This window comes from Halomonas sp. 3F2F (assembly GCF_014897805.1).
GTDB lineage: Bacteria > Pseudomonadota > Gammaproteobacteria > Pseudomonadales > Halomonadaceae > Vreelandella.
Window position 1 is genome coordinate 1 of the sequence record NZ_JABUZE010000039.1, and the last position, 49,571, is coordinate 49,571.

General features: G+C 54.6%; 44 protein-coding genes. 28 read left to right on the top strand and 16 right to left on the bottom strand.

Annotated elements, in window-relative coordinates; translation table 11 throughout:
* The coding region (locus tag INT21_RS04850; RefSeq protein WP_193084899.1) for an NYN domain-containing protein at positions 1 to 400 on the top strand (400 nt) is incomplete at its 5' end.
* Positions 401 to 430: 30 nt separating this feature from the next.
* Here the strand turns inward: INT21_RS04850 and INT21_RS04855 are convergent.
* From INT21_RS04855 to INT21_RS04870, 4 genes are all read right to left on the bottom strand, one after another.
* Positions 431 to 784 (bottom strand): hypothetical protein, encoded by a 354-nt coding sequence (locus INT21_RS04855; protein WP_193067595.1) that lies wholly within the window; start codon positions 782 to 784, stop codon positions 431 to 433.
* A 117-nt stretch (positions 785 to 901) separates the two neighbouring features.
* Entirely contained in the window at positions 902 to 1,312 is a 411-nt protein-coding gene (locus INT21_RS04860) for a DUF1090 domain-containing protein (RefSeq protein ID WP_193067596.1), read from the bottom strand.
* Positions 1,313 to 1,451: 139 nt separating this feature from the next.
* The gene (locus tag INT21_RS04865; protein ID WP_172422240.1) at positions 1,452 to 1,835 is read right to left on the bottom strand and encodes a histone-like nucleoid-structuring protein, MvaT/MvaU family; all 384 of its coding nucleotides are present in this window, start codon (positions 1,833 to 1,835) and stop codon (positions 1,452 to 1,454) included.
* 194 nt (positions 1,836 to 2,029) lie between these two features.
* A complete protein-coding gene (locus INT21_RS04870; RefSeq protein WP_193084900.1) occupies positions 2,030 to 2,548 on the bottom strand; it encodes an AmiS/UreI family transporter in 519 nt (172 codons plus the stop codon).
* Positions 2,549 to 3,077: 529 nt separating this feature from the next.
* On the opposite strand from INT21_RS04870, the gene paaX reads away from it, so the two are divergent.
* Positions 3,078 to 4,004 carry a phenylacetic acid degradation operon negative regulatory protein PaaX gene (gene paaX, locus INT21_RS04875; protein ID WP_193068566.1) on the top strand — a complete coding sequence of 309 codons (927 nt, stop codon included), beginning with the start codon at positions 3,078 to 3,080 and terminating at the stop codon, positions 4,002 to 4,004.
* Between the two features lie 104 nt (positions 4,005 to 4,108).
* On the opposite strand, the gene INT21_RS04880 is transcribed toward paaX, so the two are convergent.
* Complete coding sequence (locus INT21_RS04880) at positions 4,109 to 6,058, bottom strand: sigma-54-dependent Fis family transcriptional regulator (RefSeq protein ID WP_193084901.1); 1,950 nt, start codon at positions 6,056 to 6,058, stop codon at positions 4,109 to 4,111.
* Between the two features lie 227 nt (positions 6,059 to 6,285).
* Between INT21_RS04880 and INT21_RS04885 the strand changes: the two genes are divergently transcribed.
* Genes INT21_RS04885 through INT21_RS04895 form a run of 3 tightly spaced genes read left to right on the top strand, consistent with a single transcriptional unit; the run spans position 6,286 to position 10,873 of the window.
* Positions 6,286 to 7,770: an aldehyde dehydrogenase family protein gene (locus INT21_RS04885; protein ID WP_193084902.1), complete on the top strand. Its 1,485-nt coding sequence runs from the start codon at positions 6,286 to 6,288 to the stop codon at positions 7,768 to 7,770.
* A 60-nt stretch (positions 7,771 to 7,830) separates the two neighbouring features.
* A complete protein-coding gene (locus tag INT21_RS04890) occupies positions 7,831 to 8,730 on the top strand; it encodes a transporter (RefSeq protein ID WP_193068569.1) in 900 nt (299 codons plus the stop codon).
* Positions 8,731 to 8,767: 37 nt separating this feature from the next.
* Positions 8,768 to 10,873, top strand: a complete 2,106-nt coding sequence (locus tag INT21_RS04895; RefSeq protein ID WP_193068570.1) for a PQQ-dependent dehydrogenase, methanol/ethanol family — start codon at positions 8,768 to 8,770, stop codon at positions 10,871 to 10,873.
* 194 nt (positions 10,874 to 11,067) lie between these two features.
* Here the strand turns inward: INT21_RS04895 and paaY are convergent, their stop codons facing one another.
* Complete coding sequence (gene paaY, locus INT21_RS04900; protein ID WP_193084903.1) at positions 11,068 to 11,667, bottom strand: phenylacetic acid degradation protein PaaY; 600 nt, start codon at positions 11,665 to 11,667, stop codon at positions 11,068 to 11,070.
* Between the two features lie 11 nt (positions 11,668 to 11,678).
* Positions 11,679 to 13,355 carry a phenylacetic acid degradation protein PaaN gene (gene paaN / locus INT21_RS04905; protein ID WP_193068572.1) on the bottom strand — a complete coding sequence of 559 codons (1,677 nt, stop codon included), beginning with the start codon at positions 13,353 to 13,355 and terminating at the stop codon, positions 11,679 to 11,681.
* Between the two features lie 363 nt (positions 13,356 to 13,718).
* Here paaN and paaF point away from each other — a divergent pair, with 363 nt between their 5' ends.
* The 12 genes from paaF (at position 13,719) to paaZ (ending at position 26,230) form a co-directional block, all read left to right on the top strand.
* Complete coding sequence (gene paaF / locus INT21_RS04910; RefSeq protein ID WP_193068573.1) at positions 13,719 to 14,492, top strand: 2,3-dehydroadipyl-CoA hydratase PaaF; 774 nt, start codon at positions 13,719 to 13,721, stop codon at positions 14,490 to 14,492.
* Between the two features lie 16 nt (positions 14,493 to 14,508).
* Complete coding sequence (paaG, locus tag INT21_RS04915; protein ID WP_146944972.1) at positions 14,509 to 15,300, top strand: 2-(1,2-epoxy-1,2-dihydrophenyl)acetyl-CoA isomerase PaaG; 792 nt, start codon at positions 14,509 to 14,511, stop codon at positions 15,298 to 15,300.
* 1 nt (position 15,301) lies between these two features.
* Positions 15,302 to 16,840, top strand: coding sequence for a 3-hydroxyacyl-CoA dehydrogenase PaaH (gene paaH / locus INT21_RS04920; RefSeq protein WP_193068574.1), 1,539 nt, complete (start codon positions 15,302 to 15,304; stop codon positions 16,838 to 16,840).
* The gene (gene paaI, locus INT21_RS04925; protein ID WP_193068575.1) at positions 16,833 to 17,315 is read left to right on the top strand and encodes a hydroxyphenylacetyl-CoA thioesterase PaaI; all 483 of its coding nucleotides are present in this window, start codon (positions 16,833 to 16,835) and stop codon (positions 17,313 to 17,315) included. The genes paaH and paaI overlap by 8 nt, the downstream gene beginning before the upstream one ends.
* Complete coding sequence (gene pcaF / locus INT21_RS04930) at positions 17,312 to 18,517, top strand: 3-oxoadipyl-CoA thiolase (protein WP_193068576.1); 1,206 nt, start codon at positions 17,312 to 17,314, stop codon at positions 18,515 to 18,517. Before paaI ends, pcaF begins: the two co-directional genes overlap by 4 nt.
* 68 nt (positions 18,518 to 18,585) lie before the next feature.
* Positions 18,586 to 19,899, top strand: a complete 1,314-nt coding sequence (paaK, locus tag INT21_RS04935; protein ID WP_193068577.1) for a phenylacetate--CoA ligase PaaK — start codon at positions 18,586 to 18,588, stop codon at positions 19,897 to 19,899.
* Positions 19,900 to 20,204: 305 nt separating this feature from the next.
* On the top strand, positions 20,205 to 21,191 hold the full coding sequence (gene paaA, locus INT21_RS04940; protein ID WP_193068578.1) for a 1,2-phenylacetyl-CoA epoxidase subunit PaaA: 987 nt from the start codon (positions 20,205 to 20,207) through the stop codon (positions 21,189 to 21,191).
* A gap of 98 nt (positions 21,192 to 21,289) precedes the next feature.
* Positions 21,290 to 21,571, top strand: a complete 282-nt coding sequence (paaB, locus tag INT21_RS04945) for a 1,2-phenylacetyl-CoA epoxidase subunit PaaB (protein ID WP_009723077.1) — start codon at positions 21,290 to 21,292, stop codon at positions 21,569 to 21,571.
* Positions 21,572 to 21,582: 11 nt separating this feature from the next.
* On the top strand, positions 21,583 to 22,407 hold the full coding sequence (paaC, locus tag INT21_RS04950; RefSeq protein WP_193068579.1) for a 1,2-phenylacetyl-CoA epoxidase subunit PaaC: 825 nt from the start codon (positions 21,583 to 21,585) through the stop codon (positions 22,405 to 22,407).
* Positions 22,391 to 23,002: a 1,2-phenylacetyl-CoA epoxidase subunit PaaD gene (gene paaD / locus INT21_RS04955; RefSeq protein ID WP_226912827.1), complete on the top strand. Its 612-nt coding sequence runs from the start codon at positions 22,391 to 22,393 to the stop codon at positions 23,000 to 23,002. The genes paaC and paaD overlap by 17 nt, the downstream gene beginning before the upstream one ends.
* A 19-nt stretch (positions 23,003 to 23,021) precedes the next feature.
* Positions 23,022 to 24,104: a 1,2-phenylacetyl-CoA epoxidase subunit PaaE gene (paaE, locus tag INT21_RS04960; protein ID WP_193068580.1), complete on the top strand. Its 1,083-nt coding sequence runs from the start codon at positions 23,022 to 23,024 to the stop codon at positions 24,102 to 24,104.
* An 83-nt stretch (positions 24,105 to 24,187) separates the two neighbouring features.
* A complete protein-coding gene (paaZ, locus tag INT21_RS04965) occupies positions 24,188 to 26,230 on the top strand; it encodes a phenylacetic acid degradation bifunctional protein PaaZ (protein WP_193084904.1) in 2,043 nt (680 codons plus the stop codon).
* Between the two features lie 109 nt (positions 26,231 to 26,339).
* Here paaZ and INT21_RS04970 read toward each other — a convergent pair whose 3' ends face one another.
* The 4 genes from INT21_RS04970 to INT21_RS04985 form a co-directional block, all read right to left on the bottom strand.
* On the bottom strand, positions 26,340 to 27,635 hold the full coding sequence (locus INT21_RS04970) for a TRAP transporter large permease (protein WP_193068581.1): 1,296 nt from the start codon (positions 27,633 to 27,635) through the stop codon (positions 26,340 to 26,342).
* Positions 27,628 to 28,170, bottom strand: coding sequence for a TRAP transporter small permease (locus INT21_RS04975; RefSeq protein WP_193068582.1), 543 nt, complete (start codon positions 28,168 to 28,170; stop codon positions 27,628 to 27,630). The genes INT21_RS04970 and INT21_RS04975 overlap by 8 nt, the downstream gene beginning before the upstream one ends.
* Positions 28,171 to 28,199: 29 nt before the next feature.
* On the bottom strand, positions 28,200 to 29,288 hold the full coding sequence (locus tag INT21_RS04980) for a TRAP transporter substrate-binding protein (protein WP_193068583.1): 1,089 nt from the start codon (positions 29,286 to 29,288) through the stop codon (positions 28,200 to 28,202).
* Positions 29,289 to 29,659: 371 nt separating this feature from the next.
* Positions 29,660 to 30,148, bottom strand: a complete 489-nt coding sequence (locus tag INT21_RS04985; RefSeq protein ID WP_089040452.1) for a MarR family winged helix-turn-helix transcriptional regulator — start codon at positions 30,146 to 30,148, stop codon at positions 29,660 to 29,662.
* 478 nt (positions 30,149 to 30,626) lie between these two features.
* Between INT21_RS04985 and INT21_RS04990 the strand changes: the two genes are divergently transcribed.
* The 7 genes from INT21_RS04990 to INT21_RS05020 all read left to right on the top strand — a co-directional run bounded on the left by INT21_RS04990 (position 30,627) and on the right by INT21_RS05020 (position 38,009).
* Positions 30,627 to 31,595, top strand: coding sequence for an MBL fold metallo-hydrolase (locus INT21_RS04990; protein ID WP_193068584.1), 969 nt, complete (start codon positions 30,627 to 30,629; stop codon positions 31,593 to 31,595).
* A gap of 75 nt (positions 31,596 to 31,670) precedes the next feature.
* Positions 31,671 to 33,401, top strand: a complete 1,731-nt coding sequence (locus tag INT21_RS04995) for an FAD-dependent oxidoreductase (protein WP_193068585.1) — start codon at positions 31,671 to 31,673, stop codon at positions 33,399 to 33,401.
* The gene (locus tag INT21_RS05000; protein ID WP_089040449.1) at positions 33,388 to 33,585 is read left to right on the top strand and encodes a DUF2783 domain-containing protein; all 198 of its coding nucleotides are present in this window, start codon (positions 33,388 to 33,390) and stop codon (positions 33,583 to 33,585) included. The genes INT21_RS04995 and INT21_RS05000 overlap by 14 nt, the downstream gene beginning before the upstream one ends.
* A gap of 68 nt (positions 33,586 to 33,653) precedes the next feature.
* Positions 33,654 to 34,961 (top strand): homogentisate 1,2-dioxygenase, encoded by a 1,308-nt coding sequence (gene hmgA, locus INT21_RS05005; RefSeq protein WP_193068586.1) that lies wholly within the window; start codon positions 33,654 to 33,656, stop codon positions 34,959 to 34,961.
* Between the two features lie 36 nt (positions 34,962 to 34,997).
* Positions 34,998 to 36,017, top strand: a complete 1,020-nt coding sequence (locus INT21_RS05010) for a fumarylacetoacetate hydrolase family protein (RefSeq protein WP_193068587.1) — start codon at positions 34,998 to 35,000, stop codon at positions 36,015 to 36,017.
* Positions 36,018 to 36,038: 21 nt separating this feature from the next.
* Complete coding sequence (gene maiA / locus INT21_RS05015) at positions 36,039 to 36,683, top strand: maleylacetoacetate isomerase (RefSeq protein ID WP_193068588.1); 645 nt, start codon at positions 36,039 to 36,041, stop codon at positions 36,681 to 36,683.
* Between the two features lie 135 nt (positions 36,684 to 36,818).
* Positions 36,819 to 38,009, top strand: a complete 1,191-nt coding sequence (locus INT21_RS05020) for a multidrug effflux MFS transporter (protein ID WP_193068589.1) — start codon at positions 36,819 to 36,821, stop codon at positions 38,007 to 38,009.
* 72 nt (positions 38,010 to 38,081) lie between these two features.
* On the opposite strand, the gene INT21_RS05025 is transcribed toward INT21_RS05020, so the two are convergent.
* Entirely contained in the window at positions 38,082 to 41,597 is a 3,516-nt protein-coding gene (locus tag INT21_RS05025; protein ID WP_193068590.1) for an indolepyruvate ferredoxin oxidoreductase family protein, read from the bottom strand.
* A gap of 177 nt (positions 41,598 to 41,774) precedes the next feature.
* Between INT21_RS05025 and INT21_RS05030 the strand changes: the two genes are divergently transcribed.
* The 3 genes from INT21_RS05030 (at position 41,775) to INT21_RS05040 (ending at position 44,216) form a co-directional block, all read left to right on the top strand.
* Complete coding sequence (locus INT21_RS05030; RefSeq protein WP_193068591.1) at positions 41,775 to 42,257, top strand: Lrp/AsnC family transcriptional regulator; 483 nt, start codon at positions 41,775 to 41,777, stop codon at positions 42,255 to 42,257.
* 231 nt (positions 42,258 to 42,488) lie between these two features.
* Positions 42,489 to 43,544: a TRAP transporter substrate-binding protein gene (locus tag INT21_RS05035; RefSeq protein WP_193068592.1), complete on the top strand. Its 1,056-nt coding sequence runs from the start codon at positions 42,489 to 42,491 to the stop codon at positions 43,542 to 43,544.
* Between the two features lie 225 nt (positions 43,545 to 43,769).
* The gene (locus INT21_RS05040) at positions 43,770 to 44,216 is read left to right on the top strand and encodes a DUF6455 family protein (protein ID WP_193068593.1); all 447 of its coding nucleotides are present in this window, start codon (positions 43,770 to 43,772) and stop codon (positions 44,214 to 44,216) included.
* Positions 44,217 to 44,329: 113 nt separating this feature from the next.
* Here INT21_RS05040 and INT21_RS05045 read toward each other — a convergent pair whose 3' ends face one another.
* From INT21_RS05045 to INT21_RS05060, 4 genes are all read right to left on the bottom strand, one after another.
* Entirely contained in the window at positions 44,330 to 45,790 is a 1,461-nt protein-coding gene (locus tag INT21_RS05045) for a sodium-dependent transporter (RefSeq protein ID WP_193068594.1), read from the bottom strand.
* 169 nt (positions 45,791 to 45,959) lie between these two features.
* Positions 45,960 to 46,205, bottom strand: a complete 246-nt coding sequence (locus tag INT21_RS05050; protein ID WP_193085759.1) for a hypothetical protein — start codon at positions 46,203 to 46,205, stop codon at positions 45,960 to 45,962.
* Positions 46,183 to 47,745 (bottom strand): sigma-54-dependent transcriptional regulator, encoded by a 1,563-nt coding sequence (locus tag INT21_RS05055; RefSeq protein WP_193068596.1) that lies wholly within the window; start codon positions 47,743 to 47,745, stop codon positions 46,183 to 46,185. Before INT21_RS05055 ends, INT21_RS05050 begins: the two co-directional genes overlap by 23 nt.
* A 72-nt stretch (positions 47,746 to 47,817) precedes the next feature.
* A complete protein-coding gene (locus tag INT21_RS05060) occupies positions 47,818 to 48,294 on the bottom strand; it encodes an Lrp/AsnC family transcriptional regulator (RefSeq protein ID WP_193068597.1) in 477 nt (158 codons plus the stop codon).
* Between the two features lie 129 nt (positions 48,295 to 48,423).
* Between INT21_RS05060 and hppD the strand changes: the two genes are divergently transcribed.
* Positions 48,424 to 49,530, top strand: coding sequence for a 4-hydroxyphenylpyruvate dioxygenase (gene hppD, locus INT21_RS05065; protein ID WP_193068598.1), 1,107 nt, complete (start codon positions 48,424 to 48,426; stop codon positions 49,528 to 49,530).
* Positions 49,531 to 49,571 lie beyond the last annotated feature (41 nt).

Consider the following 49,571-nt stretch of genomic DNA (forward strand, 5'->3'; position numbering starts at 1 on the left):
TTTTAGCGGGGTGGCAGAACGTCGCGGAATGGACGCTTACGTTGTGGCTGCTTTTTGTTATGCCATCGACAGAGGTGACCAAAAGCAACGGGAGTTTCAAAACATACTCAAAGCAATTGGTTTTAATGTAAAACTGAAACCTTTTATCCAACGTTCAGATGGCTCTGCAAAAGGCGACTGGGATGTTGGCATTGCTCTCGATGCAATGGAGTACGCTGAACAAGCAGATATTATTGTATTAGTCTCCGGCGATGGAGACTTTGATCTTTTAGTCAACAAAATACGTGTTAAGTACGGTAAAAAAGTTGAGGTTTATGGTGTTCCCCAACTTACGGCAGCCTCATTAATAAATGAAGCTAGTGAGTTTATAGCGATAGACCGTTCGCTCTTGCTACGTTAGGTTGCTAATAGCGTCGCTTAACTGCAGAGGTTATTCGCCTGGCAACTGATCGACCCGCGTGAGGGTAAGCCGCCGCCCCTCATGCGGAGAGAAGTGAAACTGGCCTTCTACCTCCACACTTTCATCTAAATAGGGCGCTATTTCCTGGTGGGGAAATATCTCAACCCGATTAAGTTGTTCGTCTTCGATCCAATAATGAAGGGGATCATTGAAATGCCTCACGACGCCCTGGGTAACGATGTGCCTGTCATCAAAGGCTGCTGGATTGTTCACCAGCATGGGCAATGGTACCGTTACAGTTAGTTGCCCGCGACATCCGCTGATGAGAGTTACCATCGCTAGCATGATGGCCGTAAGGCTAATACGTTGCTGGAGTGACTGCATTGCGGTACTCCCCTTCATTATGGCTTGTTTTTATCTCTGTTGGGCGTTGCTAGTATTTCGTCGATATTAAAGGAATAAGCGTAAGTTTTGCAGCTAGGTGCTGCGGCCTAGTGCAGATTATTCGTTAAGACGGTGCTGCAGTGAGTCCAACTCCTCGGTGTGCTCTTCAAGCTCACGCACTGCTTCTGCTAATTTTTCACGCCGTTTCTGAATATCATCTTCGTCGCCCTCACTAAGCGCCTCCTCAAGCGCTAACTCGCGCTCACGCACTTCTTCCTGGCTCTCTCTAACCTCTTCGGCAGCCTCAGCAAGGATTTGCTCATTCGTGCAATGCTCTTCGATGGAGTGCAACGCACGCTGTAATCCTCGAACACGATGTTGATTATCGTGTGCTTGGGCGTGCTCCAGCTGTTGACGTAAGACGGTCATTTTGTCTTCGCACAACCTGTCTGCTGCGTGCGCTGCTGGCAAAGATAAAACCCCAGCGGTTACCGCTAAACTTAAACAACCCAGCCATTTTCTGTTCATTATTCGCTCCTAGCACTCTACGAGCCTTATAAGGTAAACATAGAGAAGCATTACAGCTTTATAAAACTATAGGTCAAATAGCCAGGCTGCCAATCTTCGCCGCCCGTGGAGCACCCCAGACGAGCGGCGGATGAACATATTAAGCGCGCTCTTCTACGATCCAGCTAACCACTTCTTCGTTGCCAAATTTAGCTTTCCACTCTTTAATGACGTTGTGGTTGCCACCACGCGTTTCAACGACTTCCCCTGTGTGAGGATTCTTAAACACCTTTAAAGGACGCTTCTTGCGACCATCGGTACTACTGGTCTTGGTGACTTTAACGGATGAAGACAGATATGATGGGTCAAGCATTTCGCATACATCGCGAGCTAGCTTGCCATGCTCTGTCATTAGCGTCTGTAATTTTTCCTTAAACTCCAGCTCTTTCTTCAGCTCGCTATTACTTTCAAGCGCTTGCAGCTCTTCCTGCAGCTGCTTTAACATCTGCTCTTTCTTGATGTAGTCGCTCAGTACTGATGCCATGTTTTTATCTCCATAATTTGCTAATTGCTTTGCCATATACTGACTGCACAGTAAAACATGTTAAGAGCGCTACTTCAGTATGGCAGGCGTGCTCATGAACAAGCGCGGCCATTTAGCGATTATATACCGCGTAATTTCGTAATGTGGGCGTTCTCAATAAATTTTAAATATTATTTACATTCAGCAACGAGTGGCTATGCATTGACGATGCCTAACAGTATCATAATGCCAGGAACCCACCCCGTAAAAACCGCACAGAAGAGTGTGTAAATCGCCACTGAGCGCTGTATTTTTTTTGCCAACGCTAACAGGCAAAAAAAACTGAACCACAAAGCAGACCATGCAAACCAGCTAAGCGTATTCCACAGCTCGAAGTTGAGTCCTATATCGGTGATAGAGCTCGCTCCAACAAACGCTGCTGTAATACTAACAAAGAAACAGAACCATCCAAGTCCGATTCCATCCGCCTTTAAAAACTGGTTAGCCCCAACCCAAAGATAAGTAAAAGAAAATAGCAAGGTAAATGCCCCAGCGCTAATAGCAGCAGAATTATCCGGCTCTCGAAAAATCAAATAGACAGCAATCATGAAGCTCAACACACCAACCATTATGTTGATGACAGATACCTCTTTGTCACCAATTTTGCCTAGCAGCCATATTCCGTTCACAAAAAGAACTGCTCCGACATATAGCAAGGTAAGCCCTAAAATCATCACAACTATTCCTGTAGTTATATTTTAATTTTTTCTGGCGTTTTTTAGTTTTTTCTACTGTTCTACTGCATATTTAATAAACATCCACCCTCCTCTCCAGACACATCCACGCTTTAAAAGTGGAAGTAACTTCCAACTAGCTTGAGCGTCGACGTGTAAACCTATAACCGCTTATTTTTATTTTATTTTCATGAAACACTTCACTTTCCTTCAAACGACAGGCAAGGCTTGGCAGCACATCATGCGGGCTAAGAAAGCCCGAAATGGCACCAAGAAAGCCTATTTTTAAAAACCGGGGGAGTATAGCAGGGGTTGAGTAACCCACCATTGAAATTAGTATTATATCTTCACAAGAAGTCACAACAAAATGCTAGCATCAGCGACCTCCGCGATACTGAATCGTTCTCCATAAATCACTGATAACCCTGCAGGCCAAAATCACAAAAAACGTGATACGATAATCTTCTATAAAAGCTATATTTTCTGTCGTTTTGCGGCAACTTCATCGTCAAGGGAATCAATACTCACCATGTCGTCAGCTACAGACTGCGTCGCTACGCTTATTGATGACTTCCAGAAGCGTCGGCCTATTCGCGCCGGCTCGCTAATTATTACCGTCTATGGCGACTCTATCGTTCCACGGGGTGGTACTGTATGGCTCGGCAGTCTCTCGAAACTAGTGGAGCCCATCGGTATCAACGAGCGGCTGGTGCGCACATCGGTTTATCGGCTGACCCATGAAACCTGGCTACGTGGCGAGAAGGTCGGTCGTCGCAGCTACTACCGGCTGAGCGGCCCCGGGCGGCGCCGTTTTGAACAAGCCTTTAAGCGCGTCTATCACGGTGCCCAGCCACCCTGGTCGGGCCAGTGGACATTGGCGCTTCTGACACAGCTATCGGCAGATCGACGCCAGCAAATTCGTGATGAGCTTGAATGGCTCGGTTTTGGTAGTTTTGCTCAGGGCGTGCTGGCACATCCCACGCTGTCATGCGCGGAAACCATGGTGGCCTTGCAGGAGCTTGATGCGGCAGACGACACGATCGTGATGCAGACACAGGCCATGGAGCCCATGACCAGTAAGCCGCTGCGCCTGCAGGTCAGAGATAGCTGGAACCTCGACGAACTCGCCGAGCTGTATCAGCGTTTTCTGGTTAAGTTTCGCCCACTGTGGAATGCGCTCAACGCAGAGAACCATTTAGGACAAGAAGCGTGCTTCATTGCCCGTACCTTACTGATTCATGAGTATCGTAAGGTTCAACTACGCGACCCTCTTCTGCCTGATGAACTACTCCCCACCGCGTGGGAAGGTCGCTACGCCCATCAGCTCTGCCGCAACCTCTATCGGTTGCTCTACGAACGCGCAGAACGCTGGCTAGACCGGCACCTAGAAACCGCCGAGGGCCCATTACCAGCCCCTGGCCCCAGCTTCTACCAACGCTTCGGCGGGTTGGAATGAACGCCTAACATATCTTATGGCAAGGGGCCCCGTCCTCCGTTGAGCTAGACAGTCTACAAGGCCAAGCTGGAAGAGACCGTCCAGCTTGGTTGCACTGCACCGACTCAAGGTGATTCTTCTCCCAACCGTCGATAAAGCGTCGAGCGGCTGATACCTAGCGTCCGAGCAGCGGCAGTCATGTTTCCCCCGTGGGCTTCGAGCGTACGTACCATATGGGTTCGCTCCATTTCTCGCAGTTCTTGGCAACCGTTGCCAAGGCCCTCCGATGTGACCGTATTACGAACGCCACTTTCTATGGGCTGAGCAAGTTTGCGCTGCCAACGCGGCGAAAGCCCTTCTATGGTTAGCCGCTGGCACTCTGGCTCAGCTCCCACCAGAGCCGCTTCTAAACAGTGAATTAGTTCCCGCCAGTTACCGGGCCAAAGGTAGGCAGTCAAACACTCTAACAAGGACTCATCCAGCGCCAGAGAGCGGCCATGTTGGCGACATAGTGCAGCCCAGTGTTGACGAATCTGTCCCGCGAGATCAGCCTGCTCGTTCAGCGTGGGAAGTTCTACTACCACCCCAGCCAGACGATAAAAAAGATCCTCGCGGAAATCACCAGTCGTCACCAGATTCTCCAAATCGCGATGGCTAGCGGCTATTACGCGGCAGTCGATGGGCACCTCGCGGTGATCGCCCAGAGGCGTCACCACTCTCTCCTGCAACACCCGCAGCAGACGGGCCTGCAGCGCCAGCGGCATGTCACCGATCTCGTCAAGCATCAAAGTGCCACCATTAGCTTGTACCAGACGCCCGCTGTACCCACCCTTACGGGCACCGGTGAACGCGCCTTCCACATAGCCGAATAGCTCCGCCTCGATAAGGCTTTCGGGCAGCGCTGCGCAGTTGAGTGCCACGAAGGGCCGCTGCTCACCGAGACTGCTATGCAGTGCTCGGGCCAACTGCTCTTTTCCCGTGCCAGTTTTGCCCTGCAGCAGTACAGGCAAACCCGCTTCCAATGCCCGACTAGCCCGGCGAGCCTCCCGGGCCAGCGCCATGGGCCAAGCCTCCACCAGCGCCTCAAGCCCACGAGAGAGGGATGGTTCGGGCAACGCCGGCCTCACAGTGGCTTCTCCGCTCAAAACTGCCGGCTGCCACTGATCCGGGGGATTAAGCCGCCCCACCAGTTGGGCGCCGGTAAGCGGCAGCCCCAGTAAGACCGAGCACCGTTCGCATTGGCGACAGATTTCTTTCCAGGAATTGCCCAATAATTCTTCAATATGGCGACCAATTAGTGAGGCAGAAGCCTCGCCCAGCCATTGGGCAGCCTGAGAATCAACCGCCAGGATCAGCCCCGAGTCGTTCATGGCCACTAGACCACAACTCACGCCGTCCAACTCCGCCAGCGATGCGTGCACCTGGAGCACCCAACGCTGCTGGTAGTGGTGGAAAAACAGCCGTTGCTCCAATGCCCCCGTGAGCTGCTGTACTCGGCGCAGGAAAATTTCTGGTCGTGGGTGATTAGCCTCGAAGGTAAGGTCGATCAATCCTAAACAGTCGCCGTTGAGATCAAACAACGGGGCGGCGACACAGGAAACAGGGTTGTCGGGGAACAGCAGATGCTCGCAGGACTTGACCAACACCGGCGCCCGCTCGATGAGCGCTAGGGCAGGTGCATTGGTTCCGAACCAGCGTTCATCTAGGTTGATGCCAGCCCCGATGTGAAAGCGATCATTAAGCACGAATCGCTGGCCGTAGCTCTTGAGCACGGTGGCATCCGGGGTGGCCAGCAGCAACTGGCAACCACGCAGATCCTCCGTCACTCGCCTGATCAGAGGGTCAGCCAGTTCGATAAGGCGACGATGCATCTCGCGCTGAGTGCGGAGTTCGCCACTGTCGAGCCGTGGCAACTCGGGTAGGCTACCAGGCTGCAGCCCATGCTCAATGCAGCGCTGCCAAGAACGATCGATACTGGCATCGAGCATGCCCATCGGTAGTTGCTGGCCACGGAGCAGATGTTCACGGGCCTGGCGAATCACGTCGGGGGTTCTCAGGACTGTTTTGGAGATCATGGGCCTCTCCCTGCGAAGTCGGCGAGCTGTCCCAGAATGCGACAGCCGTCGTATCCGGCGACGAGACGGCGGAGAAATATCGTCATAACTAACCTTCAACTCGCTGATATTGTTGTGATTATATTATTTCCCTGAGCTGGCACGGGGCTTGCTAGGGAGTATTGGAGGCGTGTAATGCTTAGCACGCACTCAAAACAATCATAAATCAGCCTGACAGGAGCACAACCATGACGCAGCCCTCCACTGCCATTCAAGCTTGGCTGGACAAGAGCCACGCTCTTTTTATTGGCGGCCAGTGGCGCACCGCCACTAGTGGCCAGACGCTGGATGTCTATAATCCCGCCACCGCGGAAGTGATCAGTCGGGTTCCGGCGGGTGATGCCGCCGATATTGATGCTGCAGTCGGAGCTGCCCGGGAGGCCTTCCGTGACTGGCGCAGGTCGAGGCCAGCCCAGCGCGAGAAGCTGCTGCTGGATCTCGCCGATGCTCTGGAAGCCCGCGCCGATGACTTTGCCCTACTCGAGACACTAGACAACGGCAAGCCAGTGACCTTTTCGCGGCATATGGACGTAGCTTTAGCCATCGACTTTATCCGTTATACCGCGGGCTGGGCCACCAAAATCGAGGGTCGTAGCATGACACCCTCGATGCCCTTCGTGCCCGAAGACAAGCAAATCGTCGCCTACACTCGCCGCGAGCCCATAGGCGTGGTGGGTGCTATCATTCCCTGGAATTTCCCACTGCTGATGGCAACCTGGAAGATCGCTCCGGCCCTAGCTGCCGGCTGCAGTATCGTGCTAAAGCCCGCCGAGGACACCCCGCTCACCGCCCTGTTGCTGGCAGAACTGGCCGAGCAAGTAGGTTTTCCAGCTGGCACTCTCAACGTCGTCACCGGTCTGGGGCACACCGCTGGGGCAGCGCTGGCCAGTCACCCAGGAATCAACAAGGTGGCCTTCACCGGATCGACCCCCGTGGGCAAGCAGATCGGGCATTCCGCCATGGAGAACCTAACCCGCACCACCCTGGAACTAGGTGGCAAGTCACCGGTGATGGTGCTGGCCGATGCGGATATCGAGACAGCCGCTGCTGGCGCGGCCCAGGCGATCTTCTTTAACCAGGGGCAGGTCTGTACCGCTGGGTCGAGGATCTATGTACATGAGTCGATCCACGATACCTTCGTCACTAAGCTAGCCGAACAGGCCCAGCAGCTGACGCTAGCGCCGGGCTGGGAACCCACCAGCACCCTCGGTCCGCTGGTCTCCTCCAAACAGCAGCACCGGGTGCTGGCGTATATCGAACAAGCGCGCAGCGACGGCGGCACCATCGTCACCGGCGGTGGCAAGGGCAGCGAAATCGGCTACTTCGTCGAGCCAACGGTGATCACCGGATTGGCCCAGGAAAGCCGCTGTGTGCAAGAGGAGATCTTCGGTCCGGTAGTCGTGGTCCAGACCTTCCGCGACCTGAACGAACTGGTGTTACTGGCCAACGACTCTCCTTATGGTCTGGCCGCCAGCATCTGGTCCAACGATCTTGCGGCGGTCAATCGCCTGGTACCAGAAATCGAGGCCGGTAGTATCTGGGTCAACGGCCACAACCTGCTGGACGCCTGCATGCCCTTCGGCGGCTTCAAACAGTCGGGCATTGGCCGCGAGCTCGGCGACTCACTGATCGAGCATTACACAGAGCAGAAATCGGTTGTGATGATCGTTTGACACGAAGCCTTCGGACATCGATGGATGTGACCTGCCTCAAGACACTATAAGGATAAAAACATGATCAATTTTCTCCCTGACGGAATAGCCAGGAGCTTGCTAAAGCCCCTGGTCATGGCGCTAGGCCTTGCATCAGCTGCCAGCGCTAATGCCGTTGATGTAGACCCAGGCGACTATACAGCTCTTCCAGCTGGCACCAACCTTGCCATGCTCTATTACCAGCATGCGACCAATAACAAGCTCTACGCTAATGGCGATAGAGTGCCTGTAGATGCTGGGCTTGATACAAATATAAGTATTTTCCGGTACGTGCACTTTATGGATATCGGCGGCTATACCGTTGATCCTCAGATCCTCCTCCCCTTCGGCAGTATCGAGGCCGAGGATGATCTGGCATCCATGGGTAGTACGGATGGCATCGCGGATCCTATCCTGGCGGCTACGGTCTGGTTGATCAATGAGCCCGAGGACAATCACTACTTCGGCATCACGCCCTTCCTGCATGTCCCTGTCGGCAGTTATGACAGTAACCGAGCCCTTAATATGGGCGAGAACCGCTGGAAGTTCTCGCTCCAGGCCGGATATATCCGGGGTCTGACGGATACCCTCTCACTCGACTTGGCTGCCGATGTCACCCTGTATGGAAAGAACTCCGATTTCGGGAGCGAAAGCTCCAGACTCGAGCAGGATCCTCTTTACCACCTACAAAGCTATATGCGGCATAACTTAACCCCAACCTGGGATATTCGCGGGGGACTTTCCTATACCTATGGCGGTGAAACCGAGGTCGATGGCCAGCAGCAGAAGGACAAAACTGAAACTATTAGCGCCACTATTGGCACAGGCTATTTCATTACCCCGACTGTTCAGGTACTCGCCAATTATGGCCGAGATATCTCGGTAGAGAATGGATTCAGAGAAGAGCATCGCATCAACCTTAGGCTGATGAAGGCATTCTGAAGTTTTCAGATCAATGAGCAACGCCAGGAAGAGAACAATGAAAATAACAATGATGAGCGTAGTCGCGTCAGGTGTATTGCTGGGTATCCTATCGATAGGCGTGACGTTGCCCAGTAAAGCAGATGTAGAGGAGTTGGCCAGCATTGATAATGCTGCAATTGCCAATAACCGAGAGACAGGCAACGATTGGCCAGCTCATGGCTTCGATGATGCAGGGACACGCTTCAGTCCTCTGGAGCAAATCAACGACAGTAATGTGAATGGTCTGAAACTCGAATGGTCTTACAGCTTAGCATCGACTCGAGGCGTCGAAGCAACGCCTATTGTCGTTGATGGAGTGATGTATGTGACAGCGCCTTGGAGCGTCGTTCATGCTATCGATGCGCACACAGGGGAGAAGCTCTGGGTCTATGACCCCAAAGTACCCCGGAGCTACGCCGAAAAAGGCTGCTGTGACGTGGTCAACCGTGGAGTTGCCGTCTACGAGGGCAAGGTGTTTGTAGGCTCCTTTGATGGTCGGCTGATAGCACTCAATGCTCAGAGTGGCGAGCGGGTGTGGGAAGTCGATACCCTTATTGATCACTCAAGGCCTTATACCATCACCGGTGCTCCACGTGTCTTCAATGGAAAGGTGATCATCGGCAACGGGGGTGCCGAATATGGGGTGCGAGGTTATATCACCGCCTACGACGCCGACACCGGAGAAGAGGCGTGGCGCTGGTTCACAGTGCCTGGCGATCCCTCGGAGCCCTTTGAAAATGAGGCCATGGCCATGGCCGCCGAGACCTGGGACCCCAGCGGTCGTTATTGGGAAGCCGGTGGCGGCGGCACCGTCTGGCACTCCATGGTCTTCGATCCCGAGCTCAACCTGATGTATGTGGGAACCGGAAACGGTTCTCCCTGGGCACACCGACTGCGCAGCCCAGGAGGCGGGGATAACCTATTCTTAGCCTCCATCGTTGCTCTGAACCCCGATACAGGAGAGTACGTCTGGCACTATCAACAGACGCCGGGGGATAACTGGGACTATACCTCTGCTCAAGATATTATTCTGGCCGATATCATGTACGAAGGGGAAAAGAGAAAGGTGTTGCTGCACGCGCCAAAGAATGGATTCTTCTTTGTGATCGACCGCGAGACGGGAGACTTCCTTTCAGCGGAGAATTTTGTCCCTGTCAATTGGGCCACTGGCTATGACCCAGATGGGCGTCCCATAGAGACCCATGAGGCTCGCTCAGAAGATACGCCCTTTGACGCTATCCCAGGGCCATTTGGTGGCCATAATTGGCATGCTATGTCTTATAGTAAAGATACTGGTTTAGCCTACTTCCCCGCACAACATGTACCGGTCTCCCTTCAGCAAGCGGGTAGTTGGTCCTATGAAGAGGTCGACTCTGGCCAGCCTATGTCTGGGACAGGCTGGAACGTAGGTATGTACATCAACCCAATCCCTCCCTCCGAGCAACCCTTTGGCCGACTGTTAGCCTGGGATCCTATTGCACAGGAGGAAATATGGCGTTACGAGCATACCTCACCCTGGAATGGCGGCACCTTAGTCACCGCCGGCAACCTAGTCTTTCAGGGAACGGCAGATGCTCGTTTCATGGCATTCAATGCCACCACCGGCGAGAAGCTGTGGGAGGCACCACTGGGCACAGGGGCCATTGCAGCGCCCGTAACCTACGAAGCAGATGGTCGTCAGTTTGTCTCAATCGCGGTGGGCTGGGGAGGCGTTTATGGGCTATTCCAGCGTGGCTCAGAGCGTAGCATCCCTGGTACGGTATACACTTTCTCCCTGGATGGAGAGGCTCAATTTCCTGAGTTCACCAAACACCAGCTCGACGCTTTAGTGTCTGACGTTGACTATAACCCAGAAGACATTGAAGCAGGGACAGCGCTCTATGTCAGCCACTGCGCTTTCTGTCATGGGGTTCCCGGCATAGACCGGGGTGGAAACATCCCCAACCTGGGCTATTCGAATGCGGCCATAATCGAGCACCTTGAACAGTTCGTCCTTGGCGGACCTCTCATTGAGCGGGGTATGCCAGATTTCACGGGCCGGCTTACTGAGCGGGAAATCAACCAGATAAAGGCCTTTATTCTCGGAACGGCAGATGCCATCCGCCCTGCCAGCAACGATTAATGGATCGAATAATCAGCAGGACCTAGGAGCGCGACCAGAATCCTCCACCGCTATAAGCGCCCCAGCATGCTGGGGCGCACTTAGATAAGGGAGGACGCGAGGGGACATTCAACCCGTGGCTGGGTGGGGGATGGCCCGTCAGGGAAAGGTGACGCGGTGGTAGCGAGCCATACCACCAGCATCGCCTTGCAACGCTATGCCAACGTCTGCTGCTTGGGTTGTGTATCACCGGCCAGTAAGGTTGGCCGGTCAGCATCGAGCTCTGTCAGCGGTTCACAAGGTTCCAAGCTATCACGGCAACGGGTCACTAAACGCTGATACTCTTGAGTACCCTGCTGCTTCCAAGCAAACTCTTCGTCGCTCAGCGCGCGCTTCACCTTTGCAGGTGCCCCCATCACCAATGACTGTGGCTCGCATTCAAACCCCGCTTTGACGAAGGCTGCCGCCGCCACAATAGAGCGCTCCGCTATGTGGGCACCGTCCATCACTACAGCGTTCATGCCGACCATGGCATCACGCCCAATCACGCAGCCATGCAAAACCGCGCCGTGGCCAATATGACCATCTTTCTCAACCTTAGTGACGCAGCCAGGAAAGCCGTGCATGACGCAGGTATCCTGCAGGTTCGCCCCCTCTTCCAGCACCAAACGGCCGAAGTCACCGCGCATCACCGCGCCGGGGCCAACGTAACAATTGGGGCCAACAATCACATCCCCGATGAGCACTGCGGTCGGGTGGACATAAGCTGTCGGGTGCACGACTGGCGTCACCCCTTCAAGTCGATAGAAAGGCATCACGTTCTCCGTTAGTTCTGTTGGCCGTGGCGACGGCTTTGCACCACCACAAAGCGGTTGGCGACAAAGGCTTGATTACATAGCGAGGCATTGGCCGCCGGATTACCGCCGGTGGCGTGAAAGTCACTGAAAGCAGCCGACTGGTTGACGAATATCCCCCCATCCAGGTTCAACGAGAGCGGGGTTGCCACTTCCATCGCCAGCTCTTCGAGCTGGTTGGCCACTGTCTCATCGGTGGTATAGGCACCGAGGGTTATCGCGCCTTTTTCTCGAATCACCTCACGCGCCAGCTTAATGCTATGCGCGGTATTCTCAGTCGCGATAACAAAGCTGATGGGGCCGAAGCGTTCCTCACTATAAGTAGCCTTCTGTTCTGCATCTACCTTGAGGATAAGCGGCGTATGAATGCGGGCGTCAGGGAACTGAGCGTGCGCTCGCGGCTCGCTATCCAACGCTATTGCGCCCAAGTCACGGCACGCATCAATGCGTGCTTGCGTCTCCCGCGACTGGAGGGCACCCAGCACCGTGCAGGCGCGGTCGTTGTCGCTTAGAAACGCTTGGACAGCTTTGGCAAGCGCTGCCGCCACGTCGTCAAAACTTAACGGGCCATCTGCTGTTGCAATACCGTTTCTGGGTACATAAATAGCCTGAGGGGTCGTACACATCTGTCCGGAATAGAGGCTCAGCGAGAAAGCTAGGTTCGCTGTGACCGCTTTGAGGTTTTCCACGCTGTCGATAATGACCGTGTTGACACCGGCTTTCTCAGCGAACACCTGAGCCTGAGTGGCGTTCTCTATCAGCCAATCGCCAAAAGCATTGGAGCCAGTGAAATCGATCAACTTAACCGCAGGATCAAGCGCCAGCGTTTTGGTCAGCGGCGCATCCACAGTGTCGGGAGCTAAACTCACTAGACAGGGATCAAAGCCCGCTTCTTCAAGCACCTGCTGAGCAACCCGTGTGGTTATCGCCACTGGCAGAATAGCGCCAGGATGCGGTTTAACAATGACCGGGTTGCCTGTCGCCAGACTGGCAAACAAGCCGGGATAAGTGTTCCAGGTAGGGAAAGTAGAACAGGCCACTACTAGCGAGATACCGCGCGGCACGATGTGAAAACGCTTATCCATCACGATAGGTTCATGCTTGCCCTGAGGCTTAACCCACTTTGTGGTAGCGGGAATCTGCGCCATCGCCTGCCAGGCATGGGCCACGGCTTCAAGTCCGCGATCTTGGGCATGCGGCCCACCCGCCTGAAACGCCATTAACGGCCCCTGGCCGCTAGTATGCATCACCGCCTGGGCGATCTCAGGGCTCATGGTATTTAGCCGTGACAGGATTTCCAGACATACCCCCACACGCGCCTCAGCCCCGGCATCCCGCCAGTCACGCATTGCGACTTGCATGGCCGCTATCAGCTCGTCGGGGTTTGGCTGGTCATAAGTAATGCCAAGTTCAAACCCATAGGGTGACACTTCGCCCCCCACCTGCTGAGTGCTGCCAACACGATTAAGCGTAAATGGTTGATTGAGCAGTGACTCAAATCTCGATGGTGCCGCTTTAACGGCATCTTCCGGGTATTTGCGCATGCTTTCTGGATAGGGTGTCCAAAAATCACGCCTAGAGATGGCGCCGACAGCCTGGTTAAGAGTCTCACGGTGAAGGTCAAACATCTGCTGCGCTGATTGCGTCATGGGGCGCTCCTGCACTCATTTTTTGATACGCTATATCAACGAAGATTATATTTACCGTAACAAAACATCAAACGCTTTGCCTGTCACTGCTTACTCGAGCAGTAGCTAATCACCATCAAAAAATGCGATAAAAACTGGCTTATGGTGACTTTCATTAGTTACTTCCAGGCATTTAATACCATGGTCTAGCATTGATTTTTTATTCGCAAAAACAAACACAAACCATTGTTAAAAATACACAAATCATCAAAACCGCCAACAAGCGACACGTTATCAACCAACAATAAGCATTGATGCGTATCAAAATAAATCTATACTCGGCAGATATTCATCCTGTGCGCCACAGGCCGAACTGAGGTAACAATGCCCACTACGCTCAAAATAACCCCACCCCTGGAAGGCGTTCTATGCATCACGCTGAATCGCCCTGAAGCACTGAATGCGCTTAATACGCAACTGCTCGGCGAGCTCGCCGACACCTTGAGCGACGCGGATAGTAACGACAACGTGCGCGCCGTGGTGATTACCGGTAATGCAAAAGCATTTGCCGCCGGTGCGGATATTAACGAAATGGCTGAACGTGACTTGGTGGGCATGCTGGAAGATCCTCGCCAGCACCACTGGGCCACCATTACGCGTTTTCGCAAACCGATTATTGCCGCGGTCAACGGCTATGCCTTGGGCGGCGGCTGCGAACTAGCCATGCATGCCGACATCATCATTGCCAGCGAAAACGCCCTGTTCGGCCAGCCAGAAATCAACCTGGGCATCATGCCCGGCGCTGGTGGCACACAGCGCCTGCTTAGGGCGGTGGGCAAATCACTGGCGACCCAGATGGTGCTGACTGGCGAGCCCATTTCCGCTCGCCGCGCCCTCGAAGCTGGCCTGATTAGCGAAATTACCCAGCCCGAATTAACCCTAGAGCGCGCCATGGCCATTGCAACACGCATTGCTTCCAAGGCTCCGCTGGCAGTGCGCTTGGCGCGGGAATCGTTACACAAGGCGATGGATACTGACCTAGCCACCGGCCTGCGCTTTGAACGCCATGCGTTCACCTTGCTGGCGGGCACCGCTGACCGCGAAGAGGGCATTCGCGCCTTCCAAGAAAAACGACCTGCCACTTTTCAAGGGCACTGACACAAGGATACTCCCCATGAGCCAAGCGCCCCTGCTTTACAGCGTGGAAGACGGCGTCGCCCGTATCACGCTGAACCGCCCCGACAGTCTGAACAGCTTCAATACTGACATGCATGCCGAAATGCGTAAGGCGTTAAAAGCCGTGCGTCAGGACGCCAGCGTTCGCGCTTTGTTACTGACCGGCAACGGCCGAGGCTTCTGCGCCGGTCAGGACCTTTCCGACCGCAGCGTCGCGCCCGGCGAGCAAGCGCCTGACCTCGGTGAGTCGCTTGAGAAGCGCTACAACCCTATGCTGCGCGCCCTTAAAGATATGCCGTTCCCGACTATTTGTGCGGTAAACGGCGTGGCCGCCGGAGCCGGTGCTAACATCGCCCTGGCTTGCGATATCGTATTGGCCGCGCGTTCAGCAAGCTTTATTCAGGCCTTCTGTAAGATCGGCTTGATTCCAGACTCCGGCGGTACTTGGACACTGCCTAACTTGGTCGGCATGGCGCGCGCCAAAGGCCTAGCAATGCTGGGTGACAAGCTTCCCGCCGAGACCGCCGAGCAATGGGGCATGATCTGGCGCTGCGTCGATGATGAGGCGCTACAGGAAGAAGCCATGAACATGGCTCGCCATTTGGCCACTCAACCGACGCGCGGCTTGGCACTGATCAAGCGCGCCCTGCACGCCAGCAGCGATAACAGCTTCAACGAACAGCTCGACCTGGAACGCGACCTACAGCGCCTAGCCGGACGCACGGAAGATTACCGCGAAGGCGTCAGCGCCTTTATCGAGAAACGTCGTCCCACCTTCAAGGGAGAGTGAGATGTCAGCCCTCCCCACGTCCGCCGTTATTGGCGTGATCGGCGCAGGCGCCATGGGTGCCGGTATCGCTCAGGTTGCCGCCCAAGCTGGCCACTCGGTGGTCTTGCATGACAATCAACCGGGTGCCGCCAAAGCGGGCATTGATAACATTCGTCGTCAGTTGGAAAAGCGTGTTGCCAAGGGCAAGATGAGCCAAGGGGATGTGGATAACATTATTGCTCGCCTGCAGCCCGCCGATGCTATCGATGCCTTAGCCGACAGCCGTTTGGTTATCGAAGCTATCGTCGAAAATCTTGAGATCAAGCGTCAGGTATTCGCCCAATTGGAAGCGTTATGCTCAGCGGATACCCTGCTCGCCAGCAATACCTCGTCGTTATCGATTACCTCCATTGCCGCGAACCTTGAACACCCAGAGCGCATGGCGGGAATGCACTTCTTCAATCCCGCCCCCATCATGAAGCTGGTGGAAGTGGTGTCGGGCTTGGCGACCACCAGCGAGGTTGCTGAAACCCTGTACGCTACTGCCGTTGCCTGGGGCAAGGTCGCGGTGCACGCCAGCTCCACCCCAGGGTTTATCGTTAACCGCGTGGCACGGCCGTTCTATGCCGAAGGGCTACGACTGCTGCAGGAAGGTGCCAGCGATGCCGCTACCATCGATGCGCTGCTGCGCCAGGCGGGCGGGTTTCGCATGGGGCCTTTCGAGCTGATGGACCTAATCGGTCATGACGTTAACTACGCCGTGACCCGCTCGGTGTTCGATGCCTACTACGGCGATACCCGTTTCGAACCTTCCTTAGTACAGCAAGCGCTGGTGGAAGCCGGACGCCTGGGGCGTAAGTCCGGCCAAGGCTTTTTTGACTACGCGGGTGAAAACGCTGCGAAGCCACAACCTAAGTTTGCGGCACCAGCAAACGCGGAACTACCCGCACTTGTCGTACAGGGCGACCCTGGCGTGATCGCGCCACTGTTAGAGCGCGCCCAGGAAGCTGGACTCGACGTCGTTCGTCGTGAATCACTGCTACCAGACGGCACGCCTCGCTTGTATCTGGGTGATTTGGCGCTGGCCCTTAGCGACGGGCGGTGCGCCGCCGAGCGCGCGGTCAATGAAAGTCTCGATGCCCTGGTACTGTTCGATCTGTGCCTGGACTACCGCAACGCCAGCGCCATCGCACTTGCTGCCAGCCACACCACATCACCCGAAGCTCGCCAACTGGCAACGGCGTTCTTCCAACGCCTGGGGATAGACGTGGCTTGGCTAACCGACACCCCAGGGCTGGTGGTACTGCGCAGCGTGGCCATGCTCGCCAATGAAGCTGCCGACGCCGTACTCCAGGGTGTCTGCAGCGCTCAGGATGGCGACCTGGCCATGCAGGCTGGCGTCAACTACCCCCGCGGCCCCTTGGCCTGGGCAGACTCACTGGGCCTGCCCTTCGTTCACCGCACTCTTACGCATCTACAGCAGAGCTACGGCGAACAGCGCTATCGCAGCTCGTTTCTGCTTCGGCGCAACGCCTTGAGCGAGGAAAGCTTTCATGAGTGATCCCCAACTAACCCCACAACAGCTGGCGGAAGCCTGTGCCGACGCGATGTTTTCCCGTGACCATGCCAGCCAAGGGTTGGGCATGCGCATTACCCGTGTCGCCCCCGGCTTTGCAGAACTGACCATGACTGTGCGTCAAGACATGGTGCAGGGGCACGGCAACTGCCATGGCGGATTTCTATTTACCCTGGCCGATTCCGCCTTTGCGTTTGCCTGCAATAGCTACGATGAAGCCACCGTCGCCGCTGGCTGCAGTATCGACTACCTCGGCCCTGGCCAGCTAGGCGACGAAATCACCGCCACCGCCGAAGAGCGTAGCCGCCGTGGGCGCACCGGTATTTACGACATTACGTTGCGCAATCAGCACGGCGATACCGTTGCCCTGTTCCGCGGACGTTCCTACAAAATTCGCGGCAGCGTACGCCGCCTGGAAGATACTGACGCAGAAAATACTGCTGCTGGAGACAACCTATGAAAGACGCGCTGATCATTGATGCCATTCGCACCCCGATAGGCCGCTACGGCGGCGCACTTTCCAGCATGCGTGCCGATGATCTGGGCGCCATTCCGATGCGCACCCTGATGGAACGCAACCCTAGCGTCGACTGGTCATTGATTGACGATATCTTTTACGGCTGCGCCAACCAGGCCGGGGAAGATAACCGCAACGTGGCGCGCATGTCCGCACTGCTGGCAGGGCTGCCGGTCGAGGTGCCCGGCACTACCATTAATCGGCTGTGCGGCTCAGGCATGGATGCGATAGGCAATGCCGCCCGCACCATTAAAACCGGCGAAGCGGGATTGATGATCGCTGGAGGGGTAGAGTCGATGTCGCGGGCGCCCTTCGTAATGGGCAAGGCCGAACAAGCCTTTTCACGCCAAGCTGATATTTTCGACACCACCATCGGCTGGCGCTTCATCAATCGCGCTATGAAAGCTCAATTTGGCGTGGATTCCATGCCCGAAACCGCTGAAAACGTGGCGGAACAGTTTGGTATTTCCCGGCAAGACCAAGACGCCTTCGCCCTGCGCAGCCAACAGCGCACCGCTGCCGCCATAGAGGCTGGCCGCCTTGCTGAAGAGATCGTTCCCGTCGCAATACCCCGCCGCAAACAAGACCCGCTGATCGTGGATACCGATGAGCACCCACGCGCTACCACAACCGCCGAGCAGCTCGCCAAACTACCCACGCCCTTTCGCGAAGACGGCAGCGTGACAGCGGGAAATGCCTCAGGGGTTAACGATGGCGCCTGTGCGCTGCTGATGGCATCTGCCGAGCAGGCTGAACGTTTCAGCCTCACGCCTCGCGCTCGCGTGGTAGGTATGGCCACTGCTGGCGTGGAGCCACGCATTATGGGGTTCGGGCCCTCTCCCGCTACCCGTAAGGTACTCGCCCAGACCGGGCTTACCCTCGACCAAATGGACGTTATCGAACTCAATGAAGCCTTTGCGGCTCAGGCCTTGGCGGTCATGCGTGACTTGGGACTGAGTGATGATGCCGAACACGTCAATCCCAACGGAGGTGCCATTGCACTCGGCCACCCGCTGGGCATGAGTGGCGCTCGGTTGGTGACCACCGCCCTGCATGAACTCGAACGTCGGCAAGGGCGCTTTGCGCTATGCACCATGTGTATTGGTGTCGGACAGGGCATTGCTCTGATCATTGAGCGCTTATAAGCCTCTCACCCCTGACTACAGCTTATAAAACGTAACTCAATAATAACTTGCTTGACCGGAGACTCCTGATGAATCAGCCCGCTACGCGTATCGACACTGCGACCCTCGACCCTTTGGAAACCGCCAGCGTCGACGAGCTGCGCGCCACTCAGGTCAAGCGCCTGAAGTGGAGTTTGCAGCACGCTTACGACAACGTGCCGTTCTACCGCCAGTCTTTCGACAAGGCCGGCGTACATCCCGACGATATTCAGTCGCTTGACGATCTCGCCAAACTGCCGTTCACCACCAAGGCCAATTTGCGCGACAACTATCCGTTTGGCATGTTGGCCACGCCGATGAGTGAGATCGTTCGCATCCATGCTTCCAGCGGCACCACCGGGCAACCCACGGTGGTGGGCTACACCCAGAAGGATATTGATGTGTGGTCCGATGTGGTGGCGCGTTCAATCCGTGCTGCTGGCGGCAGCCGTAATGACAAAGTACATGTGGCCTATGGCTACGGGCTGTTTACCGGCGGGCTGGGTGCCCATTACGGTGCCGAGCGGCTGGGCTGCGCGGTCATCCCCATGTCGGGGGGCCAAACTGAGAAACAGGTTCAGTTAATTCGTGATTTCCAGCCGGACATCATCATGGTCACGCCGTCTTATATACTCAACATCGCTGACGAGATGGAGCGCCAAGGCATCGATCCACGCACGCTGCCCCTGCGCACCGGCATTTTCGGCGCCGAACCCTGGACCGATAGCATGCGCACGGCTTTGGAGCAGCGCTTGGGCATCGACGCCCTGGATATTTACGGCCTCTCTGAAGTAATGGGCCCGGGCGTGGGCATGGAGTGCCTGGAAACCAAAGATGGTCCAACCATCTGGGAAGATCATTTCTACCCCGAGATCATCGATCCGGTCAGTGGTGATGTGCTGCCAGACGGCGAATACGGCGAGCTAGTGTTCACCACCTTGACCAAAGAAGGCCTGCCGGTGATTCGCTACCGCACCCGCGACCTGACCCGTCTGTTGCCGGGCACCGCGCGACCCATGCGCCGCATCGACAAAATCACTGGCCGTAGCGACGACATGCTGATCATTCGCGGCGTAAACGTGTTCCCCACCCAGATCGAAGAGCAACTGCTCAAGATTGCGTCGCTGTCACCCCACTATGAGATCGAAGTTAGTCGCCAAGGCAATATGGATATGGTGCTTGTGCGGGTAGAGGCGAATCATCATGACATCGCCCGCGACCCCACAGCTTGTGAAGATGCCGCAAAACAGCTCCAGCATGCCATCAAGACGTATATTGGTATCAGCACCCAGGTTGAGGTGTGCCCAGTAGAGAGCGTGATGCGCTCGCTAGGCAAGGCTAGACGCGTCAAAGATCTTCGCTGATTCAGCCACTAGCGCTTTAAAGCCTCGTATTGCCATCGATTGAGATGCTAGACCAACGCCCTTGCAGGCAACCCCTGCAAGGGCTTTTTCATACCCAAACAACCAGCTTTGATGAAAAAAATAGAACATTAAGAATCACTTACTCTTAGCCATTTTTCCTTTACAAACCAACCATATTGGCTTTATCCGTAATCACAAAGTCTTAAAGTGACACACAAAAATAGTTATTGATAAAATATTTTGTGTCACTATACTTCAAGTAAGATAAATCACACTCCCTGATAGTCCGATGCCGCGGAGGTTTTATGTACGCGCAGCTCGTTGAAACCGGTTCTAACAAACTCAAAACGCTTGATGAGATGGGTCCTGAGGAACGCCAGTTCCAGGAGCGCATCAATGACGAAATTAAAATAGAACCCAAGAATTGGATGCCGGATGCCTACCGTAAGACGTTGATCCGTCAGATCTCTCAACACGCGCACTCAGAGATCGTCGGTATGCTGCCGGAAGGTAACTGGCTGACACGTGCGCCAACCCTTAAGCGCAAGCTGCAGCTAATGGCCAAGATTCAGGATGAGGCGGGTCACGGCCTGTACCTCTATAGCGCTATGGAAACCCTGGGAGCCGACCGCGACGAAGAGATCGACAAACTTCACGATGGGCGCGCCAAGTACTCCAGCATCTTCAACTACCCAACGCTCAACTGGGCGGACATGGGCACGATCGGCTGGTTGGTAGACGGCGCAGCCATCGTTAATCAGGTACCGCTGCAGCGCACCTCTTACGGCCCCTACGCCCGCGCCATGGTTCGCGTGTGCAAAGAAGAGAGTTTCCATCAGCGCCAGGGTTATCAAATTCTGCTGACCATGATGCAAGAGGGCACCGACGATCAGAAAGCCATGGTGCAGGACTCCATCAACCGCTTCTGGTGGCCATCGCTAATGATGTTTGGGCCATCTGACGAGAACTCACCCAACAGCGCCCAGTCGATGGCCTGGAAGATTAAGCGTCACAGCAACGATGAGTTACGCCAGCGCTTCCTCGACCAAACCGTACCGCAGCTAGAGCTGCTGGGCTGCACCGCTCCAGACCCGGATCTCAAATATAACCAAGAGACCGGTCACTATGAGTTCGGTGAAATCGACTGGCAGGAGTTTTTTGACGTCGTAAAAGGCAACGGCCCCTGCAACCGCGAGCGTGTCGAAGCACGCCGTAACGCCATTGATAACGGTGCCTGGGTGCGCGAAGCCGCCGTGGCTTATGCCGCCAAGCGTCAACGCAAAGCCGCTTGAACTGGCAACGTCTGATTTTTAAAACCCGACGTTTAAAACACTATTTTTAGAACAATAGGGAGTCTCGCGAGACTCCTCTGACCACTGAGGCATTTCTCATGGCTGACTGGCCCCTCTTCGAAGTTTTTATCCGCAGCAAGCACGGCCTTAACCACAAGCACGTCGGCAGCGTACACGCCGCTGATCGCAGCATGGCAATCGAAAATGCCCGTGAGCTTTACACCCGTCGTAATGAAGGGGTGAGCATCTGGGTGGTTCCGGCCAGCGAAATCACCGCATCTTCTCCCGATGAGAAAGAACCGCTGTTTGACCCGTCTAACGACAAGGTCTATCGCCACGCATCCTTCTACAAACTGCCGAAAGAAGTCGGCCACATGTAAGGGAGGCTGTGATGCAAAACATGGCTCAAAAGAACACTGCTCAAAAAACACAAACCCCGTTGACCGATTACCTGCTACGCCTTGGCGACAACGCCTTGGTGCTTGGCCAGCGCCACGCACAGCTATGCGGCAAGGCGCCTGCGTTGGAAGAAGAGCTGGCCTTAATGAATGTAGGGCTCGACCTCTTCGGGCAAGCACGCAACTGGCTTGACTATGCTTCTGAACTGATGGCTTCTGAACTGATGGCTGCTGACCTGACGACTGACAAGGTAGATGCCGATCATCTGGCCTTTCGCCGCGATGCCCAGGACTTTCGTAATCTGTTGATCACCGAGCAGCCCAACGGTGACTTCGCCGACATCATGGGACGTCAGTTCTTGTTCGATGCTTGGCACGTTCATCTACTGGATGGCTTGTCCGAGTCCAGCGACCCGCGAATTGCCGAAGTGGCTGCCAAATCGCTCAAAGAAGCAACGTACCACCTCCGCCGCTCCTCTGAATGGGTGATTCGCCTAGGCGATGGCACCGAAGAAAGCCACACCCGTATGCAGCGCGCACTCGACAACCTCTGGCAGTTCACCGGCGAGCTATTGCAGGTCGACGAGATTGATCAGGCCATGATAGAGGCTGGTATCGCGCCTGACCCTGACACCATTGCCGCTCGCTGGAAAGCGACGGTGGAAGAGGTGCTTGAGGAAGCTACGCTTGAGCGCCCTTCCTATGACGCCTGGATGTATACCGGCGGCAAAGTCGGCCATCACACCGAGCACCTGGGCTTTCTATTGGCGGAAATGCAATACCTGCCGAGGGCATATCCCGATGCAACCGTCTGGTAACCCACCGCCAGCTCCTGCCAGTGATGGGCTTATCGATAACAGGTCTGATGACTGGCCTTCCAGTGACTTGATTGGCAGCGACCGGCGCGGGCTGCCACCCGCTGGCGAAAAAGGCGATGTCGACGCAGTACTGGCGGTTTTACAGCAAGTGCTAGACCCAGAAGTGCCGGTCGTCAGCGTAGTTGAGCTGGGAATTGTGCGCGCTATCGACTGGGTGGACGGTCGCTTGGTGGTCAATGTGACCCCCACCTACTCCGGCTGCCCGGCGACAGAAGTTATCGAACAGCATATTCATGAAGCACTGGTGGCCGCTGGCTACCCAGACCCGCTGATTCAGCGCCGCCTGTCACCCGCCTGGACCACCGATTGGCTGACCAACGCCGGGCGCGAAAAATTGCGCGCTTACGGCATCGCGCCGCCGGTAGGGAGCGCCAGCAAACGCAGCCTGACGGGCCAGTCTGACCCGGTAGTGCCCTGCCCGTTATGTGGCAGCAACACAACCGAACGCGTCAGCGAATTCGGCTCTACGGCTTGCAAGGCGCTCTACCGCTGCCGCGATTGCCTGGAGCCTTTTGATTATTTCAAGTGTCTGTAAAACGACGAGACCATTTCCCATGAGCCGATTTCACGCCCTGACCGTCAAGGATGTACGCAAGGAAACCCATGATGCCGTTTCCATTGCTTTCGATATTCCCGACGATCTGTTGGACGCCTTCCGCTTTACCCAAGGGCAGTACCTAACACTGCGCCGCGACATCGAAGGTGAGGATGTCCGCCGCTCTTATTCAATCTGCACTGGCGTTCACGAACATGAGCTAAGAGTCGCCGTCAAGCTGGTGCCGGGCGGTAGCTTCTCAACCTTTGCCAACCAGCAACTGCAGCCTGGGGAGCAATTGGAAGTAATGCCGCCTCAGGGCAAGTTCTTCGTGCCTCTCGACCCCAGTCGTGAAGGGCACTATCTGGCGGTGACCGCAGGCAGTGGCGTCACCCCCATCATGTCGATTGTTTCCACTACGTTGGAAAGCGAGCCAAAAAGCCGTTTTACGGTGATTTATGGCAACCGCTCCACCACGGGCACACTGTTTCGCGAACGCTTGCAGGATCTCAAAGATCGCTATCTCGAACGCCTCAATATCATCTATGTATTTAGCCGCGAGCAGCATGAAATCGATCTTTACAACGGTCGTATCGACGCCGATAAGTGCAACGCTCTGTTTGACCGCTGGGTAGACGTGCCCAAGCTCGACGCCGCGTTTATTTGTGGCCCGCACGAGATGACCGAGATCGTGCGCGACGTCCTGAGCCAACATGGAATGCCAAAGGAGAAGGTGCACTTTGAGCTGTTCACTACTGGCTTGCCAACAGCAGGTGCCAAACGCCGCCAGGCGGCCAGAGCCGATCAGCTTGAGGCTGAAACTTCACATATCAAGGTAATTATCGACGGCCGCACTATCGAATATAACCTGCCCCGCAATACCCAGAATATTCTTGACGCGGGTAACGAACACGGCGCCGACCTGCCGTTCTCATGCAAGGCGGGCGTGTGCTCCACCTGTAAGTCAAAAGTGATTGAAGGTGAGGTGGAAATGGACGCCAACTACGCCCTGGAAGATTACGAAATAGATGCCGGCTACGTACTGTCCTGCCAGTGCTACCCGATCAGCAGCAAGGTCGTGCTCGATTTTGACGAGGTATAACCCTTAGCCCACCTACTTCCAAGCCGGCGACTGCGTCGGCTTTGTTTATCCTTATACCCACAAGACAGGCGGGAGAACACACAATGCCAGTTTTGCAAAGTTACATCGCAGGCCAGTGGTTCGGACAAACCGAGTCCAAAGCCCTTGTCAGCGCTATCAACGGCACCACCGTTGCGCATACCCACCAAGAAGAGATCAATTTCCGCGAAGCGGTGGCGTACGCCCGCAACACCGGTGTGAAGAACATTCTGGCACTGGATTTCCAGCAGCGTGCCGCCATTCTTAAGGCGCTGGCCGCCTATATCCAAGAGCGTAAGCGTGAGCTCTATGCCATCTCTCACCATACCGGTTGCACCAAGGCCGACTCCTGGATCGACATCGACGGTGGTTTTGGCACCCTATTCACTTACGCTTCCACTGGTCGTAAGGAACTGCCCTCCGGCAATGTGGCCCATGAAGGCCCAGTGACGCAATTAGGCAAAGAGAACCACTTCAACGGCACCCACATTCTGGTACCCCGCCGCGGCGTCTCGGTGCATATTAATGCGTTCAACTTCCCTATCTGGGGTATGTTGGAGAAGTTCGCGCCCGCCTTTCTGGCAGGCATGCCGTGTATCTTTAAACCGGCCACTGCGACGAGCTACCTGACCGAAGCAGCCGTGCGCGTCATCAACGACTCTGGACTGCTGCCGGAAGGTGCGCTGCAACTGGTGGTCGGTGGAGCCGGTGACTTACTGGATCACCTGGATGAGCAGGACTTTGTCACCTTTACCGGCTCGGCAAGCACTGCCCTAATGCTGAAAAGCCACCCGAATATCATGGCCAAGAGCATTCCGTTCAACGCCGAAGCAGACTCGCTCAACAGCGCGATTATGGCGCCAGATATTAGCCCGCAAGACGAAGAGTTCGCGATCTTTGCTAAAGAAGTGGTCAAAGAGATGACCGCTAAGTCAGGCCAGAAATGCACCGCGATCCGCCGAATTTTAGTGCCCGCCGAGCATCTCGATGCATTGGCAGACACAATCACAGCGCGCCTTGCCAACATCGTCGTCGGCGATCCTCATCAAGAAGGCGTGCGTATGGGCGCACTCTCTTCCCGTGACCAGTTGAGAGACGTTAATCATGCCATCGAACAGCTGCTGGAAACCAGTGAGTGCGTCTTTGGCAGAGACGGCAGCTTCAAGCCTGTTGGCCAGGAGGTGGAAAACGGCGCGTTCATCTCTCCCCACTTACTGATCAACCGCAACCCACTGAACGACGGCGGTGCGCACGACACCGAAGCTTTCGGCCCCGTCGCCACGCTAATGCCCTATCGCGGCATTGATGAAGCCTTGACCATCGCCGCCAAAGGCAAGGGCAGCCTGGTAACCACGCTGACCACCAAAGACCCCGCTATTGCTGCTGAAATGATCCCTGTGCTGGCCGCCCAGCATGGCCGCCTGCAGATTTTGGATGCCCAGGCAGCCAAGGAATCCACTGGCCACGGCTCTCCGCTACCGATGCTCAAGCATGGCGGACCCGGCCGCGCAGGCGGTGGTGAGGAGCTAGGTGGCATTCGTGCTGTTCACCACTATCTACAGCGCACCGCTATCCAGGGCTCTCCGACCATGCTCGCGGCAGTCACAGGGGAGTATGTGCGTGGCGCGAAAGTGATCGAGAACGATATCCATCCGTTCCGCCGCCATTTCGATGATCTGCAGGTTGGCGAGTCGCTGTTAACCCACCGCCGCACCGTCACTGAAGCCGACATCGTCAATTTTGGCTGCCTGTCCGGCGACCACTTCTACATGCACTTCGACGACATTGCCGCCAAAGAGACCCAATTTGGCCAACGCATTGCCCACGGCTACTTTGTGCTGTCGGCAGCTGCTGGTTTGTTCGTTTACCCAGGCGAAGGTCCCGTACTGGCGAACTACGGCCTGGATACGCTGCGCTTTATTACGCCTGTGCTGGTTGGCGACACCATCCGCGCCCGCCTCACCTGTAAGCGTAAGATTGACCAGGGTCGGGCATCTCCCGACGGCCACCCGCAAGGCGTGGTGATGTGGGACGTGGCGGTGACCAATCAACATGATGAGCTGGTCGCCAGCTACGACATCCTAACTTTGGTCGCCAAGCGGCAGTAACGGCTCAGCCGACAGAGCCTGATAAAGAAGTAAGCAACAAAAACGAATGACAGGGCATACGCTCTGTCATCCGTTGGTTTAGCGGGAAGGTTAAGAGAACCGTGCCGTTTTAATACATCAGTCGCGGTAGGAAGAGCACGATCGCAGGGAAGATAAGCACCAACAGTGCGCGTAGGGTACCCGCGACCCAGAACGGGGTGACACCGCGGAAGATCGTGCCTGTGGATACGTCCGGTAAGACGGCCCTAAGTACGAAGACGTTCATCCCAACGGGAGGTATTATCAGGCTAATCTCAATGACGATAACGACCAGAATGCCAAACCACACCAAGTCGTAACCCAGCCCCGCCACAACCGGGAAAAATACTGGTACGGTGAGCAGCAGCATCGACATACTTTCGAACACACAGCCCAGTACGACATAGATCGCGATAATCACCAGAATGACCACAAAAGGCGCAACATTCAGGCCATTCACCAGTGCTAGCAGGTCGCCAGGCAGCCCCGCACGGTTGATGAAGTTGGCGAAAATCAGCGCCGTTAGCACCACAGCAAACAGCATCGCGGTGGTGCGCACGGTGTCCATTAACACGTTCATTAACACTTGTGGGGTCAGCGCCCGACGCATTAGCGCGATTAAGAAAGCGCCCATTGCACCGATACCAGCTGCTTCAGTAGGCGTAAACACCCCGAGGTAAATACCGCCAATCACGAGTACAAACAGTGCTAGCGTACTGCCGACGCTTTTTAGCGCCTTGATCCGTTCTGGCCATGGCACTTTCTCTGCCGCAGGGCCAGCGGCGGGGTCACGCCAAAGCACCCACTTGATGGCACCAATATAAAGAAAGATGCCAAGAATGCCGGGGATAAAGCCTGCGGCAAAAAGCTCGCGGATACTGGTTTCGGTCAGGATTCCATAAATCACCAGCATGACGCTGGGCGGTATCAAGATACCCAAGGTGCCACCCGCCGCGATGGAAGCGGCAGCCAGTGAATCCTTATAACCATATTTGCGCATTTGCGGCATTGCGACTCGGCCCATGGTGGCACACGTCGCTAAGCTCGATCCGCATATCGCGCTAAAACCACCGCAAGCGACGATTGTCGCCATTGCCTGGCCACCCTTGCGGTGACCTAGAAAACCATTTGAGGCTCGAAACAAGGCATCGGATAGGCCTGCATGAGAAACAAAGTTACCCATTAGAATGAACAATGGAATGACGGACAGGCCATAATCCATGGCGGTGTCTACTACTCGGCGCGCCGCCATTGCTTCGGCAGCATTCCAGTTACCCGTTAATAGATAGAACCCAGCGAAACCAACGATTCCCATCGCGAACGCCAGTGGCACACGCAGGAATACGAGTATCAACAATACTGCGAAACCGTACAACGCTTCAGTCATGGGGCTCTCCTATACTCAATGGGCCACCTTTTTCGATTACCTTAAGCCCCTCAAGCAGATAGAAACCGGCTCGGATGAGAGTCAGTAGCGCTGAAAGCGCGAGCATGATGGCGATCAGTCCGACCAGATAGCCATAGGGAATACGCAGAAACTCCGTCACATCTCCCCATGAAAAAGCCCGCTCTGCCAGCGCCCATACACGCTGCGCCATCACCCAAAGAGCCGCCGTTACGATCAGGTTGACGATCACTTCACGCAGCCAGATAAGTTTTGCAGGAAACACCGCATCGAGCAGATCAACGCTGACATGCTCTTGACGCCAACAAACGACTGGCAGCGACAGGAATACCAATGCCGCCAACATCAGCTGAGTTAATTCAATAGCACCTAGAATGGGGGAATTAAAAAAGTAGCGGCCGCCTACGTCAGCAGTGGTCAACAGCATCATGCCAAAGAGGGTAGCGCCAGCCACCCCCTCTAACATCAACTGCAGCACCCGACTAACGCGCGTAGCACGTGCCATTTGGGTTTGCATGGTCACTCTCCATCTAGCGCCAGTGGGGGTTACTGTGTGTCGTCTGGTACTGATTCGCCAGACACTAATTCATCTGGTACTAGGCTACTGACGCTCTCTTCTTCCGCTGCAGCGATAAGCTGCTCGCGATAGAACTCGATAGCGGCCATCGCATCAACGTTGCGGTTTTCTGAAACAGATTCAGCCCACTCGGCAATCATGCTGTCACTCATGCTTTTCAGCGTATTGAGATCTTCGTCACCGAGTTCGGTAAAGGTATGACCAAGCTCTTCGGCAAAGTCGACGCCTCGGACATCCACAACATCCATCATGTAACCAAACAAACGAGACAGGCGCTCACCAGAGACAGATTCAACAGCTTCACGATCTTCGGGCGACATTTCATCCCAGATCATCGGGTTGACGACGATGGTGAAGCTACCGCGGTAGAAACCGCCGTCTACCGTGAGGGTATAGGGGAAAATCTCGGCGACACGGAAGCTGCGCAGACCTTCTGGAACAAGCATGGCCCCATCGATGACGCCCTGAGAACCCGCTTCATAAACGCCTGTGGGCGGCAAGGCGACACCGGTCAGCTCCAGGGCATTGGAGAGATCCCCCATCACGCCACCGCCAACGCGAATACGCTTACCTTTAAGGTCTTCTAAGGTTTCATACTTTTCACTGCTGAAGATCCAGCCAGGCCCGTGGACACCAGCAGCCACAACATCTACGCCACGATGTTCACCCGCGGCTGCCAGGTACTCTTGGTGTGTGTGCCAATAGGCACTTGAGGCATTTTCTGATGAGAACTCTTGAAAGGTGGGAAACTCCGGCAATTTGGTTAACTGGAAGCGACCAGTGTTATAGCCGTGAAAAACCCAGGTAGCATCAGCGATACCATCAGCGACCATTTCCATTTGTGACGCCGGGGGTCCCATATCATGTATCACGTCGACTGTTACGCGGCCTTCTGTGGCTTCTTCAATCCACGCTTTCCAGGTTGGCCAGACGATGGTGTTAATGCCGTGATTGGGGCCTGCCCAGGTACTCACGGTGATGGTCGTTTGCGCTAAGGCGGTGGTGCTCAGCGTTGCGGCGGCGATAGCGCCAATCATCAGGTTTGTTGTTTTATTCACTTTTCTTTCCTCTGGTCGTCACGAAGTCGAAGCGCAAAACATGATACTTTATTTTTATCTTTTTAAAATCTAGCGAATCACGTTATTTATCACAATGCCTAAAGATACCTGGGCCATGCAACAACCCATCGACCAATAGATGCTAATACTTAAGTATGAATCTCCAAATAGGGTTTAATTTACAAATATTTATATGGAAAAAGCCACCTCTCCGAGTCACTATCAATGGCTCTTGGGGAATAATTTAGAATCCAGCTTTTGTTACACAAATCACATTTTCTTTGATATCAATGACACACCAGTGACGACGTAGGGATATCGACATAGAGGTACCTTCTGCCATCTTGGCTTGTCTGTAGGATGTCTCGCTGTTAACCAATTCTCTCCAACTGCCGTTCAAGCTTGCGCATGGTATTGAGCAAATCACGATATTCACCAACGCTGAGGGTAGACACTAGGTCGGCTTCCCACGCCTGAGCTTCGGGCACTAGTTTATTAAGTAGCGCTTGCCCTACCTCTGTCAGATGTAAATCATGCAGTCGCTGATCTTGCTGGGATGGCGTGCGACTTATCAGCCCACGCTCTTCCAGCGACTGAATAGCCCGAGACACGCGCGCCTTATCCATATTGGTGTAGGCACACACCTTCTTAGCGGTTAAGTCATCACAGTGGCTTAACCACGCAAGCACGCGCCACTGGGCGATGTTGAGATCATAAGACTCGGCATATAGCTTCTCTAACGCCTGGCTGATGCGGTCAGCTAAACGGTTAAGCTGATAGGGTAAAAACTGGTTGAGATCTAGCTCTGCCCTGGCTGAAGACTCCAGAGGAGCATCGCTTGCTGCTTTATCCATCGTCATTGTGTTTCTCCTAGAGCCACCGTTTGTCAGGGGTGGTGATGATAAAAATCAGCACCATAGCTGGGAATATAGACACCAGCAACGCGCCCATCATACTGACCACCTTGAGGAAGAGAGTCCTCTTGGCTCCATCCAATAACGCTATTTCAAATAAAACGACTCACCGTTTACTGGCCTTTATCAAACAAAAATGTCATCAGCGTTAGGTTGCCAATGCTCAGGGCAAGCCCTGTCAGCATTAGCCAGAACAGTGCCGACAGATACTCTCTTATGCAACTAATTTGCTGATTTTAATTATTATACTTAGGTATTAGTTTGCAATAATCATCTGATTCACTGGGATTTATTGTCGATTTCATGCACAAGAACGGCTGGCTCGCCTATAGAGCGCTGGACATTTAGTTTCATTAGAAACTATCCTCATGACATACAACAACCCAATAAACAGCTGAACCACCCTGTTAGCACCGGAGATACCATGAGTAAGAAATTCGCGTCCCATGCCGATACCGAAGAGAAACAGATCAGTTTCACTAAGCTGGCAGAGGGGCTCTATGCTTACACGGCTGAAGGTGACCCCAATACGGGCATAGTGATTGGCGATGACAGCGTAATGGTCATCGACACCCAGGCAACGCCGATCATGGCCCAGGACGTTATCCGCCGTATCCGCGAGGTGACTGACCTACCGATTAAGCATGTGGTCATGACCCATTACCATGCCGTGCGTGTTCTCGGCGCATCCGCATACGATGCCGAGAATATCTACGCGAGCCAGAGCACCTATGACCTGATTGTTGAGCGTGGTCAGCAAGATTATGAATCCGAGGTTGGCCGCTTCCCGCGTCTGTTCAAAGGAGTCGATTCTGTGCCTGGCCTGACTTGGCCAACCATCGTCTTCCAGGAAAAGCTGACGGTGTTTATGGGTGAGCGTGAGGTGCAGATCATTCACCTTGGCCGCGGACACACCAAGGGCGACACCGTTGTCTGGTTACCGAAAGAAAAAATCATGTTTTCCGGTGACCTCGTTGAGTATGGCGCCACCCCTTATACCGGTGATGCTTACCACGAGGACTGGCCTACAACGCTTGATCGCCTACAGGCCATGCAGCCTCAGAAGCTGGTGCCCGGCCGCGGCGATGCGCTGCAAAATGCCGAGCAGTGCCAGGAAGCCATTCAAGGCACCCGCGACTTCTTGAATGATATGTATGGCAGCGTCAAAGCAGGCAAGGCGGCGGGTAAATCACTCTCCGAGTGCTACGCCGAGACCTATGCGGTTCTTAAGCCGAAATATGGCCACTGGGTCATCTTCGATCACTGCGTGCCTTTCGATATCACTCGCTGCTACGACGAAGCAGGCGGCGAATACCCAGATCCACGTATCTGGACGGCAGAGCGCGATACCGCTATGTGGCACTCCCTGCAGGACGCCGTCGAGAATCAGTAAGTGCTAACCAGAGACACCCACTGATCATGCCCAGCTGTCGGGTGTCATTCACCCGACGCTGCAGGGGAGCAATAGATGCCAACAACCTATAAAAATCCTGTCTATCCTTACCGACGCCCGCCTGAGCTTGATGTTCAAGATGTTAGCCATTATCCGGTGGTGATTGTCGGTGCCGGACCTAGCGGCCTCGCCGCCGCTATCGATTTGGCTCAGCAAGGCATTCATTCGATTGTCCTGGACGACAACAACACCGTTAGCGTGGGGTCGCGGGCATTGTGCTTTGCCAAGCGTTCACTGGAAATTATTGACCGTTTAGGCTGCGTCGAGCCAATGCTTGAAAAGGGCGTCACTTGGCAACATGGCCGCGTTTTCTTTCAGGACCGCGAGGTCTACGACTTCAACCTGCTGCCAGAAGATGGCCACCGCATTCCCGCTTTTATTAACTTGCAGCAGTATTACTTTGAAGAGTTTCTGGTCAATCGCGCTCACGACTTTGCTGAGCAAATTGATCTGCGCTGGAAGCATAAGGTCATTGATGTTGATGCTCAGCCTGACAGCACCGCCATCAAGGTGTCGACTCAGGATGGTGACTACTCACTGACCTGTGACTATTTGCTTGTTTCGGATGGTGCCAACAGCCGCATCCGCGACATGCTAGGCCTTGACTGCAAAGGCCAGGTATTTCAAGACCGCTTCCTGATTGCGGATGTGGTGATGAAGGCTGATTTCCCGACAGAGCGCTGGTTTTGGTTTGATCCGCCCTTCCATCCTAATCAATCGGTGCTGCTGCACAAAGAACCCGACAATGTGTGGCGTATCGACTTCCAGCTAGGCTGGGACGCTGACCCGGAAGAAGAAAAGAAAGAAGAGAACATTCGCCCGCGCGTGCAGGCGATGCTTGGCCCGGACGTGGAGTTTGAGCTTGAGTGGGCCAGTGTCTACACCTTCCGCTGCCGCAAGATGGATAACTTCATTCATCACAGCGTGATATTTATGGGCGACGCAGCTCATCAGGTATCCCCCTTTGGCGCCAGAGGTGCCAACGGCGCCCTGCAGGGTGTGGAGAATTTAGCCTGGAAACTGGCGCGAGTTCTCAAAGCGCAGGCGCCGAAAACTCTCTTATCCACGTATAACACCGAGCGCCAGCACGGTGCGACAGAAAACCTGCTTAACTCTACCCGCGCCACTGACTTTATTACCCCGAAGAGCCATATCAGCCAGGTATTCCGCGATGTGACGCTGGAGCTGGCGGAGAAACATGCCTTCGCACGTAGTCTAGTTAACAGCGGCCGTCTTTCCATGCCGTGTCGCTACGATAGCTCACCGCTTAATACGCCCGATGTTGATGGTGGCCCAAGCGAACTGCGCCCTGGTAGCTCGGCTAAGGACGCCCCCATTCGCCTGGGCGAGCAGAACGCTTGGCTACTCAATCAGTTGGGTAATGGTTTTGTACTGCTACTCGATGGCCGTATTGATGACGGTCACGCCACTGCGCCGTTAAGAGAGCTGAGCGAGCTGTTAGATCGCCACACTGACTTACGCCTTGTGGTGGTTGGCCCAGCTCCGGATGAGTTTGGCGCTCTACCGCGCACCACCGTGATAGACGATACCGAAGGGCTAGTGACACAACGCTACGGCCTGAAAGCGGGTGGCGGATACCTTATCCGTCCTGATCAGCACGTTACTGCTCGCTGGCACACCGTCACTGCCCACCAGGTTGAAGACGCATTAGACCGCGCGCTGGGCGTTTATCTTGCGGGTACCGCTGACACGACCTTTCAGGAGCGTTGCCATGCCAAGGCTTGAATTAAATCCCAACTTTACTGACCCGGATGCTTTTTACGCGGCACTCACCGCGCTACATCGCGACCGCAGCGAGGCAGAGAGCGAGCGCATCAATGCGCGCCTGATCCTGTTACTGGCTAATCATATCGGCGACCAAACCGTGCTCGAAGCAGCCATTTCCCATGCGGTTGGTGATGGCGATTAATCGCCGCGTCTTAGATCTCTAAAAGATAGATTTATTTAAGTAACATCCAAACACAGCAGGTCTTAACAATGACTGAACAATTGCAATATCAGAACGGTTTCCATAATCACTTTTCAAGCGAAGCGCTGCCGGGTGCACTGCCAATTGGGCAAAACTCACCGCAAAAGTGTGCTTACGGCTTATATGCTGAACAACTCACTGGTTCCGCCTTCACTGCGCCTCGGCATCAAAACTTTCGTAGCTGGCTTTATCGCATTCGCCCTTCAGTTGTTCAGAGCGCGTATCAGCCACTGGAAAATAACAACGTACACACGGCCCCGTTAGAGAAGCCCGCCGCGGACCCCAACCAAATGCGCTGGGACCCGGTTGCGATACCGGATGCACCGACTGACTTTATCGATGGCCTGTTTACCATTGCAGTGAACGGGGATGCGGCCACCCAGGCCGGTGTGGGCGTGCATGTTTATACGTTCAATGAAGACATGACCGAACGTTTTTTCTACAACGCAGATGGCGAACTGCTCTTCGTTCCGCAGATGGGGGCTATTCGTCTACGCACCGAATTTGGTGAAATCGAGATTGATAACGGTGAGATTGCCGTTATTCCTCGCGGTGTGAAGTTCCAAGTGCGTAAAGCACAGGGTGTTGACGCTGCGCGGGGGTATATTTGTGAGAACTACGGCAGCCCTCTAGAACTACCCGGTCTCGGCCCCATCGGCGCCAACGGCTTAGCCAACCCGCGTGACTTCCAAAGCCCGGTGGCAGCCTATGAAGACCTGGAAGGTGATTACCGCTTAGTCGCTAAGTTCTCTGGTCGTTTTTGGGAAACAAAGCTCAACCATTCGCCGTTAGATGTGGTGGCGTGGCACGGCAACTGCGCGCCGTATAAATATAATCTCGCCAACTTCAACACCATCAATACGGTGAGCTTCGACCATCCGGATCCGTCAATCTTCACCGTATTAACGTCCCCCTCCGATACGCCGGGAATGGCCAATCTTGATTTTGTGATCTTCCCGCCGCGCTGGATGGTTGCCGAGAATACCTTCAGACCGCCCTGGTTCCATCGCAATCTGATGAGCGAGTTTATGGGGCTTATTCATGGCGAGTACGATGCGAAAGCGGAAGGCTTCACTCCAGGCGGTGCCAGCCTGCACAACTCAATGTCACCCCACGGCCCGGATGCTGAGACATTTGAGAAAGCTTCCAACGCGGAGCTTAAGCCCCACTTCATAGGCGATACATTGGCCTTCATGTTTGAAAGCCGCTACTTCTTCCACCCAACCCCTGCGGCTCTGGAGGCTAACTTCCGCCAACGTGACTATGTGGATGTTTGGTCAACGCTGCGTTCGCACTTCAACCCAAACCAGCCGTAAAACTTATCGCCCCCTGACGACAAGGATTGAATGCCCATGAAACTTGCAACACTTAACAAAGGCCGCGACGGCGAACTTATCATCGTCTCTCGCGACCTCGCCCGTGCCGTAAGCGCTGTTGATATTACTCCCACGCTTCAAGCGGCCCTTGAAAGCTGGGAAGCCGTTAGCCCTCAGCTTGAAGAACGCTATGCGCAGCTAAACAATGGCAATGCCGACGGTGCTTTTGAGCTTGATCAGCGTGCGCTGCACTCTCCGTTACCGCGTGCCTATCAGTGGGCCGACGGCTCTGCCTACCTAAACCATGTCCAACTGGTACGTCAGGCGCGTAATGCTGAGATGCCCGAAACCTTCTGGACCGATCCGCTTATGTACCAGGGCGGTAGCGACTGCTTCCTGGCGCCCACCGAAGATATTGAGGCGGTGAGTGAAGAGCATGGCATCGACTTTGAAGGTGAGATCGCGGTTATTACCGATGACGTGCCGATGGCCGTCACCCCCGAGGAAGCCGCCAAGCACATTAAGCTAGTAATGCTGGTTAACGATGTCAGCCTGCGCGGCCTCATTCCAGGCGAACTCGCTAAAGGCTTTGGCTTTTTCCAAGCCAAGCCCGCCTCTTCTTTCTCGCCCATCGCGGTGACCCCAGACGAACTGGGCGATGCTTGGCAAGAAGGCAAAGTGCACCTGCCGCTGACCGTGCACCTGAATGACGAGAAGTTTGGCGAGCCAGAAGCGGGTCCCGATATGATTTTCAGCTTCCCACAGCTGGTTGCCCATGCGGCCAAGACCCGCTACCTCGGCGCGGGCGCTGTGATTGGTTCAGGTACTGTTTCCAACCCAGACCCTGATGGCGGCCCTGGAAAGCCGGTGGCTGACGGCGGCGTCGGCTATAGCTGTTTAGCCGAAGTACGCATGGTCGAGCAGATACTGTACGGCCAGGTGAAAACTCCCTTTATGCGCTTTGGCGACCGGGTGCGCATCGAGATGTTTGACCGCGATGGCAACAACCTCTTTGGTACCATCGATCAGCAAGTCGTGAAGTACCAGCCCAAATAAAGCCAACACAAGGAAGGCAACATGACGACGCTATACGGCTATTTCCGCTCGTCGGCTGCTTACCGGGTGCGGATCGCCTTAAACCTGAAAGGCCTGGGCTACGATCAGGTTCCGATCAACTTGGTGAAAGGCGAGCAGCGGGGTGGCGACCATCTGGCGCGCAACCCTCAGGGGATGGTGCCTAGCCTGATACTTGACGATAGCACCGTGGTTAACCAGTCGCTGGCGATCTGTGAGTATCTCGATGAGGTACACCCCGAGCCTGCGCTGCTACCGGCTGATGCGTTAGCGCGCGCAAGAGTTCGTGCGCTTGCCCAGTCGGTGGCTTGCGAGATTCATCCGCTCAATAACCTGCGGGTGCTCAAGTATCTCGTCGGTGAGTTGGGGGTGGATGAGGCGGCCAAGTTAGCCTGGTATCGCCATTGGATTACCGAGGGCTTCTCAGCTCTGGAAGCGACGCTCTCTACTGACCCCAGCAGCGGCGACTTTTGCCATGGCGACACCCCAACGCTTGCGGATATCTGCCTGATTCCCCAGGTGTATAACGCAGAGCGCTTCGAGTGCGATTTGTCAGCCTACCCGACGATCCAGCGCATCGCTGCCAATTGTCGTGCGCTGCCAGCCTTCGAAAAAGCCGCACCCGAGGCACAGCCTGACGCCAACTAAGCTGAAGCCAAGCCAAATAAAGCGATACGATTAAGTTATACTAAGCAGGCTAACATAAGCGGGCGTCTTTCCACTCGGGAAGGCGCCCGTCGCGTGTCCGAAGGGGCATCACATCCAACCAAAAGGAGTTAAGGGGTGCTAAAGCTGCCCTCTACCGCCACCGTCGTGGCACTGGCCGCGGTGACTGCACTTGGCCCACTGGCCACAGATATGTACTTGCCAGCCATGCCCGCGATGGCTGAAGCGCTGACTACTGGCCCAGACCGAATACAGCTGACCCTTAGCCTCTATATGGCTGGATTCGCGCTGGCCCAACTATTGTGCGGGCCAATCTCTGATCGCTTTGGCCGCCGCCCGGTGATGATCGCAGGGTTATCGCTGTTTCTCGCGGCGAGCCTACTGTGTGCCTGGGCGCCTAGCGTCGAGTGGTTGCTGGTAGGTCGCTTTCTACAGGCCTTCGGCGGTGCTGCTGGACCGGTATTAGCACGGGCATCGGTGCGTGATATTCATGGTCCGATCGAGGCTGGGCGCATTCTCTCCTATATGGCAAGCACGATGGCCCTCGCCCCTGCTCTGGCCCCTGTGGTGGGCGCGGGGTTACTGCTGTTTTTTGGCTGGGAATCGGTGTTCGTATTGCTGGCGCTCTACGCGGCAGTGATGCTGGCGGTACTGATATTTATGCTGCCCGAGCCGTTGGCGAAGGAGCGACGGCAATCGATTCACCCGAAAACAGTACTGGCTAATTTCCGCTTACTACTGACTCAGCGTGCCTTTATCGGCTACACCTTGGTGAATGCGGCCGCGTTCTCCGGGCTATTCGCGTACCTTTCTGGCTCATCTTTTGTACTCATCGAGTACCTGGGCGTCGCACCTACGTTGTATGGCGTGCTGTTCACACTGATTGTCGCGGGCTTCTTCTTCGGCACTCTGGTCAGCGGTCGCTACAGCCACCGCCTAGGTCGTGATCGCCTCGTTACCCTGGGCAGCGTAATCTGCGCAACTGGGGGCGTCGTCATGGCGGGCTTGGCCACCGTTGGCGTTCATCACCCGTGGGCGGTGGTGGGGCCGCATATGGTGTTCATGCTGGGGGTCGGCATTTTGATGCCACAAACAATGGCCGGGGCACTGGCGCCCAACCCTCAATGTGCGGGCGCAGCGTCTTCTTTGTTTGGTTTCCTGCAAATGACGATTGCCGCTGTGGTAGGTGGGTTAGTCGGGCAATTCCACGACGGCAGCTCGCGCACCATGGCCTTAACGATTGGGCTGATGGGGCTACTCGCCTTGCTAAGCCACTGGCTGCTGGTACGCCGCCGAAAAGAGGCATAGTTGAATCAACTGTATCGCTACCTAGCAAAAGGCCACGCATTGCGTGGCCTTTTTTACCTATATTGAGTTGCCTTAAGCGGCTTCGACAGCGATGGTCTTCGAGCGACCTTCACGTAGCTCCTTCAGCAACGTCTCACGCCGCTCGTTGGCTTTCTCAGCGGCAGCTTCGCGGACGGGTCCAAAACCACGAATTTCTTCTGGCAACTTAGCAAGCGTTAAGGCCGTGGCGTGATTCGTGCCATCAAGACGGGCCACTAACTCATCAATCAACTGCTCATAGTCAGCCAATAAAGCGCGGTCGAGTTTACGATCAGCGCTGAAGCGGAAAGGGTCAAGCGCGGTGTTGCGCAAACCGCGCAGCTTGGCCAACGTGCCCATTGCCTTCAGCACCCAAGGGCCGAAGCGGCGCTTCACCGGACGCCCTTGCGCATCTTTACGGCCACCCAGCAGTGGCGGTGCCAAATGGAAGGTTAGCTGGTAATCACCCGAGAACGTGGCTTTGACCTCATCCAGAAAATCGCTCTGGGTGTAAAGGCGCGCCACTTCATACTCATCTTTATACGCCATCAAGCGATAGAGCTGATGGGCGACGGCTTCACTCAACGATTGGCCACCGTTTAGCGCTGCTTCGGCCTCACGCACTTTCGTTACTTGAGTAACGTAACGCTCAGCCCAGGCACGGTTCTGATAGCGCTCCAGGTGGCGACTGTTACGCGCCACTACATCGTCCAGTGTGGCATTCGCGGATAGGGGAAGCGTGTCCAGATGCTGCTGAAGATAGTCGGGTTCCACCGCAGCCAAGCGACCCCAGGCAAATGCCTGACGGTTCTTCTCCACAGCGACGCCGTTAAGCTCCAGAGCACGCTGCAGCGCAGGTTCAGAAAGCGGCACCAGCCCCTGCTGCCAGGCAAACCCGAGCATCATCATATTGGAAAACACCGTATCGCCCAGCAGCTGTTCGGCTAGGCGATTGGCATCCAGGGAAGCAAAGCGTTCCTCGCCAACCGCTTCACACAGCATGTTAAGGCGCTTACTGGGCTGCATATCCGCATCGCGATAAAGGACATAATCCGCCGTGGCTAGCTCCGCCAGATTCGCCACGATACGCGTGGTCGGCTGCAGCACATTTAGCGCTTTCTGCGAACTCGCCACGACCATATCGCAAGCGATCATCGCATCGGCCTGGCCAGCTTCGATACGTACCTGATTCAGCTCACTGGGCTGTGATGCCAGACGCACATAGCTAAGGACTGCCCCGCCTTTTTGCGCAAACCCCATAAAGTCGAGCACGCTGCTGCCCTTACCTTCCAGGTGTGCGGCCATGGTAATCAGTTGCCCAACGGTCACCACGCCCGTGCCACCAACGCCTCCCACCAGCAAGTCATAAGGGGCCGTTAAAGTGGCAATCGCAGGGGTTGGCAAATGCGCTATGCGTTGCCAAAAGGCATTATCTGCGGTGACGCCCTGGCCTTTACGCAGCCCGCCACCTTCAACCGTAACAAAACTGGGGCAAAAGCCACTGACGCAGGACATATCCTTATTGCAGGACGACTGATCGATTTTGCGCTTGCGGCCTAGTTCGGTCTCGCGAGGCACCACCGATAAACAGTTGGACTGTACAGAACAATCACCACAACCTTCGCAAACATGATGGTTAATGAACACCCGGCGGGCGGGGTCTTCCATCAAACCACGCTTGCGCCGACGGCGCTTTTCAGCCGCGCATGCTTGGTCATAAATCAACACGGTGCAGCCAGGAATTTCGCGCAGTTCACGTTGCAGCGTATCCATCTCTTCACGCCCGTGGAAGGTTACCTGCTTAGGAAACTCCTTTTCATGCCCGCGGTATTTTTCGGGCTCATCACTGACCACCACTACCCGACGAACACCTTCATCCAGCGACTGCCGGGCGATCATCGGCACGTTAATTTGCCCATCCACGGGTTGACCGCCCGTCATGGCAACCGCATCGTTGAACAGGATTTTATAGGTAATATTGACGTTGGCAGCCACTGCCTGACGCACCGCCATCGAGCCCGAGTGAAACCAGGTGCCTTCGCCTAAGTTCTGGAAAATATGCCCATTGCCGGTAAAGCGGCTCTTGCCCACCCAGTTAACGCCTTCGCCGCCCATCTGAATTAACGATTCGGTGTTGCGGCCCATCCACGACGCCATAAAATGACAGCCGATGCCCGCTAAGGCTTTACTGCCCTCTGGCACATTGGTCGAGCTATTGTGTGGGCAACCGGAGCAGAAATACGGCATGCGGCGCACACCACCAAGCTCCTTAACACCGGCTTGGCAAGCATCAACGGTTGCCAGCTTGTCGCTAAAATCAATGTCGAAAAAGCGCGCTAAACGCTCGGCGACAAAGCCTGCTAAGAGGCGCGGGCCCAGCTCTCCAACAAAGGGAATCAGCGGTTTGCCAGTTTCATCCTGCTTGCCGGTCACGATGACCTCGCCAGGATGGTCGGGTTCGGACATGTACTCTTTAAGCTGACTTTCAATAATGCCGCGCTTCTCTTCAATGACCAGCACTTCGCGCTTGCCATGAATAAACTCAAGAATGCCGGGGCGATGGAGCGGCCACACCATCCCGACTTTGTATATTTCCACCCCCAATTCACGCAGCTTCGCCTCATCCAGCCCCAACAAACGCAGCGCCTCAAGTAAATCCAGGTGGCCCTTGCCTGTGGTAACCAGCCCAAACGTCGCCTGTTCTTGGCGAAATAAATACTGATCAATCGGGTTAGCGGTGGCAAACGCCTGAACGGCGGCCAGCTTGTGCTCAAGGCGAGTCTCAAGCTGCGGCCCCGGTAGGTCCGGCCAGCGATAGTGCAGCCCGCCTTCCGGCATTTCGAAATCCGGCGTGACATATTCCGGCAAGGGCGGCACGTCCACCGATGCGCCACTCTCTACTGTTTCGGAAACGGCTTTGAACCCCACCCAGCAACCCGAGAAGCGTGAAAGTGCATAGCCCCATAACCCAAAGCGTTCATATTCCGCCAATGACGCAGGGCTTACGACCGGCATAAACCAGGCCATAAAGGCGACATCCGACTGATGCGGCATCGACGATGACACACACCCATGGTCATCGCCCGCGACCACCAACACACCACCCGTTGGTGAGCTACCGTAGGCATTACCGTGCTTTAACGCATCGCCCGCACGGTCAACGCCTGGCCCTTTGCCGTACCACATGCCGAAGACACCTTCGACTTGCCGCTCAGGATCTGTCTCTACCTGTTGGCAACCAAGCATCATGGTAGCGGCCAGGTCTTCGTTGATCGCAGGGACAAAATCGATGTGATGCGCTTCCATAGCGGCTTTCGCCCGCCAAATTTCTTGGTCTACACCGCCTAAGGGCGAGCCACGATAACCACTGATAAGCCCTGCCGTTTGGCGGCCATTGTGGCGATCAAGCTCGGCTTGGCGTAAGGCGATGCGTACCAATGCCTGGGTGCCAGTAAGAAAAATACGGCCTTCGCCACGGCTATAGCGGACGGCCAGCTGATAATTATCGAGTGCGATCTCGAGAGGCTGGGTAATAGAACCCGCCTGCTCAGCAATTGAGGGGGTTGTCATGAGAGTTCACCAGTACGGTTGAAGAGTTATGGTTGTAATACCTCTGAGTCTAGCCAAGAGCGCACTAAAGGTGCTTGCTAATTAGCTCTCCAAACGTCTGGTTATTAATCATTACTTTCATTTTTTTAGCTTTGACGCAATGATATTCAACAAACCACAAATAAATGAAATGACACCATGAAAGAAGCAACCAAAGACATCACCTTAGACAGGCATGATCAGCGCATTCTTACCCTGCTTCAGCAACAGGGGCGTATTACCAACAATGAGCTCGCCGAACAGATCGGGCTCTCCCCCGCTGCCTGCTGGCGACGCGTAAAAGCCCTGGAGGAGAGTGGCGTTATCCGCCGCTTTGCAGCGTTGGTGGAACCCAGCCTAGTGGGCCAACCACTATCAGCACTGGTCATGGTGACGTTGGTTCGCCACCACATCGACAATACCGTCGAGTTCGAAAATCGCATTCTGCAATATCCAGAAGTGCTGCAGTGCTATGCCACCACCGGCAACGCCGATTTCGTACTGCGGGTGGTTATCGAAGACATGGCGGCTTATGACCGATTTCTGAATGAAAAACTCTTCACCTTGGACGGTATCTCACAGGTCAGCTCCAATTTCGTGCTGCGTAATATCAAAGAAGAGACCGCTATTCCGATTCGTTGAATCAGCCGATCGAGACCACCAAGACTTACTGCCCGTTAGAGCGAGCATCCAAAACTTCAAAAATTAAGACTTAAGTATCAACTCAATCAAGCTTAAATTAGTTGCTATTGAAACTATCTAAAGGCAAGGTAAGCAATGTGATTTACGCCACCTGAGAAGGCGCCACTTGCTCGGTGTTAGGCGTGACCAATAACAACACAGACGTTAATAACGTCGTTTTGGAGTTTCCACATGAAACAACCCGCTCGCTTACTCGTGGGTGCTATCGCGCTTTCCAGCATGGCGTTCAGCATGTCTTCATTTGCCCAGGCAACGATCACCGTTAGCACGTGGGGTGGGCCGAATCACGGGATTAATACCATTGTTTGGCCAACCTGGAAGGCGTGGATTGAAGAAGCCACGGATGACCGTGTCACGGTAGAAGTAGTGCATGACATGGGGCCTCCTCCTGCACAAATGGAGATCGTTGCTGATGGTATTGCAGACGCCAGCTGGATTTTTCACGCCCATATGGCGGGTCGTTTTCTAGCTACACAGTTACCTGAATTCCCCACCTTTGAGGAGTTCTCTTCAGAAGATGCTTCTGCTGCCTATTGGCATACCCACCAAGAGTATTTGCAGCAAGCCAATGAGCACCGTGGTGTTGATGTCGTCGCGATGGGCGTACACGGGCCAGGGCAAATATTTACCCGTGATCAAATAAGCTCAATTGATGAGCTTGCTGGCAAACGGCTGCGTGTGGGTGGCGGGGTGATGAGTGGTTTAGCCGAGGCAATGTCAGTGACCGGGGTTTCCATTCCTCCAACCGGCACCTACGAAGCGGCCTCTCAGGGTGTTGTCGACGGCGCGATGCTAACGCTTGAGAGCTTGCGCAGCTTCCGCGTGGCTGAAGTGGCTCCGCACACTCTTACCGTAGACGGCGGCTTCTATCGCGGCAGCTTTGCGATTGTTATGAACCCGATGTTCTGGGACCAAGTGTCGGACGAAGACCGCGCGGCGATTGAAAGCGTATCGGGTGAACGGCTGTCACGCTTGTTTGGCTACATGATGGATGTTTCCGACCAGCGCGGCGTTGAATTTGGTGAAGAAAATGGCGCAACCTTTACCCAAGCATCGGAACAAGACATTGATTACCTGAGGGGCGTTGCGAGCAACTTACAGGATGCCTGGAGTGAGTCGATAAAGAGTCGTGGTGTTGACGCGCCTGCCGCACTTGCCTTCTTTCATGAACAGTTAGTCAATGCGGCGACCGAAGAGCGTATCGAAGCGAGTGTTGTTAGTCACTGAGCCGCTAGATTAGGTGCTCTCGCCGCTGCCGTATAATAGGCGGTGAGAGCAGCACTCACATGCTGATGACGCCCTATAAGCAGCTACTTTTCTATCATCTTCCCCCACTTTCACCTCTACTCACCTTCTGTTTCACTTGAAACCAACTTGATCCGCGTCAAGATAGTTTATCTCTCGTCGGTTGATACTGATGTCATCATCAAGAACCGCCGAGGGAGATTGACCATGGATACTGCTCAGCACACCGATACCACCTCTTGGTGGGGACGCCTCACTGAGCGCTGCTATACAGCATCAACCGCGACGTTAGCCCGCAACATAAAGCAGCAAGCAGGGGCTAGCTATGATGCACTGATCAATGACCTGGAAAGACCGCTAGAACCACGCTTTGAGCAGGCAGTGGCAAGGCAGCTAGCAGCAGGCCACCCCGCTCATTTCAGCCCAGCCAAAACCTTAATGCCAGTTATGCTGCAGCGCTTTGGTCTTAAAGAGAATGAGCTTCGTAGAAATGTTCTGATAAATCATGCCGACTATCGTGCACTGTGTGACACCTGCAACGCTTGTGCAGCCGTTGGCGATTGTTGGAAAGCGATGCGGGCCAATGCCGAGCTTGATGAGTGCCGTCGCTTATGCCCTAACGCCAATGCCTTTGATGCCTTAGCGGCACAGTGAAGCGTGTTGATTAACATCCCAGCAACGTATCCCTCTATCGCAAAGCGCTCCCATCGACTATCGATGAGAGCGCTTTGATGACTCTTCTTAATGTCTTATTCGAATGAGTTGCTTCAGGAAGCCTGATGCCGCAGTCGTGGGCTAGCTAACTCTCCCACCACGGTAATAACCACCAGCAGGGCTAGCAACCACGGCCACTGAGTGCCTACTTGAAGGGTGGCAAGGCCAAGCGCATCGATGAAAATTAACACGATGCCTAACGGGCTGACGTAACGCACCATAAACAGCCACAGCGTGTGCTGGGTACGGGAGAGCCCTAGTTCTTCCCTGAATAGTTCAGTACGCAGCAGGAAGCCTGCCATCAGCGCCGTACCTAAACCGCCTAGCGGCATCATCCAGCGGGAGGTCAGGTAATCCAGCCAATCGAAGAAAGTACGGCCTGCCACCGTCCAATCCGCGCCCACATTGAACGACAGCATTGCCAAGGTGCTCACCAACCACAGCACGATGCCCACACCCCAGGATGCTTGCTTGCGCGTCAGCCCTTTGCTGGCAACGAGCCAAGCCACTGTCGCTTCGATCATTGAGATCGACGACGTAAGCGCGGCCATTGATAGCATCACGAAGAACAGCACACCAAACAAGGTACCAAACGGCATTGCTTGGAAGGCCAGCGGTAAGCTCATGAAAATCAACCCTGGCCCTTGGCCGGGATTCATTCCGTTAGCGAAAATAATCGGGAAAATAGCCAAGCCAGCCATCAGCGCGACAACGGTATCAGCAATGGCCACACTGAATGTCGTGCGTGCAATGGAGTGCCCTTCTGGCAGGTAAGAGCCGTAGGTAAGAATGGCACCAGACGCGAGCGACAAGGTAAAGAAGGCATGCCCCAGTGCTGCTAAGAGCCCTTCACTGCTTAACCCTTCGGCATTGAAAGAAAACAGAAAAGACCAAGCTTCGGCAAAGCCACCAGAAAAAGCACCGTAGCCGATCAGTATGCCCAGCATGATCACCATGCCTGGCATCATCCAACTGACACTCTTTTCAATACCTGCTTGTACGCCTTTGCCGACGATGAACATGGTCAGCACCGTCACTAGCGTGCTCCAGGCACCCAACGTGAAAGGATTGGCATTATTAGCGGCAAAAATTGCCGCCATATCATCAACACTATTACCGGCTAGCCCGCCGCTCAGCAGTTTCCATAGATAGGAAAATGACCAGCCAGCGACCACCACGTAGAACGACAGAATCATGAAACCACACAGCATGGCCATCCAGCCAAAGATCGACCAGAAACTGCCGCGCCCCGATTCATGCACCACTCGACGGATAGCATCAATCGGGCTGCCCCTGCCACGACGCCCGAAGCTGATTTCAGCCATCATGATAGGCACACCTACCGCCAATATGCAGGCCAAATAGACCAGCACAAAAGCGCCACCTCCGAACTCGCCAGTGATGTAAGGAAACTTCCAGATATTACCCAGGCCCACTGCCGAACCAGTGGCTGCTAGCACAAACCCCCAGCGGCCCAGCCACAGCGTTTTGGGGGGCGTATTTGTCGTTGTCATTGGGAAACCTTATAAATTTATATTGTTTTTTAGGCTATTTATTATGAGCAGCTAGAACAGCTACTTAAGAGCGATTAACTGCCTATAAAAGCCAACCAACTGCGGTCAATCAGTCATAAAGAGCAATCTATAAAGAGTCTATGGAGATAGCCATAGGGCAGGAATGGGCTTAAATCGCATTCGGCGAGGCGCCGCCCGTATAAGCGGCATGAAACTGTAAAGTAATCGTTACGCTCAGAAAAAAATGCCGAAGCGTGGTGTCCTGCTGTTGTATTTTTCTGACAAACTGTAAATAAATCGTGACAGTTAATTCACCTGCTATACGAACTTTTTTAAGATTTTGCTTAAGTAGTGTCTTGAATGCGGCTTCAAGTGCTGTCTCAAGTACGCTTTCAAGTGCCGTCTTGAGCACCAATACCGTAACGTTTGAGTTTATTGGCAATGGTTGTGTGGGAAACACCCAACCGCTTGCCTAACTGACGGCTGGAGGGATATTGCTGATACAGCGTACTTAAGATATTTCTTTCCACCTCGCCTAGCATGTCGCTCAAGCGTCCCTCTAACGGAATACCCGCTAGCTCAGAAGACGCTTCGCTGTGAGGAAGACGCAAATGCACCGGCTGAATGGCTTTCTCTTCACATAGCGACACCGCCTGGAACAACACATTTTCCAGCTGACGCACGTTGCCCGGCCAGTCGTAGCGGGTGATTTTTTCCAACGCAGCAGGTGAAAGTTCAGGCAAAGGGCAACCTATCTGGCGCGCCGCACGATCAAGCACATAGCTCGCCAACTCCTCGATGCCGTCCAAACATTCACGTAAGGGAGGGACCTGTAGCAACAGCACATTAAGCCGGTGATAAAGATCCAGCCGAAACAGCCCTTCACTACACAGCTGCGGCAGGTTCTGTTGAGTGGCACAGATCACCCGGACATCCAGGAAGGTTTCCTCGTCGCTACCCACACGCCGGAAGCCGCCATCCTGAAGAAAACGCAACAGTTTTGTCTGCAGCCGTGGGCTCATTTCACCGACTTCATCGAGAAACACGGTGCCGCCTTCGTTAAGCTCCAGAAGGCCAAGCTTTCCTTCTGGCCGGGCGCCTTCAAAAGCCCCCGGCGCGTAACCGAAAAGCTCTGTCTCGGCCATTGATTCTGGCAGCCCGGCACAATTGAGCACCACAAACGGCGCTTGCCCGCGATGGCTTGCCAAATGGCAGGCTCTGGCGACCAGTTCTTTCCCAGTCCCCGTTTCCCCTACAATCAGCAACGGGGCATCCAGTGGCGCCATGCGCCGCGCTTCATTGATCACGGCTGCCAATCGCGAACTCGACTGAAAGATAGCCTCAAAGCCACGCAGTTCCTGGCGCTGCACCTGATAAATCCGTGCCCCGAGGCGGTCGGCACGGTGCAATGTCACCACCGCCCCGGCTAATGAATCCACCTTGGTGTCTTCGGTGTGCAGTGGCGCAATATCGGCGAGATAGGTATCGCCTTTCAGCTTGATCCGCAGCCCATTGATACGTGAGTTGTTGCGGCGAATCACCTCGGGAAGGTCGACTTCGTCAAGGTAGCGATCCAGCGATAGCCCTGGTACTTCTTGAACGCGCACCCCCAATACCTGAACGGCGATACGGTTGGCCGCTACAATGCGACCCTGCATATCTATCGACATAACGGGGTCAGACAGCGAAGACAGCAATGCGTCCAACTCCAAATGACGACGCTCGCTGGGCATCAAGCTCGCGCGTTTGACGCCAAAAACACCTGGGATAGCTTCCAGTGCCGGTTTAAGCGTGCTCAATTGAGCATTAAGCAACTTCGGGACATGCAAATAGATGGTATTGCCCTGCTCGCCCCCAACTTCGCCCCGCGCGACATTTATGCGGTAGTCAGCAAACTGGGCCACTATATCGCGAAGAATACCGATACGATTCTGACAGTTAAATTTAAGACGCATAGAGCCCTCACGGCACAAAACTAACGTAGCTACTTAGGCTTTGTCTGAAAAGTCAGTAATTTCAGACATCGCTTAGCCACCACTCACCGGCAGCCCCTGCTCCTCTTTCATACTCCGCAGTATGATTTCAGAGCGAACCTGGGTGACATTAGGATGAGGTAATAAATGGTGATGAATAAAGTCTGAAAACTCAGTGAGGTCCTTGGCGATAACGTGCAGTACATAGTCCGCATCCCCCGACACAGAATAGGCCTCACGCACCATGGCGTGCTTCGTCAGTAACGTTACAAAATCATCATCCATGCTCTCACCATGCGCTTTGAGATTAACGCGGGTGATCGCACGCAAGCCAAACCCCAGGCTGGAGGCATCAAGCCTCGCCGAATACCCCTTAATCACCCCTTCGGCTTCTAGCCGCGCTTTACGCCGGGAGCACTGAGAGGGAGACAAGCTGACGCGCTCTCCCAGCTCTGAATTGGTGAGGGCTGAGTTCTTCTGCAATACTGATAAAATTGCAAGATCATATCGATCCAAAGAAATCCCGTGCATAGAACACTCCAGTTGCGCACAAGCTGTGCGCTATTTGGCGATATCTTAGGTTAGTTTGCAACCTAATTGCACCGCCTCTTCCCTATACTGAGCTTGTTCACTTACAAGACAATAATAGGAGAGACAGCGATGGGACCTTTTCCTCATGACGCGCCAAAAGTAACCATAAGCGATGCAAACCCAGCGGGCACCGATGGTTTTGAATTTGTTGAATTTGCCCATCCTGAGCCGGAAAAGTTAGACAGCCTGTTTCGGCAAATGGGCTTCGTCCCCGTTGCCAAGCACCGTGATAAGTCAATCACCGTTTATCGTCAGGGTGATATTAACTATCTGCTTAACAGCGAGCCTAACTCGCATGCATCAGCGTTTATTGAGGCGCACGGCCCCTGTGCACCGGCCATGGCTTGGCGCGTTGTTGATGCTCAGCACGCCCTAAAACGTGCCGTTGAGTTAGGGGCTGAAGAGTTCACTGGCAATAAGTCCATCGATGCGCCTGCAGTTGTTGGTATTGGCGGCTCGCTGCTTTACTTTATTGATACGTATGGCGAAAAAGGCAGCTGTTATTCAAATGAGTTTGAATGGTTAGATGAGGTAAACCCTAAGCCTAAAGGGTTTGGCTTTTACTATCTTGACCACCTCACTCATAACGTTATTCGCGGCAATATGGACACGTGGTATAAGTTTTATCACGACACCTTTAACTTCCGTGAAATACGCTACTTCGATATCACCGGTAAAGTCACCGGTCTTACTAGCCGCGCATTAACCTCTCCCGATGGCAAAATTCGTATCCCGATTAACGAGAGTGCCGACGATCACAGCCAAATTGAAGAGTACTTGCGCGAGTATAATGGCGAAGGTATTCAGCACATTGCCATTGCAACGAACGATATCTATACCGGCACTGACTTAATTGCTGATGCGGGGCTTGAGTTTATGCCTGGCCCACCGAACATCTATTATGAAAAATCGCTTGAGCGCGTAAAAGATCACCAAGAGCCCCTCGATAAACTCCGTAACCGTGGCATTTTGATTGATGGTGAAGGCGTTGTAGGCGGTGGCGAAACCAGAATTTTGCTACAGATTTTCTCAAAAACGGTGATTGGTCCGATCTTCTTCGAGTTTATCCAGCGTAAGGGCGATGATGGTTTTGGAGAGGGCAATTTTAAAGCACTGTTCGAATCCATCGAAGAAGATCAAATTAACCGCGGCGTATTGCAAAGCACTGCTGACTAAGTGCTTATTCAAAATTAATCGCGTGATCAGCTTCATAGCTA

Coding starts and splice junctions, on each gene's coding strand:
- INT21_RS04865 (WP_172422240.1), bottom strand. CDS start 1,835: ATGGCATCAGTACTGAGCGACTACATCAAGAAAGAGCAGATGTTAAAG.
- paaI (WP_193068575.1), top strand. CDS start 16,833: ATGAGTGATCCCCAACTAACCCCACAACAGCTGGCGGAAGCCTGTGCC.
- paaD (WP_226912827.1), top strand. CDS start 22,391: ATGCAACCGTCTGGTAACCCACCGCCAGCTCCTGCCAGTGATGGGCTT.
- paaA (WP_193068578.1), top strand. CDS start 20,205: ATGTACGCGCAGCTCGTTGAAACCGGTTCTAACAAACTCAAAACGCTT.
- maiA (WP_193068588.1), top strand. CDS start 36,039: ATGACGACGCTATACGGCTATTTCCGCTCGTCGGCTGCTTACCGGGTG.
- INT21_RS05045 (WP_193068594.1), bottom strand. CDS start 45,790: ATGACAACGACAAATACGCCCCCCAAAACGCTGTGGCTGGGCCGCTGG.
- paaK (WP_193068577.1), top strand. CDS start 18,586: ATGAATCAGCCCGCTACGCGTATCGACACTGCGACCCTCGACCCTTTG.
- INT21_RS04985 (WP_089040452.1), bottom strand. CDS start 30,148: ATGACGATGGATAAAGCAGCAAGCGATGCTCCTCTGGAGTCTTCAGCC.
- INT21_RS04855 (WP_193067595.1), bottom strand. CDS start 784: ATGCAGTCACTCCAGCAACGTATTAGCCTTACGGCCATCATGCTAGCG.
- INT21_RS04990 (WP_193068584.1), top strand. CDS start 30,627: ATGAGTAAGAAATTCGCGTCCCATGCCGATACCGAAGAGAAACAGATC.
- INT21_RS05030 (WP_193068591.1), top strand. CDS start 41,775: ATGAAAGAAGCAACCAAAGACATCACCTTAGACAGGCATGATCAGCGC.
- INT21_RS04885 (WP_193084902.1), top strand. CDS start 6,286: ATGACGCAGCCCTCCACTGCCATTCAAGCTTGGCTGGACAAGAGCCAC.
- paaG (WP_146944972.1), top strand. CDS start 14,509: ATGAGCCAAGCGCCCCTGCTTTACAGCGTGGAAGACGGCGTCGCCCGT.
- paaC (WP_193068579.1), top strand. CDS start 21,583: ATGCAAAACATGGCTCAAAAGAACACTGCTCAAAAAACACAAACCCCG.
- pcaF (WP_193068576.1), top strand. CDS start 17,312: ATGAAAGACGCGCTGATCATTGATGCCATTCGCACCCCGATAGGCCGC.
- INT21_RS04970 (WP_193068581.1), bottom strand. CDS start 27,635: ATGACTGAAGCGTTGTACGGTTTCGCAGTATTGTTGATACTCGTATTC.
- INT21_RS05010 (WP_193068587.1), top strand. CDS start 34,998: ATGAAACTTGCAACACTTAACAAAGGCCGCGACGGCGAACTTATCATC.
- INT21_RS05055 (WP_193068596.1), bottom strand. CDS start 47,745: ATGCGTCTTAAATTTAACTGTCAGAATCGTATCGGTATTCTTCGCGAT.
- hppD (WP_193068598.1), top strand. CDS start 48,424: ATGGGACCTTTTCCTCATGACGCGCCAAAAGTAACCATAAGCGATGCA.
- INT21_RS04880 (WP_193084901.1), bottom strand. CDS start 6,058: ATGATCTCCAAAACAGTCCTGAGAACCCCCGACGTGATTCGCCAGGCC.
- INT21_RS04975 (WP_193068582.1), bottom strand. CDS start 28,170: ATGCAAACCCAAATGGCACGTGCTACGCGCGTTAGTCGGGTGCTGCAG.
- paaE (WP_193068580.1), top strand. CDS start 23,022: ATGAGCCGATTTCACGCCCTGACCGTCAAGGATGTACGCAAGGAAACC.
- INT21_RS05025 (WP_193068590.1), bottom strand. CDS start 41,597: ATGACAACCCCCTCAATTGCTGAGCAGGCGGGTTCTATTACCCAGCCT.
- INT21_RS04890 (WP_193068569.1), top strand. CDS start 7,831: ATGATCAATTTTCTCCCTGACGGAATAGCCAGGAGCTTGCTAAAGCCC.
- paaB (WP_009723077.1), top strand. CDS start 21,290: ATGGCTGACTGGCCCCTCTTCGAAGTTTTTATCCGCAGCAAGCACGGC.
- INT21_RS04870 (WP_193084900.1), bottom strand. CDS start 2,548: ATGATTTTAGGGCTTACCTTGCTATATGTCGGAGCAGTTCTTTTTGTG.
- paaN (WP_193068572.1), bottom strand. CDS start 13,355: ATGACGCAATCAGCGCAGCAGATGTTTGACCTTCACCGTGAGACTCTT.
- paaY (WP_193084903.1), bottom strand. CDS start 11,667: ATGCCTTTCTATCGACTTGAAGGGGTGACGCCAGTCGTGCACCCGACA.
- paaF (WP_193068573.1), top strand. CDS start 13,719: ATGCCCACTACGCTCAAAATAACCCCACCCCTGGAAGGCGTTCTATGC.
- INT21_RS05040 (WP_193068593.1), top strand. CDS start 43,770: ATGGATACTGCTCAGCACACCGATACCACCTCTTGGTGGGGACGCCTC.
- paaZ (WP_193084904.1), top strand. CDS start 24,188: ATGCCAGTTTTGCAAAGTTACATCGCAGGCCAGTGGTTCGGACAAACC.
- INT21_RS04995 (WP_193068585.1), top strand. CDS start 31,671: ATGCCAACAACCTATAAAAATCCTGTCTATCCTTACCGACGCCCGCCT.
- paaX (WP_193068566.1), top strand. CDS start 3,078: ATGTCGTCAGCTACAGACTGCGTCGCTACGCTTATTGATGACTTCCAG.
- INT21_RS05035 (WP_193068592.1), top strand. CDS start 42,489: ATGAAACAACCCGCTCGCTTACTCGTGGGTGCTATCGCGCTTTCCAGC.
- hmgA (WP_193068586.1), top strand. CDS start 33,654: ATGACTGAACAATTGCAATATCAGAACGGTTTCCATAATCACTTTTCA.
- INT21_RS05000 (WP_089040449.1), top strand. CDS start 33,388: ATGCCAAGGCTTGAATTAAATCCCAACTTTACTGACCCGGATGCTTTT.
- paaH (WP_193068574.1), top strand. CDS start 15,302: ATGTCAGCCCTCCCCACGTCCGCCGTTATTGGCGTGATCGGCGCAGGC.
- INT21_RS04895 (WP_193068570.1), top strand. CDS start 8,768: ATGAAAATAACAATGATGAGCGTAGTCGCGTCAGGTGTATTGCTGGGT.
- INT21_RS04860 (WP_193067596.1), bottom strand. CDS start 1,312: ATGAACAGAAAATGGCTGGGTTGTTTAAGTTTAGCGGTAACCGCTGGG.
- INT21_RS05060 (WP_193068597.1), bottom strand. CDS start 48,294: ATGCACGGGATTTCTTTGGATCGATATGATCTTGCAATTTTATCAGTA.